Source organism: Anabaena azotica FACHB-119 (assembly GCF_014697625.1).
Lineage (GTDB): Bacteria > Cyanobacteriota > Cyanobacteriia > Cyanobacteriales > Nostocaceae > Trichormus > Trichormus azoticus_A.
On the sequence record NZ_JACJSG010000007.1, the window covers coordinates 1 to 57,671 of the forward strand.

Below are 57,671 nucleotides of genomic sequence, written 5' to 3' on the forward strand. Positions count from 1 at the left end.
TGATAACTGATAACTGATAACTGATAACTGATAACTGATAACTGATAACTGATAACTGATAACTGATAACTGATAACTGATAACTGATAACTGATAACTGATAACTGATAACTACCCTTCCTCCAGCAATTGGAAAATTGTCTGCAATAACTCCTCTGGTTCCACAGGCTTAGGAATATGCTTTTGAAATCCGGCTGCTAAGGCTTGTTGTTGGTTGAGTTCTCCAGCATAAGCCGTGAGTGCGATCGCTTTCATTGTCCCCCCCGCTTGCGGCGACCATTGTCTAATTTGTCGCATCAGGGTATATCCGTCCATCTCTGGCATACCAATGTCGCATAATAACAAGTCGGGTACTGATTTACTTAAGATATGCAGAGCCTGCATTGCTGAAGCTGCTGTTGTGACTTGTGCGCCAGATTGCGTTAGGATAAATTCGGCTAATTCTCGCATATCTGCATCATCATCTACAACTAGGATTTGTACGCCTGTCAAGTCTGTCATACTTGCTACAATGCTGTCATCTGCTGATTTTTCTTGTTGGATGGACTTTAACGGTAGCCGGAGGGTGAAAGTTGCGCCTAAATCCTGTCCTTGGCTGCTGGCTTGGACTGTTCCCCCGTGCAGTTCGGTGAAATGACGAACTATCGCCAGCCCTAATCCTAGTCCACCAAATTTTCTGGTGGTCGCCCCGTCTTCCAGGCGGAAATACTCAAAGACTTGTGGTAAAAATTCCGGGGCGATACCTTTGCGGCGATCGCTACGTTGAGCTAAATTAATCGCCAAGTTAGGCGAAATGAAGGGATTGCCTGTATTGTATATATCCACAAATATTTGCACTAGTTGCGGATCAGATTGACCAAAAATATCGCTAATTGAACGTCCTAAATGTTGTTCACTGGTTAGTCCGTTGATTTGGGCTAAGGCTGGATTAATGGTCACATATCGCTGTTCTTTATCTAACAGGGCAATTCCTACCGGAGAGGTTTCCACAATGGTTGTGAGTTGACGTTGTGCCGCTTGAGTTGCTGTCAATGCTTGCTGCAACCTTTCTTCACTTTCTCGCAATGCCTGCTCAACTTGTTTATAATCAGTAACATCACGGGCAATATTCACCACCGTTGCTACAGAACCATCACTGTTAAATTCTGGGCTAATATGTGACTGATACCAACGCATACCCCCAGCAGTCGGATAACTAAACTCAATAATTTGTTGCTGACCTGTTGTAAAAACTAGCTGTAGGTTTTTCTGCCAAAAGCTGTCAAGTTCTGCTGACATTCCTAAATCGGCATTGGTTTTACCAATAAACTCCTCTGTTGGGATACCTGTAGCTAATTCCACAGCCGGGCTGACGTAGAGATGGCGAAAGTTTCGATCCATGCGGCTAATAATATCTGTGGCGTTTTCCACCACCATTTTGAAATCTTGTTCTCGCTGTCGCAGTGCTGATTCTAATCTTTTGCTGGCTGTAACATCCTCAATAACTACCACAGCCGCCACAATCTGCCCCTGTTGATTGAAGATTGGCGCTGAATTAACATTAATATAAATGGTGCTATTATCTTGCCAACATAGGTGCATTTCTTCATTAGCGATGACTTCCCCAGTCGATAGCGATCGCACTAGTGGATAATCATGGGGCGCATATATTTGTCCATCACTGTGGAAAGCATGAAACGGCACAATTGGGTCATATTCTGCTAGTTCTCTTGACTCCTCAAAGTTGTACCTGAGAATTTGTTTAGCTTGTTCATTGGTGAGAATCAACTTACCAGAAGCAGCCTCAGCAATCATCACCCCGGTAGGTAGTTGTTGCAAAACTGCTTCAAATTGGGCGCGTTCGCTTTCCAATGCTTGCAGTAACCTTTCCCTTTCCGCTTCCGCCTGTTTGCGTTCTGTGACATCACGAAAGTAAACTCCCATACCCCCCGCAAATGGATAGGCGTTTACTTCCACCCAACATTGAATCGGTTCGCCAAATTCTTCCCAGGAAATGGGAATTTGTTCAGCTACAGCCTGGTGTAATGCTTGGTAAGCTACACCACCAACGAGTTCGGGAAATACTTCCTCCCAAACCTGCTTACCAATGAGTTGGGCTGGCGTTCTCTGGAGAATTTTTACTGCTGCATGATTGACGTAGGTGTAGCGCCAATTACTATCAAAGGCGACAAAAGCATCGGTAATACTTTCGATAATTTTTGTTACCTGACGTTCAGTTTCTTGGGCTGCAAGGAGTTGAGTCTGTTGTTGTTGGGCTTGTTTGCTTGCGATCAAGTCTCGACTGATGACGATGACTGATATTGGTTTTCCTGTGTCATCCAATTCTGGCACTAACCGAGCCTGATAAAACCGCACACCGAAGGGGGTAGCAAATTCAAATTCAATCTCTTGTTCTTTGGCGGTGGCAAATGTTAGGCGTGAATGTTCTTCCCAGAATAAGTATATGGGGTCTGAAACAACTTCATACATGAATTTGCCCAAAAGCTCATCCCGCGATCGCCCCATAACTTGCTCGACCATGCGGTTAACATATAGATAACGGATTTGCTCATCGAAACGAGCGATCGCATCTGGCGCATTTTCCACGACGGCTTCTAACTCTTGCTTTTGACGCTCCAATCTAGCAATTAGCTGTTCTTGTGTGGTATATTCTGCACAAGCCAAACTGCGGGCGAATTGTTCAATCAACTCCGAACGGGAAATTCCTTGCTTGTGCGCCTCCTCATCAAGCGATCGCCACGCCGTATCGGTCAGAGATACACTAAATCTTTGTTTGTTCCCTGAATCCCAATTACTCACAAATTTACCAGTGGTGTCACGCTTCATGAAGACTTACCCGTATACATACACGGTTTCTTATATTCAACCTGAGTTACTCTCTAATCAGGATCTTCCTTAAGGGTGAGGTTTTATTATAAATAAAGGTTTGTCCGAGAGGCGTTTAAAAAATTTCAGCAAGTAAATTTGTCCAAGACTAAGACTTTGCACCCAATATTTTACTGCTATTAACAAACTACTGGCTTGGCAAGATTAAACCTGTGCATTAGTGAAAATCTTGAGCATTCGCATTTATCAGCGTTTATTGGTGGTAAATATCATCACTATTACCACATTTTATCCTTGCCACGCCACTAACCACTTGATTTATTCATTTATCACTGCATATTTGCCTGAATATTTGCTCAATGATAAAATCTCTCTTTTTCTATCACACAATCTGGCTCACTAACACTGGCTGATTATTCTTCCACGGCACTTTCTTACAAGAGGATACAGCCTCCAACCTCCAGCCTATCCAAATGGAGAAATTAAAACTTGTCACTCATGAATTTGAATGCCATAATTATGACCGAAGTCATGATTTAATTATGACTTTTGTTAGAAGTATTTTTCTGGCGATACACATTTAATAGTTTCAGGAAGCAACCATTAAGCTAAAAGCTATGGCTACTTAAGATTATTCACTGAATAACATCTTGGTTTTATGGAAAGGATAAAACTACAATCCATTTCCCTGCTTGAACATATATTTGCGGTTTTATTCTACAGCCGTAAGTAAATATGTTTGTAAATTTTTTGGTTTTGTCGATTTTGTTAGTTATAACCATTACTGTTGAGAATTTTCTAGCTGAGAAAAGGAGAATAAATGAGTTATTACAACTTTAATGATCACTTCTGGTCGCCTAAAACTGTTTGTGTGCAAAAATCAGTAGTCAACTCAAAAGAAAGCAATACTAACAGCACCAAGTTAAAAATATTATTTTCTCTACTATTTATTGCTATATGCACACCATTATTATTTGGACTTTCTTCAAGTATAGCAAATCAAAAACTTAAAAATGCTTCCATAAATGTTAATGATAGTAGTTGTATAATACTAACAAGAAACGAAGGAATGCAGCTTTATTGTTCTAATAAATAACAATCAGGACTTACGCAAATGGCACTTGGGGTAAGGTGCGTCAGATGTGAAAAATCCACAGAATGTGTACAGCATTATTGGGGCTGACGCACCCTACAGTTAGTTCTGACTTTTCACGGGATCTGGAAGACCTCTCTCCAAACCTCTCTCCTACAAGGAGAGAGGCTTTGATTTCTCCCCCTTCCCTAGTAGGGAAGGGGGCTGGGGGGTTAGGTCTGTCGTTAGCTTTTCCACATGACGTGAAAAGTCAGACAGTTAGTTTGATTATCACAGTTGCGTAAGTCCTAAGAAACAAGAAAATAGGTAAGAGTTGTGTTTCTTCATCTACACCCATTTTTAACAGATAACCTTGGTGCGTAAGTTCTGTTAGTATTATCGTAAATAAAAGGGTTTAAGACCCCTACGTTTGTACGTAGCACATTTTCAGATGGGGTTTAAATCCCCGACTGTTCGCGTAGCGTGCCGTAGGCAAAATGTCTTTAATGCGCGAATTTTGAATTTTGAATTGTTAACTATTTTCCTGAATTTATCCCCACTACTCCTACAATAATTAATGTCATAGAAATAAACTTAACCAGAGTCATAGATTCACGAAACCAAATTAGACCAATACCAGCAATTAAAGCAGTACCTAAACCCGACCAAACAGAATAAGCAATACTAATATCGATATTCTTGAGTGATAATGTCTGAAAAGTAAAACAAAGTCCGTAGAAGACAAATATCAAAATAGAAGGTATTAATTTATTAAAGCCATCCGATAATTTCATGCAGGTTGTACCGGAAACTTCAAAAATGATTGCTATAAGCAAGTAAATTAAACTTGTTGACATATTGTAGTGATTTTTTGACAAAACAAAGATATACTGTCAGCAGAAATACAACATATTTTCAGCATATGAAGTATACTCACATCGTGCAACGGCAATAATTTGGCTAATTTTGAAAGAGTAACTTACTCACTGTACTTCACGAGATGAAAGTATATTGTATGTAATTGTCTCTGCCTTTTAACTATCTTAAAAATTTATTTGTTTCACTTCTGCTATTTCAACAACAACTATTAGAGAAAGTCAAATGTTGCAGATATTTTGACTGATTATTTATAACATTTTCTAGCTGTAGTGGACTGGCAAGGCTAAAATAGCGCAATAAGTTTCCTCTCTAATACAGATTCCAAAAATATTTGCCACAGATCATTGATCTGTAGGGGCGCACAGCTGTGCATTAGTGTCAACTTAACGTGAAATGGGCGGTTAGAAACCGCATCTACACAGACAAAACCTGCCTCCGCAGGTTGAGAAACCTTAATTTTCCGCGCTTTCCGCGAAGGCGGTGAGACCAGTCCTGTAGGCGGGTTTCCCGCGCCCTGGGAACTGGCGAACCCGGAGGGCGAACCCGGAGGGACTTTGCTTGTGTAGCCGCGAATTCCTTCGCCCTGGCTTAAGTTGACTCCCATGCACAGCTGTGCGCCCCTACCACATATATGCAGGACTTACGCACTGAAGTTATCTGTCGAGACAGGGTGTAAGGGTGTAAGGGTATAGGGGTATAGGTTTAGCGCTTTTACACCCCTACACCCCTATACCCCTGTACCCTTGCCAAAACCCTTGATTTTTCGTTTTCATGCGTAAGTCCTAATATGTTGCTTTCTTTTTTCAACAGGACTTACGCAAGTATCACAATTGGTGGTTGGTGCGTGACGCTACAAGTCTCATGACTACGTTCAAATATTATCGCCAGTCACACACCCTACAGAAAAAATCTGCCAGTTGCGTAAGTCCTATCAAGGTTTGTAGTAAGGACTTTAGTCCTTTTTTGAGGACTAAAGTCCTCACTACGAACATTACTATAACCTTTTAAATCATGTTGGGTTATCCGAACATATTAAATTTGGGTTTACCGTACTTCAAAAACAACGATTTAGTAGTTCGGACATCATCATTTGTTAGGTGAAGGAAACCGAATTTACCTGAACTAAGTTAATGAATATGATGAGAACAAATCAAAGATTAAATCTTACAGATGATTCCCAGAAGGAACTTGAAAGGAGATAAAGATATGGCAGTTGTACGTTGGAACCCTTGGCAAGACTTAAACACTTTACAACGTCAATTAAATCAATTATTTGAGGAAGATATGTTACCATCCACAGTATTAGAAAGAAGCTTAACCAGAGTTCCGGCTGCTGAACTACATGAAACAGCAGAAGCCATTCATCTAAAATTAGAAATTCCTGGGATTGAGGCTAAGGATGTAGATTTACAAGTCACTGACAAAGCTGTTTATATCAGTGGTGAACGCAAATCTGAAGCCAAGACGGAAGAGAAGGGTGTTATCAGAAGCGAATTTCAATATGGCAAATTCCAACGGGTAATTCCTTTGCCTGCACGCATTCAAAATACCAACGTCAAAGCAGAATATAAAGATGGTATCTTGAATTTAACACTACCTAAAGCCGAATCAGAAAAGAACAAAGTAGTGAAAATTAATCTCGAATCTGTCGGCTAATTATTCTCATGAGATGGGTAAGTTACCCATCTCATCCAATGAGAGTTTTCATTCTTTCTCTACGTTCCCTCTAAATAAATCAAGGTTAGTAATACCTGTAGGGTGGGCATTGCCCACCAAAACCATGATAAGGTGGGCAATGCCCACCCTACGTATGATTCAAACATCAATTATGAACTCTAGATAACTTTGGACTTTTGCTAGAAGTCTAGTGAATATAAACTCTACCCGCGAAGGGATGGAGTTTTTTTCATATATGTGTAGTTCATCCTGTTCTATCGGCGGTTAGTTCCTTGTATTTTTATGACCTGATTTAATACAGGAAATCCTAGCCTCATTATGATAGTTTTTTACCCTGAAAAATTCTATGAAAATCAGCAAAGCCTGGGTACTAACGATGCTGTTTACAGCTATGTTAGTAATTAGCATGATCACAGGTCATAGTCATTCCCTACAAGCTGCATCATCTGTAGGTAAAGATAGCCTGACGATGATTACTTCACCAGATTATCCCCCTTATGAGTTTTATGATACTCAGGGAGGAAATCGGCAAATTGTTGGCTTTGATGTAGATATTGCTAATACCCTGGCTCAAAGATTAGGATTTAAACTCCAGATTATGGAGTCTGATTTTAATGGTTTAATTCCGGCGCTGCAAGCAAACCGTGCTGATTTTGTCATGGCTGGGATGACTCCTACGCCAGAACGGCGAAAAAATGTCGATTTTTCAATTATTTATTACGAAGCTAAAGATACCATTGTTGCACCCAAAACTAGTAACCTCAAACAACCGCAAGACTTGGTAGGTAAGACTGTCGGGGTGCAGTTGGGAACTATTCAAGAACAAAATGCGAAAAAAATTGCAGCTAAGTTTCCCGGTATTCAACTCAAGCAACTTAATAGAGTTCCCGAAGCTATACAGGAAATAAAATCGGGGCGTATCGATGCGGCTATTGTTGAGGATACTGTTGCTAGGGGTTTTGCTCAAGCTAACCCTGAGTTAGAGTTTAACGTGATTCCTTCCGAAGAGGGTAGTGGATCAGCGATCGCATTTCCCAAAGGTTCCCCATTAGTCGCGCCGTTTAACCAAGTCCTCCAACAAATGCGCGATAACGGCGAACTGGAAAAGTTAGCGACAAAATGGTTTTCCCAAACTACCGCCACAGATACTGCATCTTCACCACCAGCTAAAGGTGGGTTAAATCTCGACTTTAGGCGAATTCTGCCGGAAATTCCCTTTATTCTTCAAGGTATCCCGCTCACATTATTGTTTACCCTGTTATCAGTCTTTCTGGGGTTAATTTGGGGTACAGTTCTCTCCTTGTGTAAAATTACTGGGGTTCAGCCTCTCATTTGGGTGGCTAATGCTTATACTTCCGTATTTCGCGGTACACCTTTACTCTTACAGTTGGCTTTGGTTTACTACGCCACACCCCAGCTTACAGGCTACAATATCTCAGCTTTAGAAGCGGGGGTGTTAACTTTTACCCTCAACTCCGGCGCTTATATGTCGGAAACCATCCGGGGAGGTATCCAAGCTGTCGATAAGGGACAAGCTGAAGCGGCTATGTCGATGGGTGTACCCTACAGGTTGATGATGTGGGATATCATTCTCCCCCAAGCTTTAAAAAATATTCTCCCTGCTTTGGTAAATGAGACTATTGGACTATTGAAAGACTCGGCTTTAGTTTCAACAATTGGTGTAGTAGAAATATTACGTAGCGCCCAAATTGTCGGGGCAAACAAGTATATTTATTTTGAACCTCTGCTGTTTGCTGGGTTAATCTACTATGTCTTAGTTATGGGTTTGACCTATGGTGCATCGGTTTTAGAAAGGAGATTGAGACAAAGTGAGTAAGGTGGTTATTCGTACAGAGTCTTTATGTAAATCCTTTGGTAAACTGGATGTGTTGAAAAATATTTCAACGGAGATTTATCAAGGGGAAGTGGTGGCTATTCTTGGGCCTTCTGGTTCGGGTAAGTCTACGTTTTTGCGGTGTATGAATTTGCTAGAACGCCCTACTAGAGGTAGAGTTTATTTTCATGATATAGAAATTACTCAGCCCAAGGTGAATATTGGTAAGGTGCGTCAACAGTTGGTGATGGTGTTTCAACATTTTAATCTGTTTCCCCATCTAACGGTGATGGAAAATGTTACCTATGCACCGATGAAGGTGAAAGGGGTAAATTCCCAGTTAGCTAAACAGAAGGGGTTGGAGTTATTAGCGAAGGTGGGGTTAGCCCAAAAAGCCGATGTTTACCCAGCTAAATTATCAGGGGGACAGAAACAAAGAGTGGCGATCGCACGTGCTTTGGCGATGGAACCAGAGATGATATTATTTGATGAACCCACATCAGCTTTAGATCCAGAAATGGTGAAAGATGTTTTGTTGGTGATGCAGGCTTTAGCGCAGACGGGGATTACAATGGCTATTGTTACCCATGAAATGGGATTCGCCCGTGAAGTCGCTAGTCGCATTATGTTTCTGGATCAGGGTACTTTAGCTGAGGATACCACACCCAGCGAGTTTTTTCACCATCCTCGCTGCGATCGCGCCCAGCAATTTTTGGAAAAGATGCTTTAGGAATTTCCCGATCAAAAATATCCAAACTGTAGGGTGCGTCAAGTCGCTTATCTAATATACGCTAGGCGATCGCACCAATTAAAATTATGCCAATTTGAAGAAAGAATGCGACAGATATGTGGTTAGGGGCGCAATACGGTTCAGATAAGAATAATTAACCGCCGATAAACGCCGATAAACGCCGATTAGTTTAGATATTTAGTCAATGTTTCTGCCCAATTTAGCCTTAACTGAACCGTATTGGGTAGGGGCGCACAGATGTGCGCCCCTAAATATAATTGATGTGTTGCAAATCCTCATAAATAAATGAGGTGTGTTTCAATCCCTAATACCAAGTTAATATGAAGCTGCATAGAATAATCGAACGCAGATGCACGCAGATAAACGCAGATAAATCAATGGATTTTATGATCATATAAAATTGGTATAAGAGGGATTATATGGTTTTAAAACCTTTCTATTCCTGAATCTACAATAAATTTCTTATGTTTCAATCCCTAATAGGGATTATTTGATGTTTAAACCGAATCGAAAAACTGCCGCGCAATTTGGCGAGTGTTTCAATCCCTAATAGGGATTATTTGATGTTTAAACGTTATTCAAAAAAGCTGGTGAAGGCAGTATTGAAATGTTTCAATCCCTAATAGGGATTATTTGATGTTTAAACCATAGACCTATATCAGCCAGGATTACTTAATCCGTATGTTTCAATCCCTAATAGGGATTATTTGATGTTTAAACATCTTTGGTAGGTGCAATTGGCATCTCTACTACTGGTTTCAATCCCTAATAGGGATTATTTGATGTTTAAACGATTGTTTCAGGTTTGCCGGGAGCAATGAAAACGTTTCAATCCCTAATAGGGATTATTTGATGTTTAAACAAAAAGTGCAGCTAATTTTAAAGCTAATTTTTGGGTTTCAATCCCTAATAGGGATTATTTGATGTTTAAACCTGATGAATGAAACATCATCAAGTCTGAGTAAAGCTGTTTCAATCCCTAATAGGGATTATTTGATGTTTAAACCATAGCGGTATTACGCAAAGATTCTACACCAGCGTTTCAATCCCTAATAGGGATTATTTGATGTTTAAACGCTAAATCTTATATAGATTCCCTCCCTCCACTCTGTTTCAATCCCTAATAGGGATTATTTGATGTTTAAACTGGATGTGGTTAATGAAAACAATGCAGTTAAAGGTTTCAATCCCTAATAGGGATTATTTGATGTTTAAACACTAATGCCAGCATAGGCGCAAGATGGCTCCAAAGAATTACGTTTCAATCCCTAATAGGGATTATTTGATGTTTAAACTTGGTTATAAAACTCCGGCGGGTGCTGTGAGTACTAAGTTTCAATCCCTAATAGGGATTATTTGATGTTTAAACGGGAGCAGTTTTCTTGGCATCAGCGTTTACCTGCTCCCCGTTTCAATCCCTAATAGGGATTATTTGATGTTTAAACGCGGGACGCTACCTTCTATTAATCCTATGGATTTAGTTTCAATCCCTAATAGGGATTATTTGATGTTTAAACGCGACAGACTGGATAATCAAAAAAGCCGACTTGACATCGTTTCAATCCCTAATAGGGATTATTTGATGTTTAAACCGAAGAATTACTATATTTAAGAATTCAAGTGTTTGAGTCAAGTTTCAATCCCTAATAGGGATTATTTGATGTTTAAACTCGCGCTGTCGCATGAACATCATCAAGTTTCACTAGGTTTCAATCCCTAATAGGGATTATTTGATGTTTAAACTGCTCGCTGTGGAAGCGTTGCTGTATTTGGTTTTCAAGGTTCAGTTGCGTCAACCTGTAGTAAAGATAGCTTTTCAGCCGTTGGGTTGTCAAGAGTGACAGGTAAGAAAAACGCTCAAAATCAGTCATAGTAAGGGTTTGAAGAATTGCGTCAACCTCTAATTTAGATAAAAAAGCTCAAAGCCAGAGAGGGCAAGGGATTCAGGCTGAAAATTTGAGGTCTGATAAAAAACACCTATAGGTTGACGCGATCGCTCGTGACTCCAGCCAAATTTCCTGACTCCAACTCCTAATCATCTTACAGCTATTGAATAGCGATCGCTAATTCTGTTCTCGATTCTGAGATCATACTTAACCCAGCATCACTTTTAACACTGTTATTCGTAAATAATTAATAATATTCCACTTTTAATATACGTAAGTATGCTTTGTCTTAATTATAATATGAGACAGTATATATTATATCATTTTATATTCTTTATCACTTATAAAAATATTGTTAATCCTTACTGCTAAATGATTTGCAGTTTTTATATTTATGAGAAAACAGAAAAATATTTACTTATTACAAATAGATTAGGTAAAAAAAGTACAAAACTTCCGGATTAATTTCTGAAGAATCGAAAGTTTATACGGAAGTATATTTTAAAAATAACTATACAGTTATGTATATATTGGACGTACCCGGAAATCCAACTGTGGCAATTTCTCAAGAAGAATTGCGATCGCTCTCAGCGCAAATTGAAGTAGAGTTGCATCGCAGCAAAGTGTATCGTCGTATCGTAACTAGGTTGGAAACATTGTTAGGTGCGGCTGGGGAACAAGCCAAGGCGTTGTGTAAAGCAGTAGGTAGAGAAGCAATTAATTTAGCGTTGAAGCAATTTACTCAACAACATGAAATGATTGCACCTATTGATCAACCCAGCAATAACAGCGTTACAAATGTTACAATTATAGAAACTCCCGTCCTCACAGAACCACCAAAACAACCACCCCAGCCAACATCCTCTCCTAGCGATTCTACACAAGCAGCAGTAGCCAATCAAAACCCAACAGCAATGCTGACACAGTGGCTCAAACCACATAAAAAACCATCTAACAATGAGCTAGCCAAAGAAATGGCAGAAAAAGAACGCTTAGAAAGCATGGTAAAAATAGGACAGCAGCTAAAACAAGCCCGTGAGAATCACAATTTAAGCTTAGGGCAACTGAGTATTTATACACATATTCCTATTGAACAAATGGCAGCAGTTGAGAATGCCAATTTTGCTTTATTACCAGAAGATGTGTATATACGCGGATTTATTCGCGTAATGGGAAACGCATTAGGGATAAACGGTACAATCTTAGCAGCTTCTTTACCTAAACTAGGAACAACAACATCAGTCATACCCTCTTGGAACCAAAGCAAAAATAACGGTAAAACCTTGAATCTAGAAATACGTCCCATGCACTTATATCTAGGTTACACCGCTCTCGTAGCTGGTTCTGTGGGCGCATTATCTTGGATTTCTCAGCAAGCAAATCCTGATAAATTAATTGATACAGATAAAATACTGTTGCCCTCCTCATCCTCCCCGCAGACACCACAAAAGCCCAAAACTAGCGTCAAATCAGGAATTAAATCTAGTGAAATAGGTATAAGCGATGGTAATAACATTTCCCCACCAGAAGCTTTTTAGTTAGGGGACTGGGGACTGGGGGCTGGGGACAGTTGACAGTTAACAGTTGTCAGTTATTCTCCCCCATCTCCCCCCACTCCCCCATCTCCCCCATCTCCCCTCACTCCCCACTCCCTACTCCCCATTTCCCAGCAACAAGCTAATTTTGTCGCTACTCAAAGCTCTGGAAAATAAGTATCCTTGGGCTTGGTCGCATTTTAATAACCTGAGTTGTACTAACTGGTTGACTGTTTCCACTCCTTCAGCTACTACACTCATTCCCAAGTTACTGGCTAAAGTGACGATCGCACGAACAATAGCCAGTTGTTCACCGTCGCTATCAATGCGATTTGTAAAAGACCTGTCAATTTTTAACACATCAATGGGGAAACAGTGTAAATAAGCCAAAGATGAATAACCTGTGCCAAAGTCATCGATACATAAGCTAATCCCTAATGCTTTTAATTGTTGCAGAATATTCGCTGCTTGTTCAGGGCTGGACATAATGGCACTTTCTGTAATTTCCAGTTTGATACTGCTAGGGTCAAGCTCATGTTCTTGCAAGAGTTGCTGAATCTCTTCCACTAAACAGCGTTGAGAAAACTGTCTACCAGACAGATTGATATTCATACTCAAATGCTGGAGCTGAGGAAATTCTTTGTGCCATCGTTTTAACTGTTGGCAAGATTCGCTTAAGACAAATTGACCAATTTGAATAATCAGTCCTGTCTCTTCTGCTACAGGTATAAACTCTGCTGGTGAAATGAAACCTTTTTCTGGGTGCTGCCAGCGAATTAGGGCTTCAAATCCAGTAATTTTACTAGTAGCAACTGAAACAATTGGTTGGTAAAAGACTTGCAATTCTTGTCTAGCGATCGCCCAACGCAAATCAGTCTCCAATTTCAATAAAGCTACAGCGCGGTCATACATAGCTGGGTTGAATACTATGTGCCAAGCTTTACCTTGTTCTTTAGCACTGTAAAGAGCCGTATCCGCATCTCGCAGCACATCGGCCGCTTGAACATATTTATTTGTACCTAAAGCAATGCCAATACTGGCAGTTGTAAACACTTCATACCCACTCAAGCTAAAGGGTAATTTCAGTACTTGATGTATTTTCTCGGCTATACGGGTGGCATCATCAATAGATTTCACCTGTGAAAGCAATATGGTAAACTCGTCCCCACCTAAACGTGCAAAGGTATCTTCTGGCTGCAAACAATCATGCAGACGTTGGGCAAAACTTACTAGTAGTTGATCGCCCACTAAGTGACCTAAACTATCATTAACAACTTTAAAACGATCAAGATCCAGAAATAGTACGGCAAATAACTCGTCTGGGTTCTCCTGAGTTTTGGCGATCGCTTGCATCAGCCGATCCATAAATAGAACTCGGTTAGGTAGTCCTGTTAGATCATCATAGAAAGCATGATGAACTAACTTTTCTTCCATGTTCTTCCGCTCAGTAATATCGCTAGCAATACCTTCAATGCGGATCGCTTTACCAAGAGTATCGTAAATTACATGACTGCTATTACAAAGCCAACGTACCTGTCCATCGGGACGGATAATGCGGTATTCTAGTTCTTGGCTACCACCCAAAAGCAAGGGTTCAATTGATTGCTTCACCCGTTGTTTGTCTTCTGGATGAATCACCTCAAACCATAAGTTGGGATTATCGTGAAATTCATCAACCGAACGACCATACATTTGCACAACTGCACAATTAAGATACAGAGTCTCAAAAGTATCTGCTGCTATTGACCAAACGACAACTTCTAAAGAATCTAAAATGTCGTCTAAGCGTTTTTTGCTTTCCTGTAAAGCCGCTTCTGCTTGTTTACGTTCACTAATGTCAGTAGCCATTCCTAACGCACCAACATATTTTCCTTGTTCATCCAGCAACGGCGCACAGGAAAGAATCACCCATAAATCAGAACCATCTCGGCGACGGAATTTAAAGTCGTGTTTCTCATGAATGCCTTGGCGACGGCGTGCCACGTACTTTTGGGTAAGTTCCAACCCTTCATTATCCATAAAGGAAAACAAGTTTGCCCCCTGCATTTCCTCAACTGTGTAACCCAACATTGCCGCCATCTGTTGGTTGACGAAGGTAGTTTGATTCTCTTGATCAATTACCCATATTCCCTCAGATGCAGTTTCTACAATCCGGCGATACTCTTTTTCTTGTTCTTGTAGTTTTTCCTGCGCTTGTAACTGTTGAGTAATATCATTTTGAACGCCGATAAAATGGGTTAACTGTCTATCGAAATCAAACACAGGCACAATGTATAGTTCATTCCAAAATGGTGTGCCGTCTTTACGAAAATTTTTGACGATGATATGACATTCTCTCTTGTCTCGCAGAGCAGAACGCAACTCTTCCAGACATGGTTGGTTGGTTTCATCACCTTGTAAGAAGCGACAGTTTTTTCCCATCACTTCGTCAGCCGAATAGCCAGTTATCTCTTCAAAGCCACGATTGACGTAAATAATAGGATGATTGGGTTGATTGGCATCTGTCAACACAATCCCATTACTAGTTGCTGCTAGCGCCCGTTCGATTAAATGAAAAGATGCAGGTAAGCGCGGGCGTAGGCGTAGCCCGTCGTAGACATCGCCTGTCTCAAAAGTTAAATTCTCAGGTTTTAATTCTTTGTCGCTCTCTTCTTTTGCTTCTGTGATTGTTCTCAAAACAGTATTTACAGATGTAAATACCAGCAATGCTGCTAAAGAATTTTTATAATTAACTAGTTTACCAGAAATTTTAGCTAAAAAAATTTCTTGTGCGCTATTTTTTATTTCTATCGCTAATTCGCTTACCAAATCCCCAGTTTGTAGCCTATTTTTTAACTCATTCCATGAATTTGAATTAGCTATAAGTTGGCAAATTAGGTTGTTGGTTGCTGAATTTTCTACAAGCTTATTCTTCAATAAAATTTCCTGGTTATCACAAGAAATCACTACTACAGGAAATGGGTTGACTTCAACTAATAAATCAACCATTTCTTGCAAATTAAGTAGGGAATTATCATAAGACTGTAAGTCCTGTATTAATTGGGCTTTTCCCGTATCGTAAGCACAGCAACAATCTTCTGTTGGCTGGGAAGAGCCTTCCTTTTTCTTCTGAAGATGCACCTGATTTTCGTACACTTTACCACGGGTAAAAACCATTGTCAGACTTTATATAAATTGCTGAGAAAATTTCACTAAAAATCCCACCTTTTCAAAAAGCTCTGACACTTTAGCCAACAGTGCCTGTACACTTTTACACCATTATAGGGAATAACTGTATAAATTTTGCTTTTCACAGTAAAAACTGTTAAGTGTTTTTATTGATAGACAACTGTGAGTATCTATGGTTAATCAAAAACCATGCAGTTTTCCGGCGTTAATTATACAGTACTTACTCAACACTGATTGTTAATTGTCAAAGCAAATTATTAAACTATCATTAAACTCTACCTCCTTTGATAGATGGTGTCATATTTTTTACTGAATCTTTATATATTATGTAATATAACTTAAATAAAACCAAACTGCATATAACAGCCGATCTTTGTCAAGGCGCTATTAATAGCGTCAAGACTTAGCAGGACGTACCCGTATGGGTTTCCCACCCACTGGAAACCACCCGTAAGCAAGCGTAGCAAAGTATTTCTTATATCTGTCGAGATGGGTAGCAAAGAGTATGTAGAGAGTCTTTGTCTATGCAGTCCCCAGTTCAGGCGCTTGGTGCAAGATATTTGTATACCCTTGTGCTATTTTATAATACATTTAAGCGCTTTATGGATATATTGAAGCTCATACAAAAACGTTATCGGTTGCTCAACTTGATGAGTCAGGGAGGATGCTTCACCTATCTCGCCATTGATGAAGGTCAATCTCCGCCAGTTACTTGTGTGGTGCAACAATTAGATAATTTTACCTGGGAACAAAAAGCTAAATCCCTCAAGGAAATCAGCCAACATCCACAGCTACCTACTTTGTTAGACTATTTTTCAGAAAACGATCGCTATTATTTAGTGCAAGAATTTATTGCTGGCACTAGTTTGGCACAGGTGGTAGAGGAAGAAGGAGCATTTAATGAAACTCAAATTTGGCAGCTGCTCACTAATTTATTGCCAGTCATCAAATTTATCAGCGATCGCCAGATGATCCACGGCGATATTCAACCCCAAAATATTATCAGACCATTGCCACCAGACCCAAGAAATTTTGTTTTAGTAGATTTTGCCAATGTAAAAATTGGTTCAGAAATTAACAAATTAACAATTGGCAGTCCTGAATATGCTGCACCAGAACAACTAAAAGGTCAAGCAGTATTTGCCAGCGACCTTTATAGCTTGGGTGTTACCTGCATTTATTTACTTACCCAAATATCGCCTTTTGATTTATTTGATATTACTAATGATTGCTGGGTGTGGCAACAATACCTAACAACTAGGATAAGCGATCGCCTCAGCAGAATACTCGACAAACTTTTACAAAAATCCCTTCTTCCACGCTTCCAATTAGCCGATGAAGTCATGCTAGCAATGGGTATAGAAGCCACAATACCAAATTATCCATCCGCCGCTTGCCCGTGGAAATGCCTGCATACCCTTACAGGAAATTCTAGCAATACCCTAGCCATTAGTCCCGACGGTAACACAATGGCTAGTAGTGGTGATGACAAAATCATCAAATTATGGGATTTAAACCAGCTAACAGTAGTTAACAGCGTCATAGCACATTCTCAGGCTGTCACATCAGTAGCTTTTAGCCCCAGACAAGAACTATTAGCTACAGCTAGCGACGATAAAAGCATCAAGTTATGGCATCTGCCTACACTACAGGAGCTTTTTACCTTAGAGGGACATTCACAAGCCGTTAAATCAGTCAGTTTTAGCCCTGATGGAGAAATTCTTGCCAGTGGAAGTTGGGACAAGCAAGTTAAACTTTGGGATATCAGCACTGGTCAAGAAATTTTTAGCCTGAAAGCACATCAGTTGCAAATAAGTGCAGTCGCCTTTAGTCCCCAAGGACAGATTTTAGCTAGCGCCAGTTTTGACAGAACAATTCGCCTATGGCAAATCACCCGAATGCAAAATCGCCCCAGATGTACCTTAATGGCAACCCTTGGGGGACATACAAGGGCGGTTCTGGCGATCGCTTTTAGTGGAGATGGTAAAATCCTAGCCACAGGCAGCGATGACAATACTATGAGATTGTGGGATGTCAAGACCGGACAGCTAATTGGTACAGTTTTAGGCCATTCTTGGTCTGTAGCCGCAGTGGCTTTCACCCCCAATAACGAAACGCTCATTAGTGCCAGTTGGGACAAGACAATCAAGTTGTGGAAGGTAAGCACTACCGAGGAAATTGCCACTCTTGCCAGTCATTTAGATTCAGTTTGTGCTGTTGCTGTTAACCCTGTTGCCCAACTCATAGCTAGTGGCAGCAGGGACAAGACCATCAAATTGTGGAAACTGGCAATATCAAGTTCGTCTGAACACTTATGATATCTTGGGGCTGGTAATTGGTAATGGCAGAAAACAATTACCTATTTTGCAAAGTCCCCAGGGAGGCTTCCTCCCATCGGAACTTTGTTAGAAAACCTATTACCGACCAAAGCAACCATATTATAAGTAATTAGCCGAACTTGATATAACACAGCAGCGCAGGTTGTAGTAGTTTTGATTAAATCAAGCGCTACCTGTAAAGGTAACTTCAGGAAATTTTAACTGAGCTTCTGCCATTGGACGATTGCGGCCTTCCTCTTGCCAGTAGTTAATTACCTCTGTTGCCTTATTGAGCAACTCGACGCGATCTAAATCACTGATCCAGTGCTTGGATTCGAGTTCCTTCTTCAATTCTTCCCAAGCGTCATTGCGGGGCCAGAAGAAATACTTAGTCAGAGGACTAGTACCTTTGCCTACCACTTGATCAACAGCCAGAGCAACGTTTTCGTCTAGCCACAGTATTTTCAAAATAAACTTGGACAATCACACCTCCGGCCAATATCCGGGTACTAAATTAACTAAGTTTGCGATCGCTTATTCTAACGCAATATCTCACCACTTGACCAAATAAAACTTTAGGGAGTCGGGGATGAGGGGGAAGGGGGAAAGGGGAAAATAACAACTGTCAACTGTCAACTGTCAACTGTCACCTGTCACCTGTCACCTGTCAACTAACTAATCCTCTTGACTCTCACCGGACTAAAGTCACAGTGATTCAAACTGTTGTAGGACTTACGCAACTGGCATATTTTTTCTGTAGGGTGTGTGACGCTCTTAAAAGATTTGAACGTAGTCATGAGACTTGTAGCGTCACGCACCAACCACCAATTGTGACACTTGCGTAAGTCCTGTGTTGTTCCGAGCAAGTCTAAAGACGTTGCTCAGAACAGTTATCTTCCAAGGAGTGAACCTTGCGGGACAGTCAAACGTCCCCTAGCGTACTTGGCTAAACGCTCCGTGGTTTAGCTGTGACGTTACCTAGTTTCCCTTTCGCGAGTCCGCATTTCACAAGTTAAGAACGCTCCCAATCCTGCTATTATTTGCCAGTGGTATAGGCGACGATGATCACGGCTGACTTACTGTGCGGGAGTTTCACCCCTACTAGGATTGTTCAACGCGCTCTTGGTTATTCCTACTCATGTTGAAACTAAAGCTATTTTACCAAAACTGGTAGGCGCGCATCCTACCAAATAGTTTTCATCCCTGGACTAAAGTCACAGGGTTTTCAACATATCCTTTATAAAAAAGGGATGATTTACATCATCCCTTATGCCAAAACAAACTTTGTATTTTGCTAATGGGATTAAAAAATCCTAAAAATAAACGGATAATGGAAAGGTTCATCGGGTTGGCTCAGACAGTGCAAAATTGCCCAAATTGTCAGTCCCCAGTGCAGCAGAAAACCTAAAGCAACTATTGGGAAAAATAAAATTCCACCGATGCCAAAGGTCAGCCAAGATAAAACTCCAAGCGGTACGCCAATTACAGTAGCCCAGAACCAAACATTAAAGTGAAAATTGATTGATTCTTTGGCATTGCTTTTAACTACTGGGTCATCAGATAATAAATTAATGACAATGGGAACTCCTATAGAAAATAATGCTGTACTAAAGAAAATCGCCCCATGACTCAGAGATGACAGCAATTTGCGTTTATCAGAATCGTATGTTGCTTGCATCCTGGCGGCTCCTCAATTACTTCTTATGTCTAATTTTAATGGTTACATTTTAGGTTTCACATTCGAGCTTACCGTAATTAGCGAGTATTGCGAATTCTTCTGGAGATAGAGTTAATGGGATGGCGATCGCCAAATTTCGGCTATGAGGTTTACCGAACTCCTACTCTGACTTTTCACGTTATGTGGAAAAGCGCTCCGTCAGACCTAAACCCCCAGCCCCCTTCCCTACAAGGGAAGGGGGAGAAATCAAAGCCTCTGGACTTGTAGGAACGAAAAGTCTCTTGCGAGGCTTCCTCCGTTGGCGCAGCCCGCCGCAGGCATCAGAACTTTTCAAGAGAGAGAGGAATGGAAGTGAGGTCTTCTAGATGCCGTGAGTCAGGATTAGCTTGGCATAAAAATGGCAATACAGAGATATCTTCACTAACATCAAGTTATGCTATGTAGGTATCTTGCATTTACTAAAAACTTTTGCAAAAAGGTAGTAAATTATGGGTCGCATAAATCCCTATACGCTGCAAATGCAGATTACCCGAATGTTTGAGCAAGGTCAGTCATTTTTTGCTACTACGAAAGTGCAAGAATGGTTGAAAGAACGTAATCACAATCCTCTGGATTATGACATCATTTTTCACCAAAAACCTGCACCTCCTGGTTCTAAGGAAGTAATAGCCATAGAAATTGAATTGCGCCGTAAGGATGGACAGCCTGTAGATCCTTGGTTGCAAGAACAAGCTAACCTCCATGCTTGAGGCGATCGCAAAGGCGGGCCGATAGCCTCACAAGGGCTAGAGCCTGCACCCCACCGCATTAATTAGCTCGCCCCACCGGAGCGCGATCGCCATTTAATTTTCTGGTTTTGATTGCTGTTGACCTTCGGTTGGTTTTAATTTAGGAAATAATTTTGGTGGTGTTGCTTGTCTGAATGCTCCGCAATAGTGCATTGTCATTACTGCTTTAAAAGCCCAATGATTTTCAGGTACATCACTAAAAGGATTAGGCAAGGTTTCTGCTCTATTTTGAATACAAGCCTCAATCACTGGTGTTGATTTTTCTGGCTCCTGATTGGTACGCTCTTGTGCATTCACACCAGTAAATATCCCAGTAATAGCTATTACTATCGCGGTTGCTAAAGTTTGATGTTTCATAATTTTTATGATTATTTTAACGTGAGTTCGACCAGCGTTGTTTTGACCTCACCCCCAACCCCTCTCCTACAAGGAGAGGGGTTGGGGGTGAGGTTTTTCGTTTCTCCTCCCTCTCCTCGTAGGAGAGGGAGGTTGGGAGGGAGAGGTTCATCGAACTCACGTTATTTTAGGCTGTGCCTTGAGGAAATGAAAAAACTGAGACATTGACACTCCTCGCTCTAAAGAGACGTTCGCGTTAGCGTCCCGGAGGGAGGATTCTTGCTTCATCCGTCCTCTCTAGAAATCTGAATACCAGTATTCAAATTTCTCCGTTTGGATACGTCCACAAGCTCACACGGACTGCCCGACCGCGTTTGAAAAGGTTTTTAATTTCTGTGTTTACTCCCACATTTGTACAAGATGCGCGGATTTATACTACCAGGGTTCCGGATCAGGAGCAGTCCGCTTGACCTACTTCGTCTTTTATTTGTGCGCTTTACCGCTATCAGTTATACTACCACAAAAGCCGCCCTAGAAGGGCGGGGCTTTAAACCCAGTTTTTCGGTAAAAGAGTTTTAACTCTGTCACCTGTCCCCTGCTATACCCAAAAATTTTAGCGATCGCTCTTTAATTCTGTCAGTCGCTGGTTAAAATAACAGTTGCAGGATAGGCAAATCTCACCCTGTTGATTCCGTTGTCGGCGGATGGATTAACTGCTTTTCTGCTTCGCCTCCAGCTTCTACAGGATCTACGGTTTTTGTATTAGGATGCCACTGTGTTCTTCTACCGACAACTACACCAATTTTTCTGCCAACTTCTTTGCCTTTTGGCCCCAGGACTGTGACCCCAATCACTCCACCGATAACTGCTGTACCAGTTTCGCCTAAGAAATTACAAGTTGTATTACCTAACCAACTTGCTTGTTGCTGTTGAGAGGATAATTCTACATTTTCAACTGGTAAAAAATCTGTTTGAGCGCTTTGATTTGCTTGTCGCACTGCATATTCGCCAACCTGCGCTCCCACATTAAAACCAACAATACCACCTACATGAGTACCAACAATCGCGCCTGCTGGTCCCATCGCTATCCCTGCTACAACTGCGCCAACTGTTCCCCCTACCGTTTCACCTACTGTAGCTCCTATTAAACTACCGCCAAATTCCTGCATCTTGGCTTTGGATTCAGCAGAGGGAATATTTTCTATCGTTTCGGATACCTTCTGAGCCACAGCTTGTCCGGCTTGGCAGGTAATGCTGCTAATTGCTTCACCCACACCAACAGTTGTTTGTGCTACCATTTTGCCTGTGAGGAAAGCAGCACCGCCGATCGCTTCACCGACATGGTTGGCTGTTGTAGACAGATGAGCTAAACCTGGAGGTGCGACGCTCTCAAGCACTTCGCTCACATTAGCAGCAGTTGTCAATGCTGTTCTGCCAGTCTGATATGCCATATCATTCATCACTTCTGCCATACCAGATGTAGCTTCACTCACAGCTTTTCCTGCTTGCGATGCAGTATCTTTGATAGCTTGTCCTATACCATTAGCGATCGCCGCAAAAAAACCTATATTAGAAGCTTGTTGCGTCGAAGTTGTAGCTAACTGAATACTAGAAGATTGGGTCTCAATTTCGATGACCTCTGCTGCGAGTGCAACATCTGAGGATTGATCTGTGATTGTAGCTTTATTTGACATGAAGATGACCTCAATAAAATAGGGGACTGGGGATTGGGGAATTTTCTTCTGCCTTGCTCCCCTGTTCCCTGTTAAGGATGGAAGTAAAATGCTGTGCCTACAACAGCATAGGTAATGAGAAGCAAAGCTCCTTCTAACCAATTAGATTGCCCATCAGTGCTGATGGAATTGGTAATTAAAACTGCGATCGCCACAGCTAAAACTTCAAAGGCGTTGAAGTCTAAATTCATAGATTGCCAATCGTTTCCGGTTGCAAACCTGTGGAAGTGAAGTCAATGGCTGTTGGAGAAAGCAGCACTACTAACGCTAAATTTAAGGAAGAGGCGTTAATCCGCGCAACTGTTGGTTGAAAGCTTTGCTCTTTAAAGCGTAATCCGCCTAAAAGCATTGCTGCTCCCAATGCTAAGAGCAGATTAGCAACAATTGTACCTGTAATACTGGCTTTGACTACATCTACAAGCCCGGCTTTCAATGCCACAATGGCAATGATCAACTCTGTAGCATTACCAAAAGTAGAGTTAAGCAAACCCCCTAAAGATGGGCCGATAACTTCTGCGATCGCCTCTGTAGCATCAGCAATAAATGCTGCTAAAGGAACGATTGCCAAGCCTGAAGCAATAAAAACAATTATCGAGGGGAATTTTAACCATTCTGCTATAAATGTAATTGGCAAAAACACCAACATCCCTAGCAGAATTACTTGTTTTTGAGTCATTGTTGAGACTCCTCAATCAAAAAGTTGTCTCCTACAAACCCTACGGTATACACACAAATTATTCTATTTTTACCCTGCGCTAGAAGCCAGGAAATTTATTATGAATCATTTAACCTTTGTATTATGAATTACCAATATTTTATCAGGTTTAACGAAATATCGGTTCTCATCTCATAATAAACAGATTAAACCCAACCATACTGATAACTAACGGTGGCACATTCCTAGAAAGAATGAGTTCTCTACGCTTATCAGTAATGGTTTATACCTGATTTTTCCAAAACATCTGCGACAAACTGTAAATTACAGTTTTCTTAACAGACTGTGTTTTACAATTCTTAATTGACTGAGATGATAATTTGCCTAAAATAAAAACTACCATATTTAAAATATGCTCATTAAAAAATTCATTATCTTTAACATTTATATAGTAGTCCTATGTGAATTTTGAACAAATTTAGGTATCTGTAGGCCGATGCACAGCCCACCAAAACAATGATAAACTGGGCAGTGCATCGGCCTAAGTATGTTTCAAAAATCAAGTAGGAATCCCATAAATGTTAAAGATAGTTCAAATATTATCGCCAGTCACACACCCTAGAGAAAAAATATGTCAGTTGCGTAAGTCCTAAAATGTTGAGAAACTCCGGGTAATGGATAGCAATGTTAGAAGAATGAAACAGAAGTTAGTTAACTTTACTTCAAAAGATGGAAATCTGTTGTCATAACTAACTCAACAAATCTTAGCAATACAGCTATGATTTGTTGAGTTGCAAGACGTTGTACTTACGAGTCGTTATTTTTGCAAATCGTTAAGTCAGTTATATTTTTTAATATTCTGGTGTAAATTATATCTTTAGGATGCAGCAATTACTTATTTGGAAAGATTAAACATAATAATTTTCTATGTATTCTATAGGGATAAACAGTAATCATTGTAAGGAGCAATTGTTTATGGATACTATATTATTAATTTCAGTTATAGGTTTTATGATTTTACTTGGACTAACATTATTCATTGTTGAAGAGTTTACTGCCGAAAGAAGAGCGATTATGGCTGAATATCGCAGGCGAGGAAATGATTTGCGAACATCTAGCTAAAAATTTTTGCCAAAGTGAATGATCAGCTATAAAAATATATAGTCAACAATCGAGCAGAACGGGTAAAAAGAGATTCTTACGTATTTTTACAACAAAAGCTTCTGACTTGTTTCAGTTGTAGCTTATCATGTTGATTAAGGTGAGATGCAAAACCTTTCATTAAGCTTTTCTTCATGTAATAATGAGCTATCAGATCGTTCACTCTACTTTTGGACGTTATCGTATTCGTATTCCTCAACTTGCTTATGATTCAGATTTTGCTAGGAAACTGCAAGTACTAGTAGAATCACTACCATTTGTAACTGAAGTACGTATAAATATACAAGCAAGTTCACTTATTGTTAACTATCAAGATAATTTTTGCAGCCAAACGGTGCTGGAAAAGATTGTCAGTTGTATACAGACGGTAGACTGTGTAGAAATCTCTTTGAAAGAGCCTTTACCTGAAGGACAAGACCTAATACCGGAAGTTAATCAATGGAAGGATTTAGGCTTTCCCGCCCTCAGCTTGACTTTGGCGATGCTAGCCACTCCTTTAGAGTTACCAGCTTTGATGGTAGTTTTAGCCATTGCTGGAGCCGCCACACCTTGGTTTAACCGTGCGTTTGATAGTGTATACAATCAACGTCAACCCAACATTGATTTACTCGACTCAGCATGGATGACGATGCAAACTGTCCAAGGTCAATTTATCGCACCAGCACTGAAGACGGTTTTGGTAGAAATGAGGCGAACTCTAAGGGGAAACACAAACCAAACAAGAGAACAACAGTCTTTGAATGTGTTGAATGACCTAGATCAATATGTTTGGATAGAGTCAGAGGGAGAACAACATATTCATATCAGCAATTTACAGGAAGGCGATCGCCTACTGGTAAAATCAGGCGAAATGATTTTAGCTGATGGGGTCGTTGTTTCTGGTTATGGTTTAGTTGATACCCAAAATTTGACGGGTAACTCTACACCTGTTGTTTGTTCAGAAGGTAAAGATGTCTACGCCTCTACAGTCTTGTTGGAAGGGCGCTTATGTATCCTCGTCAAAAGAACTGGACTGAATACCCGCGCTGGTTTAGCTGCAATTCTCAATGACTTAGCACCTGTGCATGATACAAAAATTGGCGCAGCCCAAGCAGAGTTTGTCACAAACGCCATCCTACCAACTCTGGCTTTAGGTGGCACAATCTATCTAATGACAGGAAGTATTGGCGCGGCTATCTCCCCCTACCAATTTGATTTCGGGAGCGGTGTTCCCATTTCGCTGTCAACAAAAGTCCTGCAAGCATTAACCTATGCTGTGCTACAGGGAATTTATATTCGCAGTGGTGGCATTTTGGAAGCACTATCGCAAATCAATGCTATAGTCTTTGATCTTAATGTATTGGCTATAGATGCTCCAGAGACAATGGAAGCTCTTGCTATTCTCCAGAGCCAAAACATAGAGATTTACGTAGTTGCAGATGCTCCGGGATCAATCGCCATTGATCAGGCAATTAGCTTAGGAATTAATCCCCATCATGTCTGTGCAGAAGCGCCTCTGGGTCAAAAAATTAACTTGATTCAAGGACTACTACACCAAGGTAAGATAGTCGCTTTTATGGCTGATGAGGAAGATGAAGCATTATACTTAGCTCAAGCTCATGTCTCGATTTCTTTTGCTAAGACAAGTCAGCTCCCCGATAAAACAACTGATGTTGTCATTTTAGAAGATGACTTGCGCGGAGTCACCCATGCAATAGCGATCGCTAAACGAGCAATGGAAACAATCTACGAAAACACTGCAACCATAGTGATTCCCAACCTATTAATGCAAATAGGCGGTGGAATGTTGATAGGTGTAAATCCTGTCTACAACGTGATCGTGAATAATAGTACAGCCTTTATAGCTGAGTTTTTCAACGGTTCACGCCCACTGTTTAACAAAAACTTCTTACCTCCGCTCAGAAGCAGTTCTCCTAAAATAGCTCTCAGTCAGGGGAAAATTGTAGAATACAGTTCATCAAATGGTAAAGCTCTCAAACAAAGTGAATTGGCAAAGCGGTTAGGCGTATCATCTCAGTCTCTCACCAGCAAAAGACAAAAGCCTGAGTTTTCTATATGGACTCAGGCTAGAGACCCCGAAGGAATAGCATGGGATTTTGATCCCACATCCAAGTCTTATCGACACGCACTCGCTTGAAGTTTTGTCGGACTCTCATGAAGACATGCGTTTGCTGTTTGCTGAGTTACGAACATCCGGGCTGACAAGTCAGCCATAATGACTAGCAACAGAAAAGCGAATGGGCCAATAGCAAGGGTAATAGCTAACTTGCGTACATCAAATAACTCTGGATATTTGATCATGGTAAAACATCTCCCATAGAGTGAAAGCTCTTTTTTCTGATATGAAATCAGCCTCTTACGGGCGCGATGAACGCTCCCGCAAAATATAGAAGAAACACAACTATTCCCTGTGTTCTCCTTTCTATCACCTGTCACCTGTCACCCTCCGGGTATGCCTTCGGCACGCCAAGGGCGAACGCCAGTTCCCAGGGCGCGGGAAACCCCTCCGGGTTCGGCAGTTGCCTGCGGTTCGCGTAAGCGTCTCGGAGAGAGGGAAACCCTCCCGCAGCACTGCACTCACCGCCTACAGGACTGGACTCACCTGTCACCTGTGTTTCTTGAGAGGATAAGCAATATCAAGTCTGCATAATTATTTAATAATTCTGGTAAACCTCACCGCATACTCTCTGCTTCTGCAAAACAGATGACAAAAACGTGGGGAGGGGATTATACTAAGTAACTAAGCAAACTTGACAACATACCAATTCTTAATAATCAGTTCTTCATCACGTAGGCATAAGCTTTATCTACCCAAGCGTTAGCCTAGCCGTAAGCGATGCCGTAGGATCACAAAATTGCCATAATACAATAGATTACTATTTTTGCATGACAAACTAGCCCCACCTTTAAAGATGCAGATATCAACAAGTATTAAGTGATAACACTCAAAGTTATTGGTGAAGACTGAAACCATCAAGTTAAATATATTGTGGCATTGCGCTACTGGGCGACTTTTGACAAAATGTATTTTCAGATGGCTAGTAGATTGGGTAGTAAAGACTGATAGCCTTTTGGTTATCAGTCTGTGGCAAGCATCAGCTATTCACCTTGATACTTTTGCTTGGCAGAAGTTAGCCGATGGTTACCTCACGAGGAGCTTCGCTGGTTCCGTTTCTAGAAGTTGTACGCTCTGCTTTAGCTTCTGCAACTAAATCTTTGAAAGATTCACTTGCTTCAGCGAAACTTGATTGGGCCTGATCAATAGCATCAAAAGTCCAAACTAATCCAGTCTTAGCTGCACTTCTTGCAGATTCAGAAACATTGTTACCTGTTGCTGAGTCAAGAGCGCCGACAATAGGGACTAAAACCAATGCTCCAACCCCAATGACAGCAGCAGTTATAGGTTCAAGACCTAATAAAAGAGCTTCGAGTTCAAACATATTTACTTGACCTCTAAAGTGATAAAAAAACTTGCTTGCTTCAAGCTACAGCTATTTAGATAACCCGCATCTCAAGTTATCAAGGTATGTTACCTCAAATACTGGACAAAAAAGTAGAAACGAATATTTAGTAGCTGCATTGAGCAATGACAAGAAGGCTAGGTAGTGAGAGTGAGAGTAAAAACTGTAGAAAAACAGGTAAGGAAGCTGACTAAAAGTCTTTACCTATTTGATTCTAAGGTAGATACTATCAGGAAAACTACAGTAAAAGAAACAACATTAAGCTTTCGTTACGCAACATAACATATTGAAACCTGTACTTGAAGTTTAGTCAAGTGTTGTAGATTTCATACCTGTACCTCTCTGTGTCTGATGAAATAAATCACAAAAACAGATGTCAGTGATTGAGATATTCTTTTAATAGGAATTGAAAATTTTTGAGGCAGAAAAAAGGCTCAAGCCCATATAAGACCAGGGAAACACACCGAAGGCTCAAAACTGCTTCCAACCCAGATATATCAAGAAACTAGGTAAAATGATGTCAAAATCTTTCTAGGCAAAACGATGTCAAAATCTTTTGGTGTATACCTTTGATGATTTTTTCAGCCTAACTTTTTGTCTAAGTCCCATTCAGTGTTGTCAAGCAGGCACTACGTTAATATTCATTTGCTTTAACTACATAAATGATCAGAAACTAAATTCTTTACATCAATTACTGTTGTGTATATACTACTAAAGGGACTTAGACAAAAAGTAGCCTGAAAAAATCATCAAACATATATAGGTAAAGTTTGGCATAGTTTTGCAAAGTTTTTTTGCTATATCTGGGGTTACAGCATTTTTAAGCCTTCTGTGTATGTTGCTTGCCCTGTATAGTTTTGAGTCTTGTTTCTGTCTCAAAAATGTTTAAATCAAACTAAAATATTTGTTAGCAAAAACTTTTCTGAAGTTGATAAGTGTTTGAATGGTGCTGGTCTTGCAGAGCTATTCAGCTAGGTTCTTGTAGGGAACTGTCAATTTATAGATAAATGACCTAGCGGCATAGAGTGTGCTTACAAAATTTTTATGCGGAAAATACTCGGCTGTTTTCTATATAATTTAGATTGCTTTCTCAACAAAGCTGATTTCCACAAGCTCTGAGGAACTTTAAATTTCTAGCTTGTTCAGGTTGGGTTAAAGCGTCCGATTGCTACTAACCTCAAACCTCTAAAAAACTATGAAACTTGTATCAAGAAGAACTCATGCTGACCAACGTAAAACTCTCCAGTTTCTGCATTTAGTGCAAGCTAAATTAGCCGTTTTACTTAGCTTACTCAGGAACTTAGATTCACGTAGTCGTTTGGGATTATCAATTATGGTGGGGATGGCAGCTTTCACCATCATGCCAGACTCTACGCATATAGATATTCAAATTCTCGCGGCTTGGATATCTGGGGTGCTTTGTTTTTTAATGCTGTTTGTTTTGATGGCAAACAGTGCAACTCCCGAAAAAACTTACTATCTTGCTCAAAGTAAAGAAGCACAACATTCAGTAACATTTTCTTTGGTAATGATTACTGCTTGCACCAGTATATTTGCTATTGGGCTAATGCAGTCAAATAATCAAAACATACCAAGTTCCGTTTTTGTTGTTAAAGTCAGTTTGTCTTTGATAGCGGTACTTTGTTCTTGGTTTTTAACCCATACTGTATTTGCACTCCATTACGCTACCTCCTACTACCGTCAAGACTTAAGCAGTGAGGAAGCAGAATATGCCAAGGGGTTAGACTTTCCAGGTGAGGAAGAGCCTGATTTCTGGGATTTCATGTATTTTTCCTTCACAATTGGGATGACTGCTCAAACCTCTGACGTATCGATTACATCTTTACCAAAACGAAAGTTAGTTTTAGGACACGCCGTAGTTTCGTTTCTCTTCTATATGGTAATTTTAGCTTCCAGCGTTAATGTTGTTTCTGGATTGATTTAGCTTGAGATCACTCAATAGTTTCTACTCAACAATTATTGGAGTCAGGTTATGAATGTTGACTCTTTATTGATCACTTGTAAGAACCTCAGCCCAAAACACCGCACAATCGTGTCTATGTGGTTAGCTGCTGTAGTTTTCTTGCTTACGCCATCTTCCATATTGGAAATACGTGTTCTTTCTGCTTGGAGTGCAGGAATCCTCTGTTTTGTAGTTCTAGCTTGGTTGATGATTTTCAATGCTAGTCCTGAGAAGACTCGTTACCTTTCTCAACGTATAGAAGCGGATCATTTGGCAGTATTTTTACTGGTTGTATGTCTTGCTTTCAGTAGTCTGTTTGCGATCGCCTTCGTATTAGCCAAGCATAAAGATTCCTTTACCCTCTCGGTGGGATTATCGATTCTGGGAATTTTTAGTTCCTGGGTACTGATGCAGACAATGTTTGCATTAAATTATGCGTCATTTTATTACCGCAGCGATGACTTAAGCCATGAAGGAGAACCAATGGGAGGCTTAGAGTTTTCTAATGTAGAACTTCCTTGTTACTTAGATTTTCTCTATTTCACCTTTACTCTTGGTATGACATCTCAAACATCCGATACACAACTTACTTCGTCTGCTATGCGGCGGCTAGCGCTAGGACACACATTGATGTCATTTTTTTTCTACAGTGTAGTTATTGCCTTAACAGTCAGCATCATTTCTGGATTGTTATGAGCTACACCCATTTCCCACACAATAATTTTGTTGCTTGACTTGCATTGGAGGATTAATTATGCACTTTATAACGGCTTTTTTATTAGCTATTGCCGCGAATGTAGATAACTTTGCAGTCGGAATTGCCTATGGTCTCAAGAATATCAAAATAGGTTTATCCACAAATCTCTTTATTGCCTTCATTTCTGCCTTGGGTACTTATCTTGCTACATCAGTTGGTGAAGACATCAGTAAAAGTTTAGATATCCGTGTTGCTAACCTTCTCAGTAGTGCAGTGTTAGTAGGTATTGGAGTTTGGGTAATTAGGCAAACATTAAAAAAACAGCGCAAAAGAACGAGAATGCTTTTAGCAATGGAACGCTTCAAAGTCCCTGTAGAGTCAAAATTTTCTTCATCTGGTTCGAGGACTGCTTTAGAAGAATCTCCAGCCATGATGACTGAGCAGTTCTCGCAAGAAATTATCCGTGAGTTTTCTTATGCAACATATATAGAAAACCCAGCAAAAGCAGACATAGACAAATCTGGTTATATTGATATTCGTGAGTCAATCGCCTTGGCATTTGGTTTAACGTTCAATAATTTAGGTGGTGGGATAGGGGCTGGGATTTCTGAGGTTAACTTAGGTGCTATGACACTTTTTACCTTTGGATTTAGCATTATGGCAATTATGCTCGGATATATCTTGGGTGAGCGCTCTACCACAAGACTATCTAATTTTTGGGCTGGAACTATTTCAGGATCATTGATGATTACCATAGGAATATACGAGTACTTTATCGGCTAAAATAGTGTAGTAAATGCTTAAAGATTAAAAATTCCCGCAATTAAGTATGCTTTACCCAAATTTTTGTAGAGACGGGTATATCCATATCTACACGTCTCTACACAAATTTCTCTCCATAGCCCTATCCATCAAAATTATTGACGACACAAGTAAATTTAATTAATCAGTAACCGCTACGCCATCATTAATTTTTATTAATGATATAACGGTAGCAAATCAATGACATTATTAAAACTTGTAAAATAGTCTCGTAGTGCTTTAGCCGAAGCCCCTGTAAACTCTATCCATTCGTAGTGGGAGAGATTGGATGAAATGTTATCTTCCTGTAATAGATAAGCATTGGGAATGGCAATCAATAAAGATACGCTTTCCTGTTCAGAGTGGGCTGGGCTTTGTAATCTAATAGCGGCAATATAGTTCGTGTTAACCACAATCTCCTCAATTTTTATAAATGCCATGATTTTGGTAGTGCGAAACAACTTGGGCTAAAAACCATGAAACAATGGATTATAGTGTTTAGTAAATTAAAAACCCCTAATTATTTAAGTATGTTTACAGTGATTGTAATCTAAATAAATTATTTATTTTAAAAACCAAGGTTCAGTTATTCCTAACTCAGAGCTAAAAGATACTAATAAGACTTGATCATAACTCTGTAAACAAATATTTTAAAATACTTATAGTAAGTATACTTACATTCTCAAAACTTTTATTACAAGAGCCAGTAGAAGCACAAGACAAGATATTGCATGGCAATTGCCGTGGCAGCCTATTCTGACTTTGTAAACATACTAGTGTCGAAATTTTCTGTGTTCCCAGCTACTTTTGCCTTGAAAAGACAAAATTTATACACCAAGTCCATCTGTTCAGACTGGATGTAAAAGTGTCAGGATATGAGGGTATGAGGTTTTAAAACACCCATACTCTTGTCAGGAGAAAAGAGGGAATTGGAATTGCTTGCCGTTCAGGCTCTCTGGGCTTTTTTCCCTGTGCAGCGTTGCCAACGCAGGATCGCCTCTTTAACTTGTTGAGGATCTTCGTTGCCAGCAAAGCAAATTCGTTTTAGACGTTCACAAGCAATTAGGGCTTCACCATGTCCAAGACAAGGGGTAATCACGAAACTGCCGGGTTTGGTGAAAAAGCTGACTAAATAAGCAACGATACCTTCAACACCCTCAATATCAGGATTCAGGTTTGGTTTAACCAAAGGCTTTTGGGAAAAAATTGCTGTGTAAATATTTCCTATAACTAATTCAAATCTAAAGGGCATCTGAGTGGATTTGCAAAGGTTGTAGATAGATCCCTCACGACACATCACAGCTACAACACGAGCTTCGTTGACTAAATAGTCATGCTTCCAAGAACAACCAGGAGAAGCGATCGCCAATGCCGCATTAGATGGTAATAGTTGAATAAAATCTTCATCGGTGGTATCACCGCAATAAATCATATGTCGGTCGAGCATCCAAACATCGTCAGTCTGGATAGAAATTTCATCACTTTTAACATTTCTTAATGAGTTTTGAGTCGGCTTGCTCAACTCCTTAGCCTCCTTTTGGGCTATGGCGTTTTGCAACGCAATTAACTGGAGTTGTGTCTGTTTCTCTCTGGCCTTTGTTGCTAAGTTTTTTTGCTTCTCCATTTCACCTGTTTTCTTTTGCGCTTTAGCGTCCTTTACCGCTATTTCTGCTTGTTCTGCCTCTTGTCTTTCTTTACTACCCGCTCTAGCTACCTTCAGTAAAGCTGAGGTACTCTTAGCAATTGGTGTGCCTTTAATTTTTTCTTTCACTTCTGGGGCTATATTTCTGGCAATTTGCTTACCATACTGTAAAGTGCGCTCTGTGAAACCTGTTTCTTGCGCCAACTCCAAGGTAGTTTTTGGCGGTGGTGAAATTATTTCACTACCTCTAGCCGTAAACTGGTTGTCCCCCACCTTTGCCCTCATTCCCATCCGTTCCAGAATGCGGTCACGCTCCAACCATAATTCCGACCGTTGAAGAGTATCTAATTCGCTACGAATCAAGTTTTCATCAATTTCTGCCAGACGAGCTTGGTCTTGGTCTTCGCAGGTAATAATGTGACATTCAATTTCTTGGAAACCCATTAACTTACAGGCGGTAAGGCGGTGCAACCCGGCAACTAGATTGAAGTTTTGGTCTAAAGTAATTGGGTTTAACAGTCCATTAGCTTTGATAGATTCCATCAACTCAGCAACTTTCTGGTCGTTGAGAGGTCGTCTGTTAGGCAGAATATTGACACGATGAACATCAAGGTAGGACATAGTACTGTTGCTCTATTGTTGTAAAGTTCTATTGAATTGCCACCATCAAAAATTCAAAAGACGATTTTATAAGTTTTATAAAGTAATTAAGCCAGAATTTTTAGCATATATTTTGACAGACAGCTTTAGCGAATACTCAACCAGAAACCCATCATCAATTTAATTGCATGTACCCCCAACTATAAATATGTACAATAAACTTATGTTAATTATTAATATAAGTTATTGTGAAGAAAAAGGTATCTAAGTACTGTTATTGGCTGGTTATTTACTTTATTTAAGTGCTATGCTGATGGTTAGCTAGTTGAAATATAAATATATCTGCTAACTATTATGATTGGCAAAAGTAGACGTAAATATTTAAAAAAAAATTAAGAATGAAAATTGCCCTCATGAATTGTATTATTTTTGGGAAAACTTATGATTCAGGTAGCAGGATAGCAGAGGGTCAAATGGACGGATTGTCAGGGTTTTTACCCTTGGTACTTGGACTTGGGAATTATCACTGATGAGACGCATATGATATTATGCCGACTTTGTATCCGTAAATAGTATAAGTTGCGATAGTAAACCTTAGCTTTTGAGAAAATACTGAATACACGGTAACTAGAAGCAAGATAATCTTGTCAATAGTTCAGAACCGCATGGTTGAAAGCTCATAAATAAACCCACTGCCAATTATTATTGAGATAACCAGTTAATATTGGTGTCTTTGCTAGATTATAGTTAAAGTGGTTTAAAGACTTTCATTTTCTCAAAATTCACCTAAATCTTGCTAAGGCAACATCTTAATTATGAGCAGGTACTTTTTCATCTAAGTTCTATCTTCAGACAGAACTTAGACTGAGTAGGGTATCTTTGCTCTTTTTCTCAATCTAAAATTGTTTAAATTAACAAAAACTTATATAGCTAATTGGTAATTTAATACCTGGGGAGGAAGTAATTATTCCTAAGATAGATGTAATAAATCGCTGCTCATATGAAAATATTTTTTAAATTCTAAGAATTATTTTTAACCTGACCAATATCAAGGGCAGACAATGATCAAATCACTTGCCGAAAAAGAACATCTAGGCGTAAAAAAGGATGTTGAAGAAATAGATTGCCAAATCATCCATATTACTAGCGGCCGCTTGCGGATGAAAATTCCTCGCTTATCTAGAGACATCAAGTATACCAGCCAATTAAATTTGTTAATTGAATCTTTTGACTTTATCATCAGTGTTCGCATCAACCCAGCCGCAGAATCGTTAATTATCTACTATCAAGAACATCTGGTTTCCAGCACCACAGTACAAGAAAGGGTACTGATGATGGTTAAGCAGGCAGCCATCATGGAAACTCCGTCAGACACTGCCCCAACGGACACAGAATACAAAACAGCGATCGCTTGGGCAATGGAGCGAGTAGGAATGCCCGTTTTTAGTTTGGGATTAGCAGTTATGGCTCAACAATTGCTACCTGTTCCGCCTTTATTAGTAGCAGGAGTAGTAGCTGTTGCCGCCATTCCCTTTATCCAACGCACGGTTGATATGATGATGGAAGAACGGCGTTTAGATGCTGATATTCTGGATATCCTCTGGATGAGCCTTTATACAATCAAAGGTGACTTTGTGGGGCCAGCGTTAATGGTCAGCTTGATCGAGTCAGGGGATGTACTAAGAGATGCTACCGCCCGTGCTAATGAACAACAAATGTTGGAATTGCTGCAAGGAGTAGATAAGTACGTCAGGATAGAAAGGGATGGGCAAGAAGAACTGATTCAATTAAGTGAAGTTAAACAAGGCGATCGCGTAGTTGTTTATGCAGGTGAGACCATACCTGTAAGCGGTCGAGTCTTAAGGGGTACTGCCCTCATCGACGAACACAAGCTCACAGGAGAATCTAAGCTAGTATCTCGCTCCGAGGGGCAAGTTGTTCATGCTTCTACCCTGCTATTACAAGGCAAGATTTGTATCCTCACAAAACGGATTGGTCAAAACACTCGCCTCGGTTTGGCAGTACAGTTGATGCAGGCCGCACCAGTACATGATACTCGCGTGGAAGATTACGCCTCTAAACTCGCCAATGCCTTGATTGCGCCTACCCTAGTATTAAGTGGATTGATTTTCGCCCTGACCAGGGACGTATCGAGGGCGCTTGCTCCCCTACACCTTGACTTTGGACATGCCATTCGCATCGCCGTGCCTACAACAGCCCTAGCAGCCGTTACCTATGCCGCACGTCAGGGAATTTACATCCGCAGTGGTCGCGCATTGGAAATGCTCGCAAGGATAGATACTGTCGTCTTCGACAAAACTGGCACATTAACTCAAGGAAATGCCGCAGTCGTGGAGGTGAAAACAGCAGATGAGGAAATCTCGCCCCAGGAAATCCTAGAACTTGCCGCTTCTGCTGAACAAGGTAACTCTCACCCCGTAGCTAGTGCGATTATTCGCTATGCCGAAGAAAATAGCGTGGTCATGAAACCTTCCACAACCAAGGATTATCGCGTTGGTTTGGGGATTGTTGCCCTGATTGAGGATGACAAAGTTTTAGTGGGTAGCGAATTGCTCTTGCGACAAGAAGGAATTAATTTAGATGCTCTCCACAATAAATATCCAGATTTAAAGACAAGCACCTACTCGCTGGTTTACGTGGCTAAGAATAATCAACCACTGGGAGTTATTTTGTTCACTGACCCCCTACGCCCAGAAAGTATGGAAGTTGTTAATTCTTTACATTGTCAAGGGAGAACAACATATATCCTCACTGGAGATAATCAGCGTGTAGCAAATCATGTCGGTAGTAAATTGGGGATCAGTCCGGAGCGTACTTACGCACAAGTTTTTCCTGACAAAAAAGTTGAAGTTATCTGTAGCATCAAAGATAAAGGGCAGAAGGTAGCGTTTATTGGTGAAGGTATTAACGATGTTGCTGCCCTGGCTCATGCCGATGTATCTATATCTTTTCTTGATGGTAGTGATATTGCCAGAGAAACTGCTGATGTGGTACTGTTAGAAAACGATTTGCGGGGCATTACCCATGCCATTGCCATTGCTAAACGAGCAATGGAAATTATTTATCAAAATACTGCGATCGCCGCAGTTCCTAATCTTAGTGTTGTCCTAGCAGGAGTGATATTCGCTTTAGATCCAGTACTAGGGGTCATTATCAGCAATGGTTCAGCTCTACTAGCAGAACTAAACAGCTTTCGTCCTCTATTTGAACAAGAAAAAAACTCCAACTCCTATGACTCCAACTCCCATGTAGTGGTAGACGAATCCTTAATATCCACGTTCGCAAACACTCAGGAAGTCATCAATTCTCATAACACCAAGCAACAAACAACTGCTATTCCTAATTTCTTGCGTATTTAAAACGCAAAATGAATAAAAATTTTTATCTTGGCTGCTAGTACCAAATGGTTGTAACGATGCACTTAATCATTATTCCTGAGTCTTACATCCTCCCAAAACATCGGGGGAAAGGTAGGGGAGAGAATTAAGCTCAACTTTATAGAAAGATGGTATCAGTAAGTCAATCAATATTGAGGAGTTTTAGATTGACTGCACACCGCAAGAGGTGTGCAGCTTCGATGATTTAAAGCCAGCGATTTTAAATGTGTGTTGGTAACAAGCGATATTGCATGAACCAACAACCTCAATCTAAAATTGGCACAGTCAAAGGTTTAACTTAGGTCAAGAGGTTATATTCATGCCTCGCTGCCCCGTCTGCCAAAGTAAGTATGTTCACAATCAGGACAGTTATTGTCCTTGTTGTAATTGGCATTTTCCACCCTATCCACTTCCCCTAACGTGGATTCCCGAAATTATCCAAAAAGAAGATATCAGACTGGCTTGGGCGAAGAAAATGTGGTCACTCTTGCAATCAGCCCAAGAGAAGTTAAAGCAAGCACAGATACAGCTTGAGCAAGCAAATCAACGTGCATCACAGATGAGTTTGCAGCTTGAACAAAGCTATCAAGAACAGTCTGCTCTTAGCGAAACTTTGCAAAAACAAGAAGCCAAACTCACACTATTACAAGAGCAATTCCAGCAATCTAGTAAAGAAATGGCACAACTGCGAACAGAACTAGATGGTATCAAACAACAGCACCCGCAAAATCAGCCGACAATAGAACCTAACTTGCCAATACAAACATTGTCCATATCAGACAACTTACAAGAGTTTAGTTTTGAAGTTGTCACCCTAAACAACATGGGACAACCAATTAACTGCTCTATCAATAAAGCACAATATTTTCCAGAACATCTAGGAAATAGTATCTTTCTCGATATGGTTTACATCCCAGGCGGAACATTCTTGATGGGATCTCCTGAGAATGAATTAGGCCGAGAAAGCAATGAAAGCCCCCAACACCCAGTTACCCTCCCATCTTTCTACATCAGCAGATTTCCCATTACTCAAACTCAGTGGAAGAAAGTTGCGGATCTGCCCCAAATCAACAGATATCTTAACCCAGAACTCTCCAATTTCCAACATCCAGACCTTCCCGTCGAACAAGTCTGCTGGTATGATGCTGTAGAGTTCTGTGAAAGGCTTTCCCAACTGACAAATCATCGTTATCAATTACCTAGTGAAGCACAATGGGAATTTGCCTGTCGCGCAGGAACTACAACCCCCTTCCACTTTGGTGAAACCATAACCTCTCACCTCGCTAATTATGACGGTAGCTACATTTACGATTCGGAAACAGAAGGGTTATATCGGCAAAAAACTACCCCTGTTGGTAGTTTCCAACTAGCTAATGCTTTTGGACTATCCGACTTGCACGGCAATGTCTGGGAATGGTGCGCTGATTCTTGGCATGAAAACTATCAAAATGCGCCTGCTGATGGCAGTGTTTGGCAGTTGGATGAGTCTAATAACTGTCGTGTATTACGAGGCGGTGCTTGGTACTGTCTCCCTACTCTTTGCCGTTCAGCCCAGCGCCATTGGGACAAGGCAGACCATGCAGGTAGCGGCACTGGTTTTCGAGTAGTTTATCTTGTTATCTAAGATAATGATGATGTAATTGTTAATTTTTCCTAAAATTATGGTATAACAAGATTGAGAGTAAAAATGTAAAAGCCAAAATTTCCAAAACCAGTCGCAAAAGTAGCTAAGGAGCAAACTTTTTTAGTAATTTTTTAATTTTTGCCCAATAACTACCCATCAAGGTTGTATCTTGTCATAAACAATATTGACACTGCATAAGTATCTATATTATGTAACTCGATGTTGACTTAATATAAACTCTACCTACAAGATCGATTGATTTTTATCAGTAGTCAGTGGCAAAAGATAGTTAAAGACAGCCTACTAGTTTGTCTAAACTAAAATATAGATAGGGAAAAAATCGAACGCAGATGAACGCAGATGAACGCAGATGAGTAAGATGTTAGATTTTTGGCTAATGCACAAGATTATTCCGGTCACGCTACTACAATAAGATGTAGTGTAAAATTATTGCATTACCTAAAAGATGAACCATTTTAATATTTTTCTAAGTTGGGACTCTTACTTCCTGTATTTACATAGCAAGTTGTCAGGCTTACTCCACAATAATTATTCTTTGATTTCTATCAATTCGCAATTTGCAATAGCCTACAGCTAGGCTAGCCATCACACAACCTACTTAACTTATATCTTGCACCCAGCCTCTTATTGACAAAATAATGGGCTGAAAATCTAATTATTTCGTAGGGTGGGTAGTGCAGGGAGCCAAGTATTTATTGAGAATGTGCAAGATTTGAGCCTCCCACGGGCGCGGTTAACGCTCCCGCAAAATATGAAAGAAACACAACTATTCCCTATTTTCTGTCACCTGTCACCTGTCACCTATCACCTGTGTTTCTTGAGAGTTAAGGTTTACTTTATAAACAGTCTCTAAGCTTTAGTTCAGACACATGATGATGAATCTGCATTTTCTATTTTTTAATAAAGAAAAGAGAGGATAAACGTGTTGCCACAGCAAGTCCAACAATTCCATCAACTCAAGAAATTTCATCAGCTAGTTCTTCAAGATTCTTCTTTAAAAGAACGTTTAAGAGTAGCAACAGACGAAGCTAGCCTCGTCAGCATAGCAGTACAGTTGGGAAACGAACTGGGTTACAACTTTACATATCAAGAAGTAAAAAGTTATATCGACAAAAATATATTTATTTTGATGAGACAATTTTTATTTTAAAAGCGTATCGTAGACAGAGACTCGCCCAACGCTGGACAGATTAAAACACAAACTAACCAGAAAACAAACATATAGGACTTACGCAAGTGTCATAATCAAACTAACTGTAGGGTGCGTCAGCCCCGATAATTTCATATACATTTAAGGATTGATTTTCCACATCTGACGCACCCTACCCCATGTGCCAGTTGCGTAAGTCCTGACATATTCAGCAAATTTTCAGCCTGTAACCTGTCTCCTGTTCCCTGTTCCCTCCTATCACGAGAGAGATTTTTCATGCTTGCCATTGAAAATACGCAATCACAATGATTCTACTCCTATACTCTGCAATTAGAGCATCAACAAATAATATCTCTGCGAAAAGAATATTATCTTGGGGAGCGGATAAACTGGCGCTCCTTCTAGCTATCTGTAATAAAGTGAAGAAAAAGTAAAAAAAATCGTTATTTTTTTCACAATTGCTATATTTGGCTCGCATTCACCTATTTTTTTCAAAATTACTAGATTTATGCTCTTTAGCAGTTTCTCATACTCCATATACGATACTTTTGCAATTGGAGCATCAACAAATAATATCTCTGCGAAAAGAATATTGTCTTGGGGAGCGGATAAACTGGCGATACTTCTATCTATCTGTGATAAAGTGAAGAAAAAGTGAAAAAAATCGTTATTTGTTGCACAATTGCTATATTTAGCTTGTATTCACCTATTTTTCTCAAAATTACTAGATTTATGCTCTTTAGCAGTTTCTCATGCTCCACATACAATACTTTGAGCAGTAAAAATTTGCTATTCAAAAAACTGTATTAATTGATAGTTTATTACACTGAAGCTAAATTTTCTTTGACAAATTATGTTTTGTTTAAAAAAAGTTAATAAAACTTACTATCTTTTCTTTGATTTTTTCTGTAATATCATTATTAATTAGAGATATAAGAGATAGCCTCAAACTATAGACGCAAATCCAACTTCTACGCACAAACCATTTTTGTAGAAGGTATATTTCATTTGTGCTTGTTTCTGAGGCGAATATTTACCTCGTCCTAAAGAATGTGGAAGAGATATCTCAGTTCTGTTGATTTTTGAGGCGAATATTTACCTCGTCCCAAAGAATAAATGTGCCAAAACTTTTATCTTGCTGAGGTTTTGGTATTTCGATAAGTTTCTAGCTATAAAAGTCATCAAATGCTTTTATAGTAGAATGAGAACTTTAAGCCAACTACAAAAGGTTAATAGCTCAAGCTTGACGAGACATTTATACCAAACTTTAATGTATGCGTGATAATTCGAGAGGCGATTTCAAAGCTTCCCGGATACAATGTTACAGGCTATCAAGACTTACAAAAATGGACAGCAAGTATCGTCGGAAAACTTGTACCTTAAACAACAACCCAACTTAGGAGTGCCTTTATGACGGTTACAGCAGTGGCGGAGAATTTGGTTAGATCAGTAGAGGCTCACTCCGGTCATGCAGAAAATATCCATTACCAGGTTGTGCATTGGATACCAGGGCGTTTTCGGATTCGGATTCCTCGGCTACATGAAGATGAAGAGTACTGCAATCAACTTAAATACACTCTGGAGAAAATTGAATTTGTCACAGAAGTTGAAGTCAACGCTATAGCTAGTTGCTTAATAGTCAACTACAGGCATCAATCAAGTGCAAGCACCATTGCCATAGTTCAAGAAAAGCTATTCACTGCTATTCAACGAGCATCTGAAAATAGCATTCCTGCGGGATGGACAGGAGAAAAAGAAGAAAAAAAAGCTGATAATGAGATTGATTTAGTAGAACGGTTAGGACTTCCGGTTGCTGGTTTGGTGTTGAGTGTAGGCGCAATGATTGGCTTACCAATTCCCGGCTTTGTGATTGCGGGTGTTGTATTTATGGGTGCTATCCCAGTCTTCAAACGAGCATGGGAAGCAATTCAACAGGAGCAACAACTAACCATCGACTTCTTAGATGGTTTAGCAATCTCTTTACATACCCTACAAGGACATTACTTTGCACCTTCTTTTATGTTGGGTTTAGTCGAAGGTGGTGAAGCTGTTCGGGATATGACGGCGCGTGGTAGTGAACGAGCAAGTCTTGATTTGATGTCTTGTCTGGGCAAAACCACCATCGTCATTCGTGATGGTCAGGAAATAGAAATTGAAACCCAAGATGTAGTACCAGGTGATCATGTCCTGGTATACCCAGGTGATCAGGTTCCAGTTGACGGCATCATCTTGACAGGTACAGGCATTCTTGACCAGTGCAAACTGACTGGGGAATCAGTTCCTGTAACTCGCAGAGAAGGCGAGGAAGTGTTTGCTTCAACCTTACTAGTAGACGGTTGTTTGACAATATTGGCAGAGCGTACTGGTAATAATACCCGTGCTGGTGTCATCGTCAACTTGATGCAGGCAGCTCCAGTGCATGATACCCGTGTGGAAAACTATGCGGCAACAGTAGCAAATCAGTTTGTACTACCTACTTTGTTGATTGCTGGTGGTGTGGGACTGGCTTCAGGCAATATGAACCGAGCAGTTGCTCTGTTGACTCTAGACTTTGGTACAGGTATTCGGGTTTCTGTTCCGACCACAATTCTCTCTGTACTCACATATGCTGCTCGTAATGGTGTCCTCATCCGCAGTGGTCGGGCAATTGAAATCTTAGCAAGCATTGATACTGTCGTCTTTGACAAGACAGGAACATTGACCATCGGACACGCTGGGGTCAATGATATCGATGTCATGGATGACCGCTTCTCCAAGGATGATGTATTGTGCCTAGCAGCTACGGCTGAACAAGGGCTAACTCACCCAATTGCCGAAGCCATTGTTCACAATGCTAAAGACAGGGGACTGACTCTCAAAGAATGTGAAGACTGGGAGTACAAGGTTGGTTTGGGTGCAGCCGCCAAAATCGATGGCATACAAATTATTGTCGGTAGTCCAAGATTCATGACGCAGGAAAACGTCGATCTGGAAGAATACGATCGCCGCTATCCCGATGCTAAGTCTGGTGGACAATCTCTAGTTTACGTCGCAGGTGATGGCAGACTCATAGGTGTGATTCGCTACAGTGACCCACCACGCGAAGAAAGTAAGGCAGTAATCAAAGAACTCAAAGAGATGGGTATCAATGCTTATATGTTGAGTGGTGATGTCACAAGAGTTGCTAAAGCGATCGCAGGTAACTTGGGCATGAATCCCGACAACATCTATGCAGAAGCCTTCCCAGAGCGCAAAGTAGAAGTAGTCAGGAATCTCCATGACAGTGGTAAAACCGTTGCCTTCTGTGGAGATGGGATCAATGACTCAGCCGCCTTAGCCTACGCTGATGTTTCTATCTCTTTCGCGGGTGCAACAGACATTGCTAGAGAAACGGCTGATGTGGTACTCATGGAAGACGACCTGCGCGGCTTAATCATGGCGATTAAATGTGCGCGTCAAGCAATGGATATTATCTGGCAGAATACAGCGATCGTGGCAGTTCCTAACCTCGGCGCTCTACTCTTCGGTATCTTCTTGGCCCTCGACCCACTTTTAGCAGTCGTCATCAACAATGGTACTGCGATCCTGGCAGAACTCAACGGTCTACGTCCGCTAATCGGCCCCGGTGATGTAACTCCATTAGGACATACACTCAGTGCGGCGGAAATAGCTGAACAAGAAAATCGACTACATCATCAGCATCAAACTGCATCTCACCCAACCACAACAGTAGCTCAACCAGATGTACCAACATACGATGTCAAAGTGGAAGAGGTGCTTGTTTCTTTTGAATTGCAATCCGAGGTCAAAGAGAAAGTAGCTGACACCAATGGACATAGCAACCATGAAAATGGCAATGGTCGTCAAGGAAATGAAGTCACTACTTCCCAAGTTGCCAGCGAATCAAACATAATTTAAGCTGATCAAGCTTTACCGAAAATTTGGGTCTAAAGCCCCGTCCTGAAAGGACGGCTTTTTGATCCAATTGTGACAACAGACAAAGCCTTGTCTGTTGGGCGAGATGGTATGAGACTCCCGGTAGCCTGCAACTATTGTTTGAACCACTGACCGAGTTCTTAATTGAACTAGAACAAGCAGGGGATATCCATAGGATGTCCCTTCTGCTAACTTTTGGAGCGACGTATAAATCCTCGTTACAAGAACGGCCTCCTGCCTTAGTTAACAAATCAGCTAAACATAAATTTTCTCAGCCTCTACAGAACGATTTGCCCTTTTTCTGCCATCTTTTCTCAGGCTAGTCCTGAATCCGCCTCATACTCAAAAAACTCTAGCTTCGGTATTGGTGTTTGAAGTGATAAAAGCAGTAATCAGTCATAAATTCAGCGTCAAAACTGCACGCAAGGATCAATTGCCATGATGATTGCATTTCCAGCAATTGGCAATTAAAAACTTAAATTTAGCAAGACTCTATTAGGTAGATAAATTGCGTAAAATTACGTAGGAAAATGAAAGTTAATAGTTAAAGTTATCTTAATATTACTTAAAAAGATTTTCTCTTTCCCTACACTCAAACTTGGCAAGACTTTCAACTTCTTTTCCTGACATTTTTGTCACACCCTAAGCTTTTTGTAACCAAATATAATGCTTGAGAGCAGTAATCATGTCAATTATCGAATCCAATAAGCAGACATTGCGTTCAACTAATCGCATCATGTCCCGTAAAGATGCCTTTCTTTTACGGATGCTGATTTTTGTACCTATTTGCTTAGTTTTGAGCAGAATGAATGTCAACCCGTTGATTGTGTTTATCATGGCGGGTGTGGCAATTATTCCTTTAGCAGCCTGGATTGCCAACTTTACAGAAGCGATCTCTACTCGAATTGGCCCTACTTTTGGGGGTTTGCTCAATGCGACTTTCGGCAATGCCACAGAAATGATTGTTTCTGTAGTGGCGCTGCAAGCAGGACTGATAGAAGTAGTCAAAGCTAGTTTAATGGGTTCAATTATGGCGAACCTATTGCTGGGTTTAGGTTTTGCCCTCTTTTTAGGTGGCTTGCATACCCCGGATAAGTCTTTTCAACTGAATACAGAAAATCTTGGTACTGTTGCCAGAGTTAATGCCTCTTTGCTGAACTTAGTAGTGGTTTTCTTGCTAGCACCGACAGCGATTGAGATCACTTCTATTTCTTTACACATGGAAACAACTAATGGTTTTTCCTACATCTCATCAGCACTCATGCTTATCTGTTACATCTTGATGCTGTTTTTCTCAATGAAAACTCATAGCTATCTTTACGGAGTAGAAGAGGATGCTGAACCAGAAAGCTACGGTAGTGAAGCTAGAGGATTATATAAATTAAAACTCCACATCGGTCTATTGTTGGGAACCACGATAGTTTTGTTGTTTGTTTCTGAAGTACTCGTCAGCAGTTTAGAAAAGGCGATCGCTACTACAGGAGTGTCAGAACTCTTTACCGGAGTCATTCTCATTCCTATGTTTGGCGCAGCAGTGGAAATCATTACTTGCGGTATTTGCGGTAGCAAGAATAAAGTCGAGTTAGCCTCCTCAGTGGCGATCGGTTCTAGCCTACAAATTGCTATGTTTGTAACTCCTATCCTAGTTTTTGCTGGTTTGATGATAGGTAAACCAATGAACTTGGACTTTGACAACTTTACAGTCATGGGTTTGTGCATTGCAGTTTTAATGACTAACTCTGTCAAAACCGATAGACGCGCTAATTGGCTTGAGGGTATATTACTGTTGATCACCTATGTTATGTTAGCGGCTGCTTTCTTCCTACATCCTACTTTGGTAGGCTAGTTATCGGGACTTCCAACTAAAAAAATATCCAATGGCCAGAGTGAGGTGGAGAAAAAGAATTGTATCAAAATCTTCGCTCTGGTTCATTGAATAATTAGTCACAAAAGACTGTTTTTCCTCACCTTGGCTTAGGGTTTCGGGATTTACGCTGCTTAAATCGCTGAAGCGAAAACCCCAGCAACCCTATCATGATGAGCCAACTAGCTATATTAGAAAAATCAACTGTATCCATGAGGTCATCTCACTTATTTCCAGTAAAGGTTTTATATTTAACAGGACTTACGCATCGAAGTTTTCTGTTGAGGCAGGGTGTAAGGGTGTAAGGGTTTTAAAGATTTACACCCCTATACCCCTATACCCCCACACCCTTGCCCAAACGCTTGATTTTTCGTTTTTATGCGTAAGTCCTATTTAAGTTAAAGCCAGGCTCGTTCTGACAAACCCCGTTAGTTCCGTAACTAATCCAGTTACTGTTTCTGCAATCCATTCACTAATCAAGCCAAGTGCTATTTCTGCAAAGAAGTTGGCGATCGCTTCCACAATTATCGCTCTCACCCACTCGGCTAGGACACCAATAATAAATTCAGTAATAGCTTCCGTTACTAATGTAATTAACAAAATCATACATTCACCTATGATTGCAAACCTTTATGACTGTCTTTGTTAATATCTGCCTATTGCTGCTTTTATTCAAAAGCAATTATCAAATATGGTTCTTCAAATTTGCCTGCTTTAATAGATAACTTTTGCAAATCTGGAGGTAAGGCGATATTTCGCCGTTGCTCCCCTGCTTCCACAGTAATTTCTTTGCCGTACTGAGTTAACTTTACCTGTTTTTTTGTAAATCCCGGTAAAAATACAAATAATTGGCGGGTTTCTCGATCAATCTTCAGAGGCAAAGGAGAGCGATGATTGTCGTGAAAGTCGGGTAAGGCGTTCAGCAAAGGATGCCAATCATGCTCTTTGATTGCGGGGATGGGACTAACGCTCAAAGGCGCAAAGGTTTGCTCTAAGGTGATCACATCAGTTTCCTGACATTGATAAGCTAGGACACCATTAATTTTGAGGCTGATCTGTTGAGCGCTTCCCCAAAGCCATTTTGTTTCGGCGATCGCTCCCGGTTCACTACTTGTCACCAAGTAGGTTGTTAGCTTATTCGTGTCTCCCACTACAGCCATACCTTCAGCAATCCAACTGCGAATTTTCTCTAAACTTTGTTGTAATTTTTCTGTGTCTACATTTGCCGAAATGAACGCGGAAGCTATTGGCCCACCGATAGAATCTGCAATTTTCTGGATGTTAAAGCCCTCCAATGCTTTGCCAAATCTTTGAAAATACCAGTTCAACATCCCTGGTATACCTAACATCCTTAATGTCTCTAAATCGCCCCGACCATCATAGATAATTATGTCATACTCACCACTTTGATAATATTGGCGCATCGCATTAAAACTCAGGAGACTGTCAAATCCAGGGAGTAAAATTAACTCTCCTGAATAAATTTCTTCCTTTTCTGGTAAGGGAATATACAAGGATAAGATTTTTTTTGCTTCTTCCCAGCTTTGGTCAAGCATCGTTGTCGCTTGCAACTGTACCGCTTGAAGATTGGTAGCCACCACCTGGGGAATATGCGTTAGCGGGGTTTGCAATAAACTCTCAGCATTGAAATTAGGGTTATGAGTGACATACAGCACTTGTTTTCCCTGTTGAGAAAACAATTTGGCAGTGGCGATCGCTGATGTTGTCTGCCCTATCCCTGCCTTACCAATAAATGTAATGATTCTGCTCATGAAAATTTTAACCTTCTACTTTAGAATTACTGCAACCTATGCAAACTGTGATATGAAACTCCTGCCAGTATCAGGTATAGTTCACTATATCAAACTGTCAATATTTCAGTAATTCTAGGTGAGCAATAGTCCTTATATTTGATATTTGCACAAATCTTTGTATCTGTAGGGTGAGCAATGCCCACATACTTGTATTTCGCGTTAATTACAGAAATTGGTCAATTTCTCTAAGTAATTGACCAATCAATCGGCTACTTAGGATTCTAAGGTACTAAAGCAAAGCGCAGCTAGCAGCAGAAATGGAGTTCCAGGCAACAGAGGTAGAATTATCCCGATAACTCCAACGATAGCGGATATAGTGCCAACAACAATCCTTGCGGCGTTCCTTATCTGCTTAAACATGATTAATTTGTCCAAATACTTACTATGTTTTTCTTATTGAAATTTACCAGAAAATGCTCCCTTGGCTCACAAAGTTAATAGTACGTTACTATACTCATGAGTGATTGCAACCATAAGTAACATTTAATCTCTTTACATATTTTTAATCAAAAATTCTATACATTTTTATATAAAATTAGTGGTATGGTGATGATATGACAGCAAGTAAATATAACAGGAGTTACGCAACTGGCACATGGGGTAGGGTGCGTCAGATGTGGAAATATTTAACTGAGACGATGCTTGAGCCAGAATGCTAAAAGCGGCATGGCGATGCGATAGCCATATTTAGAACCGTAAACAAGTCCTTTCTGTTCCAATCCTGCTAGCGCCCCTTGTAGACCTCCGCCTCTAGAAAGTTGGTGTTTTTCAATATAATCGCGTGAGTGAGGACTATCAGTAGGGTCAAGAGCTAGACTTTCTAAAACACGAGCCTGAATGGGTGGAAGCAGTAACAGCAAGGATTCATAGGTGAGAGATAAATCTTCTACTAAACTTAAAGCGCTACGATGGACGTGGTGAGTTTGAATCAATTCGTCTGCAAAGGGATAAGCGATCGCAGATGAAGAATGATCTGGAGATTTAGTAGCTTCGGTATTCATCTTGGCAAAAGCTCGACAGTCTAGCCAAATGCGCCGAGCTAGTGCGATCGCATCCCCAAGATGACCTTGCACATAGTTAAGAAACATATTCAGTGCTTGACTATCTGGTTCAAACTTGAGTCCTTCTGCGGCCATCGTATTGATGATCCAAGATTGCAGGTCTTGGCGCTCCAAAGGCGCTAAGGTAACGATATGTAAATTACTTTGATAAACCCAAGGTTCTGGAACCGTAGCAATGAGGACATAATTAACCAGGTTTTGCCGCTCAACTTCTTGGCGTAAGTATTCTTCCCACTTACCAGTCCGATCCCAAGAACGGATATGAGGGAAATTTTGAAATACTAACACAACTCGACAATCTAACCATTCTGCCATCTTTTGCGGTAGAGTCAACAGAGATTGGAGAATCATCCAGTTATCCTGAGATGGGACGTGCCAAACTAGGCGAGTGCGTCGCGTCAAATATTGTTCTAAAGTTACCGGATGTCCAGTACTCCATTTTTGGATTAATTCTAATTCTGCTGGCTGTGAAAACACTTCCAACAGCCCCTCCGCCAACAGCTCCAGAAAGCGAGAAGATGTCGTAGCCCGCAAACAATCGATTTCCAAAACCCTAGCCCCTATTTTTTGAGCAGCCCAGCGAATAAGCGATCGCCTTCCACTCCCTGGAATACCTGCCACCATTAGGTCGCCATCCTCAGCCAGAACCCTGCTTACTTGCTGTAGTTCTGCCTGTCTGCCAATTACATATCGCGGAACAAAAGGATTGTTGACCATGTTCTTTGGGAGTAGGGGTTAGGACTGCCTGTAATTGACACTCTCCTTTTATAAGAAGCTGCATCTAATAAATTCTGTAGAGACGTTGCCTGCAACGTCTCTACAACAAACCATAAATTGCATCTTCATAAAGAAAACGGTATTACGTTTAAGCAGCAAGATACTACACATATATTAATTATAATTTTAAATTATATAAATACTATTTTATAGTATCTGATTTTCTTAAGGAAAAGGAAACAGGGCGACTAAAATATCTCATCCTTGTCAAAGCAGGGGGACAGGGAGCAGGGAAAGTAACAGTCTTCAGGACTTACGCACCAAGGTTATCTGTTGAGACAGGGTGTAGGGGTGTAAGGGTGTAAGGGTTTTAAAGATTTACACCCCTATACCCCTATACCCCTACACCCTTGCCCAAACCCTTGATTTTTCGTTTTTATGCGTAAGTACTAGGTCTTGTTGAATCTAAAAATTGGCATAATTTATTTTGAATTAATTCATTTTTTGCAGTTCCCCAACTCTACCTTTGCGATTTCACCTTTCCTGCTATTATTCCTCTATCTTGCGATAGAACTTGCCATAATGATATGAAAATAGTTGAGTTTTACTAATGCACCCATTAATTAATCTAATAGTAAATACTATTTAATAGTGCTATATAGTATTATGATTACTAATAAATATTGTCAAATAGACTTAGTAGCATTACTAGGAATGTAGACCCATGTCTTCTAGTACCGTGTCAGACTCAGCTTTTGCCAAGCCTGAAGCCTCGGCTTGGCATACCATTGACGTTGATCAAGCTCTGCAAAAGCTAGACAGCGATCGCAGCTCTGGTTTAAGAAGCGCTCAAGTTGCCGAAAAACATCAGCATTACGGTGCTAATGAATTGATAGAGACGGGGGGACGTTCACCCCTAGAAATCTTCTGGGATCAGTTCAAAAACATCATGTTGTTGATGCTGATTGCCGTTGCCGTCATCTCTGCAATTTTGGATGTGCGCGAATCTTTCACTGCGGGGAAATTTGTATTTCCCAAGGATGCCGTCGCTATTTTTGTCGTGGTAATTCTGAACGGTGTACTAGGGTACATTCAGGAAAGTGGAGCAGAGAAAGCCTTAGCAGCACTAAAAAATCTCGCTTCCTCGAAAGTGCGAGTCATCCGGGACAACAAGCCAGTAGAAATAGAGTCAAAAGAACTGGTTCCGGGAGACATCATGCTACTAGAAGCAGGGGTCAAAGTAGCAGCAGATGGACGTTTGATAGAAGCGGCGAATCTGCAATTGCGGGAAGCAGCCTTGACAGGGGAAGCACATGCAGTCAACAAACAAGCAGAAGTGCTGCTACCCAAAGATGCAGCTTTAGGCGATCGCATCAACCTTGTCTACTCAGGAACGGAAGTCGTGCAAGGAAGGGCAACCGTCCTAGTCACAGAAACGGGAATGCAAACCGAACTAGGTAAAATTGCCACCGCACTGCAATCAGTGGAATCTGAGCCGACACCTCTGCAAAAGCGGATGAGCCAACTAGGAAACACCTTAGTCACAGGCTCCTTAATATTGGTGGCAATAGTCATAGTTGGTGGGACTATTTTCCATCCCAACTTATTTGAGGAATTTGTCAAAGTTTCCCTGAGTATGGCAGTTGCCGTCGTTCCCGAAGGCTTACCCGCAGTCATTACCGTTACCTTGGCCTTGGGAACCCAGCGCATGGTGAAGCGCAACGCCCTCATTCGCAAACTTCCCGCCGTAGAAACTCTCGGTTCGGTGACTACCATTTGCTCAGACAAAACTGGGACACTCACCCAGAACAAAATGGTAGTTCAAGCACTGCATACACCTAGCAGTTCTCTCAGCGTTAGCGGAGAAGGTTACAGTCCTGAAGGGCAATTTTCTGAAATGGGTACATCCAGCATAGTTGCACCAGAACAACAGCCAGAACTGCAAGGACTCATGCTGGCTTGTGTGCTATGTAATGATGCCATTTTGCAAAAAGAAAGTGGTGAGTGGGCAATTCTGGGAGACCCCACAGAAGGGGCATTACTTTCAGTTGCGGGTAAAGCCGGCTTACGCAAACATGAGCAAGAAGAGCGATTTCCCCGCGTTGCCGAGTTCCCCTTCTCCTCAGAACGTAAGCGGATGAGTGTGATGGTAGATAGTGGCGGTGAGCAACTATCACCAGTATTCGATCATCTACAACTTGCACCCTATGTGATGTTTACCAAGGGTTCGCCAGAGTTAACCCTAGAACGTTGTACTCATATTCAGATAGGGAATAGTTGGCAAGCGATCGCAGAAGAACAGCGCCGCACAATTCTCCAGCAAAATAATCAACTAGCGAGTCGTGGTCTGCGAGTTTTAGGATTTGCTTGTAAGCTGTTAACAGAATTACCCCCCGAAGCTTCCGAAGATACCTCGGAAAATGGGCTGACATGGCTGGGATTGGTGGGAATGCTAGATGCACCCCGTCCAGAAGTCAGAGAAGCCGTAGCCAAATGCCGAGCTGCAGGTATTCGCCCGGTGATGATTACTGGAGACCATCAATTAACAGCCCAAGCCATCGCCGAAGATTTAGGTATTGCCAAAGCTGGCGATTCATGCCTCACCGGCAAAGAACTAGAAAAACTCAGCATGGAACAGTTGGAGCGAGAAGTTGATCATGTCAGCGTCTACGCCCGTGTCTCACCAGAACATAAACTACGCATCGTCCAAGCACTGCAACATCGCAACAACGTCGTCGCCATGACGGGAGACGGGGTAAACGATGCACCAGCATTAAAGCAAGCCGATATCGGCGTGGCGATGGGCATCACAGGTACAGATGTCAGTAAAGAAGCTAGCGACATGGTGCTGTTAGACGACAACTTCGCCACCATCGTTTCAGCTGTAGAAGAAGGTCGAGTAGTTTACATTAACATTCGCCGCTTCATCCGTTACATTCTCGGCAGTAACATTGGTGAAGTATTAACCATTGCAGCTGCGCCCCTACTAGGATTAGGTGGTGTACCCATGTCACCCTTACAAATCCTCTGGATGAACCTAGTTACGGATGGTGTCCCGGCTTTAGCTTTAGCAGTGGAACCAGGTAGACCAATTGTCATGCAGCAGCCACCCAAAGACCCCAAAGAAAACATCTTTGCCAGAGGTTTGGGAGCTTACATGGTGCGTATCGGTTGTGTTTTAGCCATAGTAACTATCGCCCTGATGTCTTGGGCATACAACTTTACTCAGGACTACACCGCAGGCGGCACACTTGACCCCGACCGTTGGAAGACAATGGTATTCACTACCCTGTGTCTAGCGCAAATGGGACACGCCCTCGCTATTCGTTCCAACACGCGGTTATTCATTCAAATCAATCCCTTCTCCAACCCCTATATTTTGGCTTCCGTGGTTTTAACTAGCATCTTGCAACTGTTGCTAATTTATATTGAACCACTGCGGAATTTCTTCGGTACTCACTACCTCACCTTCCAAGAACTGATGATTTGCATTGGCTTCAGTGCCATTATCTTTGTTTGGATTGAGGTTGAAAAGTTATTTATCCGTTGGTTCTTCCGTCGCCAAGAAGCTAAATAGGTTTGATTGCAACCTCAGTTCGCAGTCAACTTCAAAAGAATATAAAATTTGGGGTGTGTTATGCCGTAGGCTAACGCACCCTATTGGCTTGGCTAGGCTAAAATGTGGCAATAGATTTGGAAAAATTGAACGCAGATGAACGCAGATGAACGCAGATGATTAGGATGAGTGATTTTTCGCTAATGCACGAGTATATATAGTTTTGGTGGGCAGTGCATCGGTCTACGAAATCTATAGTTATTGTCCCTCATCTTCCCCAATCCCCAGTCCCCAGTCCCCATAATGAATCATGAAATATTTCTGCGCCCTGCTGTAGAAACAGATGCTTGGATGTTGAGTGCTATTCATATTGCCGCTATCAAAGCTTTGCCCACAAGCTTTTATACTCACGAAGAACTGTTAGCTTGGAGGAATTATCTTGATAAACCAGATGGCGCTAGCATTTTGAAGCATCTGCAATTAAAGACTTTATGGGTAGCGGCTAAGGGTGATCATGTCTTAGGTTTTACTAGTTTTATTGTTGATGAATTAATCGCTTTATACGTGCATCCTCGTTACCAAGGTAGAGGAATTGGTAGAGCTTTGGTAGAGCATTTTTGTCATCAAGCAATGCAACAAGGTGTAGATAAAGTTATCACAAATGCTAGTCTTTACGCTGAAGGTTTTTATTTGCGGCTGGGATTTATTGCTATACAAAAAGCGCCTCATCAATTGGGAAAAGGTGTAATTGTTCCAGTTACTAAGATGAGTAAAGATTTAACTGTGGATCGCTAAAATTATTAATATGAGTAATTAACTATTACACAATTATGATATCTGCTAACACAACTTCGGAAATCTTGACAACTCCGCCTTTAGAAAATGGCGACAAGCTTACCCGTGCTGAATTTGAGCGCCGCTACCACGCCATGCCAAATTTGAAAAAAGCCGAATTAATTGAAGGAGTTGTTTACTTGCCATCCCCTGTCAGAGCAAAAAAACACGGTAAACCCCATGCCAGCATTATTACTTGGTTAGGCACTTACGAAGCTGCTACACCAGGAGTAGAAACTTTAGATAACCCAACTGTGCGCCTTGATGCTGATAACGAACCCCAACCGGATGCTGTACTCAGGATAGAACAAGGTGGACAGTCACGCATTACTGAAGATGATTATATCACAGGTGCGCCAGAATTAATAGTAGAAATTGCGGCTTCTAGTGCTGCCTATGATTTGCATGAAAAACTTAAAGTTTATCGTCGTAATCAAGTTCAAGAATATTTAGTATGGCGAGTTTATGACCGTCAATTTGACTGGTTTAGGTTAAATGAAGGCGAGTATATTCAACTGGAAGCAAATGCAGATAATATATTTTGCTCTCAAGTGTTTCCGGGTTTGTGGTTAGATAAAGCTGCATTATTATCTGGAAATTTAGCTCATGTATTAACTATTTTACAGCAGGGTTTATCTACAGCAGAACATCAAATTTTTGTTGATAAATTATCTAGTGAAGCTTAAATGGTAGTGGTGTGTCAAGGCTAAAATGTGGCATTAGGTTGGGAAAAATCGAACGCAGATGCACGCAGATGCACGCAGATAAATTTGTCGCTATGACTTCTTTAAGATATGCGATCGCACTTTACAATCAAGCAGGAGCGATCGCATCTCCACAAACCCAAACCTGATTCCTACTGTAAGCTTGACAAAGTATGCGTTTCCCCAACTGGTGAGTTGAGCCTACAATATAAAAAAGCAAGTTATCTGTCATCTCTATGGAAAAGCTCAATATTAAGGAAGAAGCTCGAAAGCTAATTGATAAATTACCTGCTAACTCAACATGGGATGATCTCATGTATGAGATTTATGTTAGGCAAGTTGTCGAAGCTGGACTTGCTGAGAGTGAAGCTGGTAAAGTAATTTCCGTAGAGGAACTTAGGGCAAAATTTGGGCTACCAGAGTGAAAGTTTTTTAGACAGCAACAAACAAATTGCTACGTTAACGCCCTCCACAACTCAAACACGTAGAAGATGCAACGCGGCTTGGCGTTAGACATTGCACATTGTGCATATCCTACTTCGGTAAACTCTCTAAAATCTCCCGTGCTACCATAGCCATATATTCATCCTGATACTCAACATATATCTTTAACGCTGTCTGCAAATTAGTCCTAGCCTCTGCATAATTTTCCTCTGCTTGTGCAAGCATTCCCAATAGTCCGTAAGTGCTAGCACAAAAGTAGCGATCGCCAAATTCGATTTTGATTTCCAGGGCTTGTTGATAATAATCCCTCGCTTGGTCGTATTGGCGCAACTGTTGGTCAACCATTCCCAACTGATGGTAGGTGCTAGCACACCCATAGCGATCGCCAAATTCGATCCATATTTCCAGGGCTTGTTGATAATAATCCCTTGCCTGGTCGTATTCCCGCAAATGTTGGGCAACGATTCCCAACTGGTGGTAAGTGCTGGCATAGTTATAGCGATCGCCAAATTCGATAAAGATTTCCAGGGCTTGTTGATAGTAATCCCTTGCTTGGTCGTATTGGCTTAAATCTTGGGCAACCATTCCCAACTGGTGGTAAATCCTAGCACACCCATAGCGATCGCCAAGTTCGATATCTATTTCCAGGGCTTGTTGATAATAATCCCTTGCTTGGTGGAACTGTCGCATCTCCACAGATACATTACCTAAATATAACAAAGAATTGGCGACAGCATGAAGATTTTTCTGCTTTTTAGCAATATCTAAAGCTTGTTGATGATAGCTGTTTGCACTTTCAAACTGTCGTTGCTGCTGATAGCTGTTACCCAACTGATTGATAACTTCGATTTGTAGGGAATAATCAGACAGTTTCTTAGTAATTCTCCAAGCTTTTTCTAAATATTCTCTGGCTTGAATTGGTTTGTGCTGACTTAAATATGCTTTACCCAATTCATTTAAAATATTACAGCAATTGCGGAGATTTTCTTGACTCGGTGTTTCTCCAGTTGGATTATATTCCATCAACAAGCGATGTAATAAATCAATACGTTCTTGTTGTTCTGGTGTGGGTAAACGTTCTATATTTGTGTCTGCATTCAGAGTATTAGCAATTGCCCTATCTCTAGTCGATTCTGTAGTTTTAAAGCGAAATAAACCTGACTTCCAAGCCCAAAAGTCAGGAGCAAATTTTGCTAACCGCGAAATCGCATAATCTGGTAAGATAAATAAAAGCGGATGGGGTACGCTTTGACGATAGGAATCGCGGACGAAGTTTAAATCCTGTAAAACTGGGGGATAATCTCCAAAAACACCAATCGATTTTTCTAAATTGCGAATTAATACAACAAGTTTTTTATTTGTTTCTTTGTTAATTTTGGCTAATTGCTGCACCAATTCATCCCGCAGAAATCGCAAATTCGCATCAGGAAACTCTAAAACCACAAATTGGATTTCTTGACATTGAGGATGCTGTTGCAATCCAGTAATTAATAAGTCTATATCAGGCGGAAAGTTAATTTCAATAAAACCTAAAGTAAATTTTTCGGCAAAATCGATAAATGTCACCAACTCAGCAAATTCATCTTGATTATAGGCAATAAATTTACCTATTTCGGCTTGAATTTCACGGTTGTTGTGCTGATTGGAGAGCTTGTTGGAAGAACTCATTTCGCTTCACCACCGGGTTTGGATAATTCCATCGTTTATCGCCGTTATATTCCAAAACGGAAGTATTAAATAACATTAATTGTCCAATTTCATCTTTACTGACGTTTTTAGTTAAACAAACCTGAGCCAAATGAGGGTAATGTTCTTCAGGAATAAACCGCTCAAAACTAAATTGTTGCTGTTTAACTGCATATTCTACATCTTCGGAGATAATTTTTTCATGTTTTCTGGTTCTCGCTGTTTGACAAGCCGATCGCATCATTTGCATTAACTGACGCACATGACCACCACTGGCTTTTGCTAGTTCTAATAATTGATGACGGCTGTCAAAAATGGCATCAATATCTACCCGTTTTTCAATGACACTCGCCATTGCATCTAACCCCTTCTGATTATAATCTAAATCACATTTATGCCGGGCAAATTCATAGATATTAATCATCGGCACAATATGAGGATTACCATCAAATTGATTCAAGGGATTTTTCGGGGAACAAAGAATTGAGATTGGTACTGTATAAATAATTGTACAATTTAATTCCTGCATCTGCGCCGCATAATCGAAAAATAAATGTTCGGCGACGAGAGGAGGAACTCGATCCAAGTTATCGAAGATAATTAATAAACCTTTGCAATCAGGAAATTTCTGTCGCAATTTTGTGTAAGCGTCGCTTAATAACAGGTTAGTATCAGATTTGAGGCGAGATAAATCTTTTTCTAGAGTTTGCCGAATAGTTGTCTTTTGCTTGTCCGAGCCTTTAATTTGTGCCAGTAATTTAACCATTAGTTTAGCGAGAAATGGCGCTGTAGGGCTGAGAGTTGCTTCAGCTTCGACGTTGACTGATTTTTCGACACTTTGCTCGTTTTCTTGCGTAATATCTTTAAACCACAATTCAAAACTTTTTAATAGCCTTTCATCAAAAGTTAAACCTAACTTTCGTAATTCAAATTCAACTTGTTTAATGACAATCAAATATAAATCTGTATACCGAGCATCATTAATATCTGTCTCTTCATTCGCTTCTAAATAAATAACCCGATAATTATTTTCCCAAAGACTTTGGATTTTTTTTAACTCCGTACTTTTACCACAACCGCGATGTCCGGTAAATAAAATTGTTGTAAAATCACCTGCGTCTTGAAAATCCAAAATTGTACTGACATTATCAATAGCCGAAGTTTTCCGCACTTCCGACAGATCGACATAATACCGTTCCATTTCTGCTGGTTCAAGCGGCTCAACATTACAAGCCAAAAAAGCCGCTTTTAGAGTGTTTGCACGTGGAAAACTTGACTGAGACATTCTTTTGGGAAGAGAGAAATCACCAATTCCTCAATTTTAAGCGATCGCCCATCAAATTTAGCAAGTACAAGGGTGTGAGGGTGTGAGGGGTGTAAAGGTTTTGAACACATAAACCCCTGTACCCCTATCCCCCTAAA

Annotated in this window: 38 protein-coding genes and 1 CRISPR repeat array; of the genes, 20 read left to right on the top strand and 18 right to left on the bottom strand. The window is 40.7% G+C overall.

Annotated features, from left to right (window positions below; all coding sequences use genetic code 11):
* Nucleotides 1–111 precede the first annotated feature (111 nt).
* Nucleotides 112–2,826 (bottom strand): PAS domain-containing protein, encoded by a 2,715-nt coding sequence (locus H6G83_RS06340; RefSeq protein ID WP_190468654.1) that lies wholly within the window; start codon nt 2,824–2,826, stop codon nt 112–114.
* Between the two features lie 1,608 nt (nt 2,827–4,434).
* Nucleotides 4,435–4,755, bottom strand: a complete 321-nt coding sequence (locus H6G83_RS06345) for a DMT family transporter (protein ID WP_190468658.1) — start codon at nt 4,753–4,755, stop codon at nt 4,435–4,437.
* 1,228 nt (nt 4,756–5,983) lie between these two features.
* On the opposite strand from H6G83_RS06345, the gene H6G83_RS06350 reads away from it, so the two are divergent.
* The 4 genes from H6G83_RS06350 to H6G83_RS06365 all read left to right on the top strand — a co-directional run bounded on the left by H6G83_RS06350 (nt 5,984) and on the right by H6G83_RS06365 (nt 12,463).
* Nucleotides 5,984–6,433 (top strand): Hsp20/alpha crystallin family protein, encoded by a 450-nt coding sequence (locus H6G83_RS06350; protein WP_190468661.1) that lies wholly within the window; start codon nt 5,984–5,986, stop codon nt 6,431–6,433.
* 367 nt (nt 6,434–6,800) lie between these two features.
* Nucleotides 6,801–8,291, top strand: a complete 1,491-nt coding sequence (locus H6G83_RS06355; protein ID WP_190468665.1) for an ABC transporter permease subunit — start codon at nt 6,801–6,803, stop codon at nt 8,289–8,291.
* Entirely contained in the window at nt 8,284–9,018 is a 735-nt protein-coding gene (locus H6G83_RS06360) for an amino acid ABC transporter ATP-binding protein (protein ID WP_190468668.1), read from the top strand. The genes H6G83_RS06355 and H6G83_RS06360 overlap by 8 nt, the downstream gene beginning before the upstream one ends.
* Nucleotides 9,019–9,505: 487 nt before the next feature.
* A CRISPR array of direct repeats spans nt 9,506–10,782; the repeat unit is 37 nt; unit sequence GTTTCAATCCCTAATAGGGATTATTTGATGTTTAAAC.
* Between the two features lie 664 nt (nt 10,783–11,446).
* On the top strand, nt 11,447–12,463 hold the full coding sequence (locus H6G83_RS06365; RefSeq protein ID WP_190468671.1) for a helix-turn-helix domain-containing protein: 1,017 nt from the start codon (nt 11,447–11,449) through the stop codon (nt 12,461–12,463).
* Nucleotides 12,464–12,577: 114 nt separating this feature from the next.
* On the opposite strand, the gene H6G83_RS06370 is transcribed toward H6G83_RS06365, so the two are convergent.
* A complete protein-coding gene (locus H6G83_RS06370; RefSeq protein WP_190468674.1) occupies nt 12,578–15,616 on the bottom strand; it encodes a sensor domain-containing protein in 3,039 nt (1,012 codons plus the stop codon).
* 614 nt (nt 15,617–16,230) lie between these two features.
* On the opposite strand from H6G83_RS06370, the gene H6G83_RS06375 reads away from it, so the two are divergent.
* Complete coding sequence (locus H6G83_RS06375; RefSeq protein WP_190468677.1) at nt 16,231–17,946, top strand: serine/threonine-protein kinase; 1,716 nt, start codon at nt 16,231–16,233, stop codon at nt 17,944–17,946.
* A gap of 183 nt (nt 17,947–18,129) precedes the next feature.
* Here the strand turns inward: H6G83_RS06375 and H6G83_RS06380 are convergent, their stop codons facing one another.
* Both H6G83_RS06380 and H6G83_RS06385 read right to left on the bottom strand, forming a co-directional pair.
* Nucleotides 18,130–18,429 carry a 30S ribosomal protein PSRP-3 gene (locus H6G83_RS06380; RefSeq protein WP_011320561.1) on the bottom strand — a complete coding sequence of 100 codons (300 nt, stop codon included), beginning with the start codon at nt 18,427–18,429 and terminating at the stop codon, nt 18,130–18,132.
* An 820-nt stretch (nt 18,430–19,249) separates the two neighbouring features.
* On the bottom strand, nt 19,250–19,624 hold the full coding sequence (locus H6G83_RS06385; protein WP_190468680.1) for a DUF4870 domain-containing protein: 375 nt from the start codon (nt 19,622–19,624) through the stop codon (nt 19,250–19,252).
* A 488-nt stretch (nt 19,625–20,112) separates the two neighbouring features.
* Here H6G83_RS06385 and H6G83_RS06390 point away from each other — a divergent pair, with 488 nt between their 5' ends.
* Complete coding sequence (locus H6G83_RS06390) at nt 20,113–20,373, top strand: hypothetical protein (protein ID WP_190468681.1); 261 nt, start codon at nt 20,113–20,115, stop codon at nt 20,371–20,373.
* A gap of 93 nt (nt 20,374–20,466) precedes the next feature.
* On the opposite strand, the gene H6G83_RS06395 is transcribed toward H6G83_RS06390, so the two are convergent.
* The 4 genes from H6G83_RS06395 to H6G83_RS06405 all read right to left on the bottom strand — a co-directional run bounded on the left by H6G83_RS06395 (nt 20,467) and on the right by H6G83_RS06405 (nt 23,157).
* Nucleotides 20,467–20,769 (bottom strand): S-layer protein, encoded by a 303-nt coding sequence (locus H6G83_RS06395; protein ID WP_190468684.1) that lies wholly within the window; start codon nt 20,767–20,769, stop codon nt 20,467–20,469.
* Between the two features lie 656 nt (nt 20,770–21,425).
* Nucleotides 21,426–22,442 (bottom strand): hypothetical protein, encoded by a 1,017-nt coding sequence (locus H6G83_RS06400; protein ID WP_190468689.1) that lies wholly within the window; start codon nt 22,440–22,442, stop codon nt 21,426–21,428.
* Between the two features lie 71 nt (nt 22,443–22,513).
* Entirely contained in the window at nt 22,514–22,672 is a 159-nt protein-coding gene (locus H6G83_RS36500; protein WP_452038993.1) for a hypothetical protein, read from the bottom strand.
* The gene (locus tag H6G83_RS06405; RefSeq protein ID WP_452038994.1) at nt 22,669–23,157 is read right to left on the bottom strand and encodes a hypothetical protein; all 489 of its coding nucleotides are present in this window, start codon (nt 23,155–23,157) and stop codon (nt 22,669–22,671) included. The genes H6G83_RS36500 and H6G83_RS06405 overlap by 4 nt, the downstream gene beginning before the upstream one ends.
* A gap of 954 nt (nt 23,158–24,111) precedes the next feature.
* On the opposite strand from H6G83_RS06405, the gene H6G83_RS06410 reads away from it, so the two are divergent.
* The gene (locus H6G83_RS06410; protein WP_190468692.1) at nt 24,112–24,258 is read left to right on the top strand and encodes a hypothetical protein; all 147 of its coding nucleotides are present in this window, start codon (nt 24,112–24,114) and stop codon (nt 24,256–24,258) included.
* Between the two features lie 181 nt (nt 24,259–24,439).
* Complete coding sequence (locus tag H6G83_RS06415) at nt 24,440–26,434, top strand: P-type ATPase (RefSeq protein ID WP_190468695.1); 1,995 nt, start codon at nt 24,440–24,442, stop codon at nt 26,432–26,434.
* A 994-nt stretch (nt 26,435–27,428) separates the two neighbouring features.
* Here the strand turns inward: H6G83_RS06415 and H6G83_RS06420 are convergent.
* Nucleotides 27,429–27,737, bottom strand: coding sequence for a DUF5132 domain-containing protein (locus H6G83_RS06420; protein WP_190468697.1), 309 nt, complete (start codon nt 27,735–27,737; stop codon nt 27,429–27,431).
* Between the two features lie 1,216 nt (nt 27,738–28,953).
* Here H6G83_RS06420 and H6G83_RS06425 point away from each other — a divergent pair.
* The 3 genes from H6G83_RS06425 to H6G83_RS06435 are packed head-to-tail and all read left to right on the top strand — an operon-like array spanning nt 28,954 to nt 31,201.
* A complete protein-coding gene (locus H6G83_RS06425; RefSeq protein ID WP_190468699.1) occupies nt 28,954–29,703 on the top strand; it encodes a DUF1345 domain-containing protein in 750 nt (249 codons plus the stop codon).
* Nucleotides 29,704–29,751: 48 nt separating this feature from the next.
* Nucleotides 29,752–30,417, top strand: coding sequence for a DUF1345 domain-containing protein (locus H6G83_RS06430; RefSeq protein ID WP_190468704.1), 666 nt, complete (start codon nt 29,752–29,754; stop codon nt 30,415–30,417).
* A gap of 58 nt (nt 30,418–30,475) precedes the next feature.
* Complete coding sequence (locus H6G83_RS06435) at nt 30,476–31,201, top strand: manganese efflux pump (RefSeq protein ID WP_190468707.1); 726 nt, start codon at nt 30,476–30,478, stop codon at nt 31,199–31,201.
* 194 nt (nt 31,202–31,395) lie between these two features.
* Here H6G83_RS06435 and H6G83_RS06440 read toward each other — a convergent pair whose 3' ends face one another.
* Together H6G83_RS06440 and H6G83_RS06445 are read right to left on the bottom strand one after the other, a co-directional pair.
* On the bottom strand, nt 31,396–31,659 hold the full coding sequence (locus H6G83_RS06440; protein ID WP_190468710.1) for a hypothetical protein: 264 nt from the start codon (nt 31,657–31,659) through the stop codon (nt 31,396–31,398).
* Between the two features lie 506 nt (nt 31,660–32,165).
* Nucleotides 32,166–33,482, bottom strand: a complete 1,317-nt coding sequence (locus H6G83_RS06445; RefSeq protein ID WP_190468713.1) for a ParB/RepB/Spo0J family partition protein — start codon at nt 33,480–33,482, stop codon at nt 32,166–32,168.
* 1,040 nt (nt 33,483–34,522) lie between these two features.
* Between H6G83_RS06445 and H6G83_RS06450 the strand changes: the two genes are divergently transcribed.
* From H6G83_RS06450 to cax, 5 genes are all read left to right on the top strand, one after another.
* Entirely contained in the window at nt 34,523–36,841 is a 2,319-nt protein-coding gene (locus H6G83_RS06450) for a heavy metal translocating P-type ATPase (protein ID WP_199328343.1), read from the top strand.
* 337 nt (nt 36,842–37,178) lie between these two features.
* Complete coding sequence (locus H6G83_RS06455; RefSeq protein WP_190468717.1) at nt 37,179–38,483, top strand: formylglycine-generating enzyme family protein; 1,305 nt, start codon at nt 37,179–37,181, stop codon at nt 38,481–38,483.
* Nucleotides 38,484–39,426: 943 nt separating this feature from the next.
* On the top strand, nt 39,427–39,654 hold the full coding sequence (locus H6G83_RS06460) for a Nif11 family protein (protein ID WP_190468719.1): 228 nt from the start codon (nt 39,427–39,429) through the stop codon (nt 39,652–39,654).
* 1,410 nt (nt 39,655–41,064) lie between these two features.
* On the top strand, nt 41,065–43,551 hold the full coding sequence (locus H6G83_RS06465) for a heavy metal translocating P-type ATPase (RefSeq protein WP_242044449.1): 2,487 nt from the start codon (nt 41,065–41,067) through the stop codon (nt 43,549–43,551).
* A gap of 703 nt (nt 43,552–44,254) precedes the next feature.
* A complete protein-coding gene (cax, locus tag H6G83_RS06470; RefSeq protein ID WP_242044457.1) occupies nt 44,255–45,415 on the top strand; it encodes a calcium/proton exchanger in 1,161 nt (386 codons plus the stop codon).
* A 411-nt stretch (nt 45,416–45,826) separates the two neighbouring features.
* On the opposite strand, the gene H6G83_RS06475 is transcribed toward cax, so the two are convergent.
* The 4 genes from H6G83_RS06475 to H6G83_RS06490 all read right to left on the bottom strand — a co-directional run bounded on the left by H6G83_RS06475 (nt 45,827) and on the right by H6G83_RS06490 (nt 49,025).
* Nucleotides 45,827–46,039, bottom strand: coding sequence for a hypothetical protein (locus H6G83_RS06475; protein ID WP_190468722.1), 213 nt, complete (start codon nt 46,037–46,039; stop codon nt 45,827–45,829).
* A gap of 62 nt (nt 46,040–46,101) precedes the next feature.
* On the bottom strand, nt 46,102–47,205 hold the full coding sequence (locus tag H6G83_RS06480) for a Get3/ArsA fold putative tail anchor-mediating ATPase NosAFP (protein WP_190468725.1): 1,104 nt from the start codon (nt 47,203–47,205) through the stop codon (nt 46,102–46,104).
* Nucleotides 47,206–47,460: 255 nt separating this feature from the next.
* A complete protein-coding gene (locus H6G83_RS36350) occupies nt 47,461–47,607 on the bottom strand; it encodes a DUF454 family protein (RefSeq protein ID WP_190468728.1) in 147 nt (48 codons plus the stop codon).
* 266 nt (nt 47,608–47,873) lie between these two features.
* Nucleotides 47,874–49,025, bottom strand: a complete 1,152-nt coding sequence (locus H6G83_RS06490) for an ATP-binding protein (protein WP_190468731.1) — start codon at nt 49,023–49,025, stop codon at nt 47,874–47,876.
* 724 nt (nt 49,026–49,749) lie between these two features.
* On the opposite strand from H6G83_RS06490, the gene H6G83_RS06495 reads away from it, so the two are divergent.
* From H6G83_RS06495 to H6G83_RS06510, 4 genes are all read left to right on the top strand, one after another.
* Nucleotides 49,750–52,602: a cation-translocating P-type ATPase gene (locus H6G83_RS06495; protein WP_190468735.1), complete on the top strand. Its 2,853-nt coding sequence runs from the start codon at nt 49,750–49,752 to the stop codon at nt 52,600–52,602.
* Nucleotides 52,603–52,884: 282 nt separating this feature from the next.
* Nucleotides 52,885–53,376, top strand: coding sequence for a GNAT family N-acetyltransferase (locus H6G83_RS06500; RefSeq protein WP_190468737.1), 492 nt, complete (start codon nt 52,885–52,887; stop codon nt 53,374–53,376).
* A 35-nt stretch (nt 53,377–53,411) separates the two neighbouring features.
* The gene (locus H6G83_RS06505) at nt 53,412–54,101 is read left to right on the top strand and encodes a Uma2 family endonuclease (RefSeq protein WP_190468740.1); all 690 of its coding nucleotides are present in this window, start codon (nt 53,412–53,414) and stop codon (nt 54,099–54,101) included.
* Nucleotides 54,102–54,355: 254 nt separating this feature from the next.
* Nucleotides 54,356–54,544 (top strand): hypothetical protein, encoded by a 189-nt coding sequence (locus H6G83_RS06510; protein ID WP_190468744.1) that lies wholly within the window; start codon nt 54,356–54,358, stop codon nt 54,542–54,544.
* A gap of 109 nt (nt 54,545–54,653) precedes the next feature.
* Here the strand turns inward: H6G83_RS06510 and H6G83_RS06515 are convergent, their stop codons facing one another.
* Nucleotides 54,654–56,231, bottom strand: coding sequence for a tetratricopeptide repeat protein (locus H6G83_RS06515; RefSeq protein WP_190468747.1), 1,578 nt, complete (start codon nt 56,229–56,231; stop codon nt 54,654–54,656).
* A complete protein-coding gene (locus H6G83_RS06520) occupies nt 56,188–57,534 on the bottom strand; it encodes a P-loop NTPase fold protein (RefSeq protein WP_190468751.1) in 1,347 nt (448 codons plus the stop codon). Before H6G83_RS06520 ends, H6G83_RS06515 begins: the two co-directional genes overlap by 44 nt.
* Between the last annotated feature and the right edge of the window lie 137 nt (nt 57,535–57,671).

Excerpts from the sequence above, each read along its gene's own strand:
- H6G83_RS06405 (WP_452038994.1), bottom strand. The coding sequence starts at position 23,157 with ATGACTCAAAAACAAGTAATTCTGCTAGGGATGTTGGTGTTTTTGCCA.
- cax (WP_242044457.1), top strand. The coding sequence starts at position 44,255 with ATGTCAATTATCGAATCCAATAAGCAGACATTGCGTTCAACTAATCGC.
- H6G83_RS06450 (WP_199328343.1), top strand. The coding sequence starts at position 34,523 with ATGATCAAATCACTTGCCGAAAAAGAACATCTAGGCGTAAAAAAGGAT.
- H6G83_RS36350 (WP_190468728.1), bottom strand. The coding sequence starts at position 47,607 with ATGTTTAAGCAGATAAGGAACGCCGCAAGGATTGTTGTTGGCACTATA.
- H6G83_RS06425 (WP_190468699.1), top strand. The coding sequence starts at position 28,954 with ATGAAACTTGTATCAAGAAGAACTCATGCTGACCAACGTAAAACTCTC.
- H6G83_RS06370 (WP_190468674.1), bottom strand. The coding sequence starts at position 15,616 with ATGGTTTTTACCCGTGGTAAAGTGTACGAAAATCAGGTGCATCTTCAG.
- H6G83_RS06475 (WP_190468722.1), bottom strand. The coding sequence starts at position 46,039 with ATGATTTTGTTAATTACATTAGTAACGGAAGCTATTACTGAATTTATT.
- H6G83_RS06510 (WP_190468744.1), top strand. The coding sequence starts at position 54,356 with ATGGAAAAGCTCAATATTAAGGAAGAAGCTCGAAAGCTAATTGATAAA.
- H6G83_RS06440 (WP_190468710.1), bottom strand. The coding sequence starts at position 31,659 with ATGGCATTTATAAAAATTGAGGAGATTGTGGTTAACACGAACTATATT.
- H6G83_RS06365 (WP_190468671.1), top strand. The coding sequence starts at position 11,447 with ATGTATATATTGGACGTACCCGGAAATCCAACTGTGGCAATTTCTCAA.
- H6G83_RS06355 (WP_190468665.1), top strand. The coding sequence starts at position 6,801 with ATGAAAATCAGCAAAGCCTGGGTACTAACGATGCTGTTTACAGCTATG.
- H6G83_RS36500 (WP_452038993.1), bottom strand. The coding sequence starts at position 22,672 with ATGAATTTAGACTTCAACGCCTTTGAAGTTTTAGCTGTGGCGATCGCA.
- H6G83_RS06455 (WP_190468717.1), top strand. The coding sequence starts at position 37,179 with ATGCCTCGCTGCCCCGTCTGCCAAAGTAAGTATGTTCACAATCAGGAC.
- H6G83_RS06480 (WP_190468725.1), bottom strand. The coding sequence starts at position 47,205 with ATGAGCAGAATCATTACATTTATTGGTAAGGCAGGGATAGGGCAGACA.
- H6G83_RS06430 (WP_190468704.1), top strand. The coding sequence starts at position 29,752 with ATGAATGTTGACTCTTTATTGATCACTTGTAAGAACCTCAGCCCAAAA.
- H6G83_RS06445 (WP_190468713.1), bottom strand. The coding sequence starts at position 33,482 with ATGTCCTACCTTGATGTTCATCGTGTCAATATTCTGCCTAACAGACGA.
- H6G83_RS06520 (WP_190468751.1), bottom strand. The coding sequence starts at position 57,534 with ATGTCTCAGTCAAGTTTTCCACGTGCAAACACTCTAAAAGCGGCTTTT.
- H6G83_RS06345 (WP_190468658.1), bottom strand. The coding sequence starts at position 4,755 with ATGTCAACAAGTTTAATTTACTTGCTTATAGCAATCATTTTTGAAGTT.
- H6G83_RS06420 (WP_190468697.1), bottom strand. The coding sequence starts at position 27,737 with ATGTTTGAACTCGAAGCTCTTTTATTAGGTCTTGAACCTATAACTGCT.
- H6G83_RS06435 (WP_190468707.1), top strand. The coding sequence starts at position 30,476 with ATGCACTTTATAACGGCTTTTTTATTAGCTATTGCCGCGAATGTAGAT.
- H6G83_RS06340 (WP_190468654.1), bottom strand. The coding sequence starts at position 2,826 with ATGAAGCGTGACACCACTGGTAAATTTGTGAGTAATTGGGATTCAGGG.
- H6G83_RS06465 (WP_242044449.1), top strand. The coding sequence starts at position 41,065 with ATGACGGTTACAGCAGTGGCGGAGAATTTGGTTAGATCAGTAGAGGCT.
- H6G83_RS06400 (WP_190468689.1), bottom strand. The coding sequence starts at position 22,442 with ATGTCAAATAAAGCTACAATCACAGATCAATCCTCAGATGTTGCACTC.
- H6G83_RS06500 (WP_190468737.1), top strand. The coding sequence starts at position 52,885 with ATGAATCATGAAATATTTCTGCGCCCTGCTGTAGAAACAGATGCTTGG.
- H6G83_RS06390 (WP_190468681.1), top strand. The coding sequence starts at position 20,113 with ATGGGTCGCATAAATCCCTATACGCTGCAAATGCAGATTACCCGAATG.
- H6G83_RS06410 (WP_190468692.1), top strand. The coding sequence starts at position 24,112 with ATGGATACTATATTATTAATTTCAGTTATAGGTTTTATGATTTTACTT.
- H6G83_RS06415 (WP_190468695.1), top strand. The coding sequence starts at position 24,440 with ATGAGCTATCAGATCGTTCACTCTACTTTTGGACGTTATCGTATTCGT.
- H6G83_RS06350 (WP_190468661.1), top strand. The coding sequence starts at position 5,984 with ATGGCAGTTGTACGTTGGAACCCTTGGCAAGACTTAAACACTTTACAA.
- H6G83_RS06395 (WP_190468684.1), bottom strand. The coding sequence starts at position 20,769 with ATGAAACATCAAACTTTAGCAACCGCGATAGTAATAGCTATTACTGGG.
- H6G83_RS06515 (WP_190468747.1), bottom strand. The coding sequence starts at position 56,231 with ATGAGTTCTTCCAACAAGCTCTCCAATCAGCACAACAACCGTGAAATT.
- H6G83_RS06495 (WP_190468735.1), top strand. The coding sequence starts at position 49,750 with ATGTCTTCTAGTACCGTGTCAGACTCAGCTTTTGCCAAGCCTGAAGCC.
- H6G83_RS06505 (WP_190468740.1), top strand. The coding sequence starts at position 53,412 with ATGATATCTGCTAACACAACTTCGGAAATCTTGACAACTCCGCCTTTA.
- H6G83_RS06490 (WP_190468731.1), bottom strand. The coding sequence starts at position 49,025 with ATGGTCAACAATCCTTTTGTTCCGCGATATGTAATTGGCAGACAGGCA.
- H6G83_RS06375 (WP_190468677.1), top strand. The coding sequence starts at position 16,231 with ATGGATATATTGAAGCTCATACAAAAACGTTATCGGTTGCTCAACTTG.
- H6G83_RS06385 (WP_190468680.1), bottom strand. The coding sequence starts at position 19,624 with ATGCAAGCAACATACGATTCTGATAAACGCAAATTGCTGTCATCTCTG.